The sequence below is a fragment of the Azospirillum sp. TSH58 genome, from assembly GCF_003119115.1.
Lineage (GTDB): Bacteria > Pseudomonadota > Alphaproteobacteria > Azospirillales > Azospirillaceae > Azospirillum.
Map to the genome: position 1 here is coordinate 1,440,001 of NZ_CP022364.1, position 56,511 is coordinate 1,496,511.

The window sequence follows — 56,511 nt, forward strand, 5'->3', positions numbered from 1 at the left end:
AGGGGCGGCGGCTGTCGCTCGTCAGCGCCCTGTCGGCCGGCGAGGCCGCGGCCATCCTGCGCTGCACCCCCAACGTCGCCATCATCCTGCTGGACGTGGTGATGGAGACGGACGACGCCGGCCTGCGGCTGGTCCGCACCATCCGCGAGGAGCTGAACAACCACGCCATCCGCATCATCCTGCGCACCGGCCAGCCGGGACAGGCGCCGGAGGAGGACGTGGTCCTCGCCTACGACATCAACGACTACAAGTCCAAGGCGGAGCTGACCGCGAAGAAGCTGTTCACCTCCGTCGTCGCGGCCCTGCGCGCCTACGCCGACATCGTGGCGCTGGAGACCAACCGCCGCGGGCTTCAGCAGATCATCCAGTCCACCGACCGCCTGTTCGAGCTGCGCTGCATGCAGCAATTCGCGGCCGGGGTGCTGACCCAGCTTTCCGCCTTCCTGCGGGTGAAGCCCGACGCCATCCTGTGCGCCCAGCGCGGCGCGGCCGGCCGGCCGCTCCCGGACGGCGCCTTCTATGTGCTGGCCGGGGCCGGCTGCTACGCCGAGGCGGCCGGGCAGACGGCGTCGCCGGCCGGGGTCGTGGCTCCGGGAACGGCGCTTCCGCCGGCGCTTGCCGGCCGCATCACCGACGCCTTCCGCAACCGCCGGAGCCATTACGGCACCAACGAGACGACCCTGTTCATCCGTGTGCCGGACGGGCACGAGGTGGCGGCCTGGATTCACACCGACCGTCCCCTGGACGAGGTGGACCGCGGGCTGGTCGAGGTGTTCGCCTCGAAGATCGCCATCAGCTTCGCCAACGTCAGCCTCTATGAGCGGCTGCGCGAGGCCAACGAGACGCTGGAGGCCCGCGTCGCCGAACGCACCCGCGCGCTGGAGGCGGCGAACGCCAAGCTGGAGCGGCTGGCCACCGTCGATCCGCTGACCGCCGTGTGGAACCGCCGGCATTTCCTGGACCTCGCCGCGGCGGAGCTGGGGCGGGCGCTTCGGCACGGGCGGCGGCTGAGCGTGATCCTGCTCGACCTCGACAATTTCAAGGCGGTCAACGACGGCCACGGCCACGCCGCCGGGGACGAGGCGCTGCGCACGGCGGTGGTCCGCGCCCGCGAGGCCCTGCGCACCTCCGACCAGATCGCCCGCTTCGGCGGGGAGGAGTTCGTCGCCCTGCTGCCGGAAACCGACCTTGCCGGGGCGCGCATCGTGGCCGAGCGGGTGCGGGCCGCCATCGCCGGACGCCCGGTGGTGACCGACGGCCGGGCCATCCCCATCACCGCCAGCCTGGGCGTGGCCGAATGGAATGCCGCGGAACCCTCCATCGAGCTGACCCTGCGCCGCGCCGACGCCGCGCTCTATGAGGCCAAGCTGGCCGGTCGGAACCGCGTGTGCATGGCGGACGAGCCCGGCTCGCCGGCTTGTTCCTGACCCGGCGCCGCCGTGTCCCGGCGCGGATCGTGAAACAACGAAACCGCATCCTTGCCGTTTGCGCACGGCACGAAAACAGACCGGATCCGAAAATTTCTCCGGCCTGAACAAAATTTGCAAACTTCACCCGCTCCACACTTTGGCGTTGAAGGCCCAGGGAGCGTGGATTACCGCTCATCCATTCTCGGCACCGTGAGACGACGGCGGCGGCGAACGGCCACCGGGCCGGTCCCGCTCCGGTTCCTTTCGGACTTTCACGGTTTCGGCCGTTTCAGGGTCTCAGCCATGTGGAACGATTATGGTCAGGCGCTGTTCCTGGCGCTCGCCTTGGCCGGGCTGGGCTTCGGCATCGGCAAGGCGGCGGTCCTGCTGGGCGAGCGCGCGATCGAGCGGCGGCTCGGCACGGGCAGCCTGCGCGACACCATCGCCCGCCGCGCCAAGCTGGAGGCCGGGTTCGAGGCGCGCAGGTCGCAGCGCATCGTCGAGCTGCGCAAGGCCGAAAAGGAGGTCGGCGACGCCCTGTGCCGCCGTCAGGCGCTGGAACGGCGCCTGCGCGATCTTCAGCACCGCGGCGACGACATCCTGCGGCTGGTCGGCGAGGAGGTCGCCGGCACCCCCTGCTACATCGCCCAGGTCGCGAACAAATATATCGGCAATGGCGCCAACCAGCAGACGCAGCACGCCTTCATCGACTCCGGCTGGGCGCGACCCCAGACGGTCGAGGTGTGGGCGCGCACCATGCCGGTGGCCCGCGCCGAGATCGAGCGGCGCTACCCGCCCGCCTTCGGCTATGTGGTGCTGCGGATTCAGGAGGCGCCGCGGGGCAATCCGGTCAAGGCCGGCGGGACGGGCGCAAGCCCGGGCGATACCGCGCCGACCGGCGCCATTCCCCTGGCGAAGGCGAGTTGAGGGCGCCATGGGCCATCCGTCGATGCCCTATCTCTTCTCCGCGCTGGTCGGCGTGGCGACGCTGGCGGTCTCGCTCCTGTCGGCGCGGCGGCAGCTCCGGACGGCGGAGGACCGCATCGCCAGCGCCGCGGCCCGCCGGCAGGCCCAGCTGGAGCGCCTCCGGCGCGTCGCCCGCGCCACGCTGGGCCAGGCGCGCGAGCTGCGCGCCGCGCGGCGTCGCAAGGACTCCATCGAGCTGGCCTGCGAGGAGCTGGAACAGCGGCTGACGGCGGCGGGCGCGGTGGACCGGCGCGTCTATGTCCTGGATGACCGGCGGACACCGGTGGATGCCGGATGGGTGGTGACGGTGGCCCACGCCGACTATGGGGGGCGCGTCACCGGCGGCCTGGAGAAGACGGCGCTGGATCGCTGGAAGAGGGGGCGCCGCTTCCTGGTCTGGGGACTGGACGAGGCGAAGGTTCGGGAGAAGACCAACGCCCGCTATCCGGAGCACAAGGGCTTCTCCATTCTTTCGGTGAAGCCTTACCTCGATTGAGGCCCCGGACGGATAGGCCTCCCCGTTTGGGGGAGCCCCGGTGGCGGTCATCTGCCGGACGGACGGTTGCTGTCACCTCTTTTCGCTACCATGTCCTTCACAGTTGCGTCATTCTGATCGGGTCAAGCGGAGGAGCCATGATGGATCTCGATCTGGTCGTGCTCGTTGGGGCGATGGCTGCGGCCCTCGCCGGTCTCGCTGCCGCCCGCCCGGCCATGAAGCCGGTGCGCGTGCGCAGCCGGAACCGCCGTCGGCGCTGATCGTCCGGCGCCGCGAAACGCGCGGCGCTGCGGTCAGGCGGCGGCTTTGCCCCGGAGGCGCTCCGGGGCTGCCGTCAGCGGTCCAGATCCCGGATCGCGCGGTTGAGTTCGTACTCTTTGGAAGCGACGTGCGCTTCCAGGTTCCCTACGCGCTTTTCGAAATCGCGGAAGCGTTGCGTCAAACCGGCCAGGGTGCGGTCGGGCTTGATCGACACGCCGCGCCAGAACGCCTCCTCGTCCGGGTTGCGGTAGACCGCCGGCGGCTTGACCGGCAGGACCAGCATCGCGATCACATAGGCGAGGATCACCGGCGGCATGAAGAAGAACAGGCCCAGCACCAGGGCCAGCCGCACGAGTCCGGGCTTGAACCCGAAGTAATCGGCGATCCCGGCGCACACGCCCCCCACCACGCCACGCTGCGGATCGCGGAAGAGCCGGTGCGGGTTGGGCGAGTCGTAGGGCGAAGAACGGTCCATCGTCGGGCTCCCGTCAGGTCGGAATGATCGTGGAATGCGGCGCGCTCAGAGCTTGTCGCGCCAATTGGGGGACTCCGCGTCGAGCACCCGTTCCAGCGCGTGGATGCGGCCCTCCAGGCGGTTCGAGATGTCCCACAGCTCGGCCAGAAGCTGCTCGTCCTGGGCCGACAGACCGCGCTGCCCGCGCCATTTGGTGATGTAGTGGAAGATGATCCAAAGCGGTGCCACCACGGTCATGAAGAGCACCGCGAGGACGAAGCTGAAACCGCTCATCAGGGGACGGCCTTTCTTGTTGTTTGGGGAACCCCTCCCCCGCCGGACGGCGGGAGAGGGGGCTCAACACCCACAGCCGGCGTCGCGACCGCGGTGTTGGCGCCGGTGTGGGATCAGCTTCCCCGGCGCGCAGCGACGCGGGCCTTCAGCGCGGCCAGCTCGTCCTGGACCTTCTTGTCGGCCTCCAGCTCCGCGATCTCCTCGGTCAGCGTCTTGGTGCGGCCCACGTCGAAGGCCTCCACGCGGCCCTCCAGCTCGTCGAGGTTGCGCTCCACCTGCTCGAAGCGGGAGAAGGCGTCGTTGATCCGCTCGTCATGCAGGGTGGAGCGGACGCGCACGCGGTTGACCGCCGTCTTGGTGCGGGCGACCAGCGCCTTCTCGCGGTTCTTGGCGTCGGTCAGCTTGGCCTGCAGGTGGCCGATGTCCTCGTTGGACTTGGACAGCGCCTCCTCGACCTGGGCGAGCTGGGCGGTCAGGACGTCGGCCTCCTCGGCGGCGCGCGACTTGGCCATCAGCGCCTGCTTGGCGAGGTCCTCGCGGTCGTGGGTCAGGGCGGTCTCGGCCTTGCGGTCCCAGGAGTCGCGCTCGCGGTGCAGGTCGGCGATGCGGCGCTCGATCTCCTTGCGCTCGGCGATGATCTTCACCGTGGAGGAGCGCACCTCGACCAGCGTGTCCTCCATCTCCTGGATGATCAGCCGGATCAGCTTCTCCGGGTCCTCCGCGCGGTCGAGCAGGGAGTTGAGGTTGGACTGCACGATGTCGGTCAGGCGCGAAAAGATGCTCATGGGGATGTGTCCCTCGTTTGACGCTTATGGTTGGTCGCTCAGGGTCGGGCTTGGTCTTCGTCAGCCGAGGATCGTCGCGATCAGCAGGCCGGCGGCGAAGAACGCCCAGCTTTCGGTCGGGCGGGAGGTCAGGTAGGTCCGGATGCGCGCCGCCAGCGGACGGGCCTCGCGGGTGTAGCGGCGGTGGTAGTCGCTGTAGTGGCTCATGCGGGTCTCCTTGTTTGGCCCCCGTCTTCGCAATGGCCGTGCCAAAGCCGGGAATCCCCGCGAAGCCTTGGATTTCCTGGAGCGCGCGATCGGACACCGGGGTTGGAGCGTCGCCATTTGCGCGATAGAATGACGAAATCCGCCAACTCTTCGCCATTCCGACCATGCAGCCCAATCCACCCTCCCTGCTCGGGGAGTCCCCGGCCTTCCACGCGGTCCTCGCCCACGTCTCCCGCGTGGCGCCGCTGGAGCGCCCGTTGCTGGTCATCGGGGAGCGCGGGACCGGCAAGGAGCTGATCGCCGCCCGCCTGCACTATCTGTCCCGGCGCTGGGACCGCCCCTTCGTGAAGGTGAACTGCGCCGCGCTGACCGAGAGCCTTCTCGATTCCGAACTGTTCGGGCACGAGGCCGGGGCCTTCACCGGGGCGATCCGGCGGCAGATCGGGCGGGTGGAGCAGGCCGACGGCGGCACGCTGTTCCTGGACGAGATCGCCACGGCCAGCCCCGCCGTTCAGGAAAAGCTGCTGCGCGCCGTGGAGTATGGCGAGATCGAGCGGGTCGGCGGGCGGACCCAGACCGTCGACGTGCGGGTGATCGGGGCGACCAACGCCGACCTGCCGGCGCTGGCCGAGGCCGGGCTGTTCCGCGCCGACCTGCTGGACCGGCTGGCCTTCGACGTGGTGACCCTGCCGCCGCTGCGCGTCCGGCGGGAGGACATCCCCATCCTGGCCGAGCATTTCGCGCTGGGCATGGTGCGGGAGCTGGAGCGCGCCCTGTTCCCCGGCTTCGCCCCGCGGGCTCTGGAGCAGCTCCTGGACCATGGCTGGCCGGGCAACGTGCGCGAGCTGCGCAACGCGGTGGAGCGCTCCGTCGCCGCGTCCGACCCGGAGGGGCCGGTGGAGGAGATCCTGCTCGACCCCTTCGCCTCCGCCTGGCGACCGGCCGCGCCCGCCACGCCTCCCCCTTCACCCGTTGCGGAGGAGGAAGCGCCGCCACGTCCGACCGGGGACTTCCAGGACCAGGTCCGGCGCTTCGAGTCCGGGTTGCTGGAGACGGCGCTGGAGCGCAACCGCTTCAACCAGCGCCAGACTGCCGAGGCGCTGGGGCTCGGCTACCACCAGCTTCGCGGGCTTCTGAAGAAGCACGGGCTGATCGGCAAGCCGGAATAGGGGCAGCTATTTCTTCTCCAGCAGCAGCGTGCCCTTGCTCTGAAGCCGGTCCTTCACCGTGTTGGCCAGCAGACCGAGCGCCCAGGGAAGCTGCACCTCCACGGTGACGCTGTCGTCCTGCACGTCGATGAAGCCGGTGACGGTCTGGGCCATCGCCACCACGCGGAAATCCACGCGGTCGTCGGTCCAGTGGTCGTCCATGCTGCTGGCGACCGCGGCGAGGTGGGAGCGGGCCTGCCCCACCCCCTCCGCCACGCGCCGTTTCGCCTCGTCCCGGCCCAGCTTGTGGGGAATGGAAACGGTCAGGGGCTTCGACATGAACAGGCTCTCCGCTGCGTCAACGCTTATTCAAGGAAACAACAGTCCGCGGCGGCTTTTCTTCCACCCCCGTCATCCATCTGCAACGGTGCTAAGACAAATCTTATCTCTTTCGAGGGCGCTCTTTCGTCGCAACGGGGCGGCGGCGTATAGCTTTCCATCACAGATTACATCGGGCATGGATTTCTTGGGGGCCGCGACCGCGCCGTGAGCAACGATCGACCGGGCGAACTCTTTGCGGGGCCGCGCCCCATCCAGACGCGCGGGGAGGAGCCGGCGCTGCGCCCCCGCCTGCCCAAGCGCGCGGCCAAGCCGGAGAAGCCGACCAAGCCCGAGAAACCGACCAAGCCCGAGAAACCGAAAGCCGAGAAGCCGCGCAAGCCCGCCCCGCCGCCGCGGAAGGCCGCCCCGAAAGCGGCCAGAGGCGGCGGCGGCGGGCGGCGGACGATCCTCGGCACGCTGGTCTATGCCGGGACGGTCGCCGGGGTGTGGTGCGGCATCGCGCTGGGCGCGGTGCTGGCCTGGTTCGCGCTGGACCTGCCGGACATCTCCAAGGTCGCGCAGTTCGAACGGCGCGCCTCGGTCACCGTGCTGGCGGCGGACGGGGCGGAGTTCGCGCGCTTCGGCGACCTGCACGGCACGACGCTGGGCGTGCGCGACCTGCCGCCGCATCTGATCAACGCCGTGCTGGCCATCGAGGACCGCCGCTTCTACTCGCATTTCGGCGTCGACCCCATCGGTCTGGCCCGCGCGCTCTACGTCAACTGGCGGTCGGGGCGCTCGGCGCAGGGCGGCTCCACCATCACCCAGCAGCTCGCCAAGAACCTGTTCCTGACGCCCGAGAAGTCGCTGAAGCGCAAGATCCAGGAAGCCATGCTGGCGCTGTGGCTGGAGCACCGCTTCACCAAGGACCAGATCCTCACCGCCTATCTGAACCGCGTCTATCTGGGGGCGGGCACCTTCGGCGTGGACGCGGCGGCGCGCACCTATTTCGGCAAGCCGGCGACCCAGCTCGACCTGCGGGAATCGGCGATCATCGCCGGCCTGCTGAAGGCGCCCTCGCGCTACGCCCCGTCCTCCAACCCGGACGAGGCGGCGGAGCGGTCGCGCGTCGTGATGGGCGCCATGGTGGACACCGGCTTCATCACCGCGCAGGAGCTGGAGGCGGCGCGCAACGCCCCGCCGTCTGCCAAGCGCAAGCCGGGCGGCGACGGGCGCTATTTCGCGGATTGGGTGACGGAGCTGGTCTCCGCCTTCGTCGGCTCCGGCCACGGCGACGTGGTGGTGCGCACGACGCTGGACCTCAAGCTGCAGCGCGCGGCGGAGCAGCGGCTGGAGGAGATCCTGTCCGGCCCCGGTGCCGCCGCCAACGCCCGCCAGGGCGCGCTGGTCGCCATGACCACCGACGGCGCGGTGCGCGCCCTGGTCGGCGGGCGGGACTACGACAGCAGCGAGTTCAACCGCGCCACCCAGGCGATGCGCCAGCCGGGTTCGGCCTTCAAGCCCTTCGTCTATCTGGCGGCGCTGGAGGCCGGCTGGTCGCCCGACAGCCCGGTCGAGGACGCCCCGGTCCGCATCGGCGGCTGGAGCCCCGGCAACTACGACGGCAAGTTCCGCGGCACCATCACCATGGCCAACGCGCTGGCCCATTCGTCCAACACCGCGACCGTGCGCATCATCGACCGCATCGGGGTGGAGCGGGTGCGCCGGGTGGCGGCGGGGCTGGGCATCAACTCGCCCCTGGGCAAGGACCTGTCCCTGGCGCTCGGCACCAGCGAGGTCAACCTGCTGGAGCTGACCCGCGGCTACGCCGGCATCGCCAACCGCGGCGCTCCGGTCTGGCCCTACGCCATCACCGAGATCAGGGACCGCGACGGCAACGTCCTGTACCGGCGGCAGGCCGGCGGCTCCGTTCCCGTGGTCGACCCGGCGCACGCGGTGCAGCTCACCCGCATGATGACCGGCGTCATCGAGTACGGCACCGGCAAGTCGGCCAAGCTCGACCGCCCCGCGGCGGCCAAGTCGGGTACCACCCAGGATTACCGCGACGCCTGGTTCGTCGGCTTCACCGCCGACCTCGTCGCCGGGGTGTGGCTGGGCAACGACAACAACGCCGAGATGAAGCGGGTCACCGGCGGCTCGCTGCCGGCCAAGCTGTGGCAGGGCTTCATGCTGGACGCCCACGCCGGACGCCCGCCCCGCCCCCTGCCGGGGATGGAGGGCGCCCCCGCCTATGTCGCCTCCGGCGGCATCGCCGAACCCGCCCGCGCCACCCCGGCGGCGGCCCCGGTGCGCGGGTCGTCGGGTGGTTCGTCGGGCGGTTCGTCGGGCGGCGGCGTGGCCTCCGGCATCGGCTCGCTGATCGAAAGCCTGACCGGCAAGGGCAGCGCGCCCCAGGTGCAGTACGACTACGGCAACCCTGTGCGGTGAAAAGCCCTCGCCCCCCTGGGGAGAGGGTTGGGTGAGGGGGATTTACGCCCGGCAGGGCGGAGGAAAACTATCGTTCAGCAACGCGGGTCGCCTTCGGCGCCCCCTCATCCTGACCTTCTCCCCAGGGGGGAGAAGGAAAAGAGGGTTCATCACCCCCCCAGATACCCCAGCACGCCCTTCCCCACCCGCGTCCCCATGGCGAAGCAGCCCTGGAGGAGGTAGCCGCCGGTCGGCGCCTCCCAATCCACCATCTCCCCGGCGACGAAGGTGCCCGGCAGGCGGGTCAGCATCAGAGAATTGTCCATCTCCGCCAGCCGGACGCCGCCGGCGGTGGAGATGGCGCGCTCGATCGGCCGCACGCCGGTCAACACCATCGACAGGCCCTTGATGTGGCGGGCCAGCGCCGCCGGGTCGGACAGCTCCGACGCCGGGGTGAACTCGCGCAGCAGGGCGGTGCGCGGGCCGGTCAGCGACAGCGCCTTCTTCAGGAAGGTGGACAGCGACTCCGCGCCGCGGCGGCGCAGCCGTTTGGCGATCGCCGACTCCGGCAGGTCCGGCATCAGGTCGATGGTCAGGGCGGCCCAGCCCTCGCGCTCGATGGCGTCGCGCAAGGGGGCGCTCAGCGCGTAGACGGCGCCGCCCTCGATGCCCGTCTCGGTGATGACGAACTCGCCCTTCAGCCGCCGGTCGCCGAAGGCGAGGCCGACGCTCTTGACCGGCTGGCCGGCGAAGCGCTCGCGCAGGTGATCGGACCAGGGCACCTCGAAACCCATGTTGGAGGGGCGCAGCGGCGCGATGTCCACCCCGCGCGCCGCCAGCAGGTCGGTCCAGGCGCCGTCGGAGCCGGTGCGCGGCCAGCTCGCCCCGCCCAGCGCCAGCAGGGTGGTGCGCGGGGTAACGGTGGTCTCGCTGCCGTCGCCGCGCTGGAAACGCAGCGCGCCGTCAGCATCCCAGCCGAGCCAGCGGTGGCGGGTGTGCAGGGTGACGCCCAGCCCCTCCAGCCGGCGCAGCCACGCCCGCACCAGGGTGGAGGCCTTCATCTGCACCGGGAAGACGCGCCCGCTGGAGCCGACGAAGGTCTCGATCCCCAGCCCTGCCGCCCAGTCGCGCAGATCGGCCGGGGAGAAACCGGCCAGCAGCTCGGCGAACAGCGGCGCCTGCGCGCCGTAGCGGGCGGTGAAGGCGTCCAACGCTTCGGAATGGGTCAGGTTCAGCCCGCCGCGCCCGGCCAGCAGCAGCTTGCGCGCCGGGGTGGGCATCCGTTCATAGACGGCGACCGAGCGGCCCGCGGCGGCGATGACCTCCGCCGCCATCAGCCCGGCCGGGCCGGCGCCGATGATCGCAACGTCAGGAGAGAAAACGTCAGGAGAGAAGGTGTCAGGGGCGTCGGTCATCGGGTCCCCCGAGGGGTGAGGAAGGTTTACCGGTCCCGTCCGGGCCGCCGCCGTGAAGCGGCGAGCCGGGACGGGACCGGGGCACTCAAGAAGCGGATCGGCGGCGCGGGACCGGATCAGTCCGCGTCGTCCTCCTGGGCCACCTCGTCGGCAAGGTCGTTGGCCATGTCGGCGAAATAGCCCGCGTCCACCTCCAGCCCGTTCTCCTCGCAGATCCGCATGAAGATGCGGTAGGCGTGCAGGATCGCGACGTCGAGAACGGCGAGGTCGCCCTCCTCGCTGTGCTTGTCGGTGACGCCACGCTCCTGGAGCGTGCCGACGATGTCGTGAGAGGCGGCCTGAAGCACCGCTTCCATGGCTTGTTTGTGCAGAGTCGACATCGCGGGGGTCCTCTTTCTCAAGTGGTCGTCTGCCGTCGGGCGCGGCGCGTTCAACGCCGTCCCGTGGTAGAAAACCCCTCTTAGCAGCTTCGGGTTCTCGCCGCAGCGATCATCGCGCGCCGTCCTTCGCATGGCTCTGCAGATAGGTCAGCAGCAGGCGGCCCTCCTCCTCGTCCAGCCGGGTCAGCCGCTTCATGGCGTTCATCTTGCCGATCCAGGCGTTCGCGTCGAAGTCGCCCGGCGGGTGCAGCGTGTGGCAGAGCGAGCAGTTGGCGTCATAGACCCGCGCGCCGTAATCCCACAGCGCGCCGAGCGTGGCCACATAGCCGCCGGCGCCGGTCCAGGCGGTCAGGCGGACCTCCGTCCATTCCTGTTCGGTCTCGGGATCGGTGACGCTGCGCAGCGCCGCCGCGTGCTCCACGGCCGCCGCGTTCAGCTTGACCGTGGTGATGCGCTTGCCCGGTTGGGCGTAGAGCGTCTGGGTGGAGCTGCCGCGCTGCCAGCCGGTGATCGCCACCCGCAGGGCGCCGCCCTCCGCCGCCAGGATCGTCACCGGCGTCGCCGCGGCGATCTCGCCGTCCCCGGCGGCCCCTGGGACCGGTGGCGCGGTGTGGAGGGCGAGGCTGGTCAGGGCGTAGGCGGTGTCGCCGGGCTTGAGGGCCAGCGACTTCGCCCGGTCCGACAGGCCGGCGAGAATTTGGCGATGACCGGCGGTGACGTCGGGGAAGCGGTGGGCGATGCCCTTGTGGCAGTCGATGCAGGTCTTGCCGGCTTTCTCCGCCCCTTCCATGGCGCTGGCCGCCTTCGGCGTCTGCTTGTGGAAGTCCATGGCGCCGAAGGAATGGCAGTTGCGGCATTCCTGGCTGTCGGTGGCCCGCATGCGGTCCCATTCGCGGCGCGCCAGCGTGTGGCGCTTGGCCGCGAATTTCTCCTTGCTGTCGATGGAGCCGATGAGCCAGTGGTACAGCTCGCCGGACGCCTGCACCTTGCGGATCACCTTGTGCGTCCAGTCGCGCGGGACGTGGCAGTCGGCGCAGGTCGCCCGCACGCCGGAGGCGTTTTGGTAGTGCGGCGAGGTCTTGTACTCGACGTAGACGGTGTCGCGCATCTCGTGGCAGGAGATGCAGAATTCCATGCTGTTGGTGGCCTCCATGGCGGTGTTGAAGCCGCCCCAGCCGACCACCCCCACGACGACGCCCACCAGACCGGCCAGAGCGAGCGCCCCGAAGCCGCCCGTCCGCATCCATCCCCACCGCATGGCGATACCCTGCAACCATCCTCAAAAAAGGAATGGGGCCGGGCTGCCCCAACGACGCCCGGCCCCATCCAACCCCCAACCCCGTCAGTCGAAGGGATGCGGCTTCGGCGTCTTGTCCGTGGACGGCGGCAGGATCGGCAGAGCGAAGCTCGGCTGGTCACCGGTCAGCGTCTTCAGGAAGGCAACGATCTTCGCGTTCTCGTCGGTCGAGAACTTCTTGCCCAACTGGATGCGGCCCATGACGTCCACCGCGTCGGACAGGGTCGCGGCCTCGCCGTCGTGGAAGTAGGGGTAGGTCAGCGCGACGTTGCGCAGCGTCGGAACCTTGAAGTTGAAGCGGTCGGCCTCCTCCTTGGTCACCGCGATGCGGCCCTCGGCGGGGTTGTTGGTCTTGTAGGGCTCGACCACGCCCATCTTCTGGAAGGTGTTGCCGCCGACGGCCGAGCCGTTGTGGCAGGCGGTGCAGCCCGAGTCCTTGAACAGCTCGTAGCCTTCCAGCTCGACGGTGGTCAGGGCCTTCTTGTCGCCCTTCAGCCACTGGTCGAAACGGGAGTTCGGGGTGACCAGCGTCTCCTCGAAGGCGGCGATGGCCTTGGTCACCTCCTCGATGGTGATCGTGGTCTCGCCGAAGACGTCGGCGAACTCCTTCTGGTATTCGGGGATGGAGCGCAGCACCTCGACCGCCAGGGCGTGGGTGGAGCCCATCTCGCCGGGGTTGGCGATCGGGCCGCCGGCCTGCTCCTGCAGAGTCAGCGCGCGGCCGTCCCAGAACTGCGCGACGTTCAGGCTGGAGTTCAGCACGGTCGGCGAATTGATCGGACCCTGCTGCCAGTTGTGGCCGATGGAGGTCTTCAGGTTGTCGGTGCCGCCCATGGACAGGTTGTGGCACGAGTTGCAGGAGATGAAGCCGGACTTGGACAGCCGGGGATCGAAGTAGAGCTTCTTGCCGAGTTCAACCAATCCGGGATTGGTGATCTTCGCCGGCTCGATGGGCGAAATCGGTTCGCCGGCGGCGAAAGCGGGTGCGCCGAAGGTGGCGACGGAGGCCGCCAGCATGGCCGCGAAGGACACGGCAGCACGCATGGACATCGCACTTCTCCCTTATCGAAGTTCTAATATTTTGGCTAATGCCTTGATGCAAAATGACAGTTACACGCCCCGCTCTGGTGATACCAGTGACAGGCGTGTCGCGCGGCAACGTGCCGCATGTCCGTACACGAATTGTGTCTACTCAAAACAATGATTGGCGCGGGCATGAAAAAGGGGCGGCGGAACGAACCGCCGCCCCCATCGGGACGATGCTCGGACAAAGACTTTTGGTTGCGCTTACTCCGCGGCTTGGCTGGTCATGCCGCCCTGCGCGCCCGACGGCATGCCTTTCACCACCTCGTCCGCCGTGGCGCGGTGGACCTTCACCGAGCCGGTCCACTGGCCCCAGGCCTTCGGGTCGATGGTGTCGCCATTCCTGCCCAGCGCCTTCAACCGCTTCTGGTCCTCGTCGGTCAGCACCTGCCTGGGCAGGGGGGCCAAGCCGGCGACGTCGGCGGCGGTCATGCCCAGCATGCCGGCGACCCGGCTGCCGTAGTCGTCATGGATCAGGAAGAAGTGCCAGAGCATCCGCTCCTGGACGTCGCGTTCGCACTGGCCGAGCAGGGTGCCCATGTTCAGGACCAGATCGTCGCGCTCCCAGTCCATCATTGTGCAGTAGCGGCCACGCGCGTGAGCGTAGTCGTTGCGGCGTTCGATCACGCTGCGGGTCAGACGGCCGTGGATTTCCGGCGGGTTGTTCGGCTCCTCCCGCTGGGCCTCGGTCAGGCCGTTGTGGAGGGACGGCTCGAAATTGACGTGCGGGTTCTGCCCCGGCGCCAGATCGCGCTGGTAGGACATCTGCCCGCCCGACAGGTTGGTGGCGACCGGCGCGTTCTTCGCCTGGTTGATCGGCAACTGCTGATAGTTGGCGCCGACCCGGTAGCGCTGCGTGTCGGAGTAGGAGAAGGTCCGCCCGACCAGCATCTTGTCGTCGGAGAAGTCCAGCCCGTCCACCAGCACGCCGGTGCCCATGGCGATCTGTTCGTTCTCGTTGAAGAAGTCCTCGACGTTGCGGTTCAGCGTCATCACGCCGACGTGGCGCAGCGGGAAGTCCGACTCCGGCCAGATCTTGGTGTCGTCCAGCGGGTCCCAATCCAGCTCGGGATGGTCGTGGTCCTCCATCACCTGGACGAACATGTCCCACTGCGGGTGGTCGCCGCGCTCGATGGCCTCGAAGAGGTCCTTGGAGGCGGAGCCGAGGTCCTGCCCCTGCACCTTGGCCGCTTCCTCCGCCGTCAGGGAGGCGACGCCGCAGCGCGGGTGGAAGTGGTACTTGACCAGCACCGTGTCGCCGTTGGCGTTCACCATCTTGTAGGTGTTCACGCCGAAGCCTTCCATGTGCCGGTAGTTGGCCGGAATCCCGCGCGGGCTGAACAGATGGGTCAGCATGTGCATGGATTCGGGCGTCTGGCTCATGAAGTCGAAGATGCGGTTCGGCTCCTGCCGGAAGGTCACCGGATCGGGCTTCAGCGAGTGGATGACGTCCGGGAACTTGATGGCGTCGCGGATGAAGAAGACGGGCAGATTGTTGCCGACCAGATCCCAGTTGCCGTCCTCGGTGTAGAACTTCACCGCGAAGCCGCGCGGGTCGCGCGCCACCTCCGACGAGTCGCGCCCGCCGATGACGGTGGAGAAGCGGATGGCCAACGGGGTCTTCTTGCCGGCCTGTCCGAACAGCTTGGCGCGGGTGTATTTGGAGGCCGGCTCGTCGCCGATCTTGCCGGTGGCCTCGAACTCGCCGTAGCAGACGAAGCCGCGGGCGTGGACCACGCGCTCGGGAATGCGCTCGCGGTCGAAATGGGAGATCTTCTCCAGGAACTGGTAGTTCTCCAGCGTCGCCGGGCCGCGGCTTCCCACGGTGCGCTGGGATTGGTTGTTGGTGATCGGGTGGCCCTGACGGTTGGTCAGAGTCTTCGATTGGTCAGCCATCGCATTCTCCCTGAACAGCAAGCCGTGCCGGCGCACCCCTGGGGCGTCCGGTTGGGAGGTCAACGGCCACAGTTTGGAAGCGTTCCAATCTAAAACACCGACCGGCGGCACCCTGTCCGTCAGGGAGATGGCCGAACGGAAAAGGGCGGCCCCGAGGGACCGCCCTTTCCGCAAACGTCGTGGCCGCAAACGTCGTGGATGACGTGAGCTTTTCGACGCAGGCTATTAGAAGCCCATGCCGCCCATGTCGTCCATGCCACCCGGCATGCCGGCCGGAGCAGCCTTCTTCTCCGGCTTCTCGGCGATCATCGCCTCGGTGGTGATCAGCAGGCCGGCGATCGAGGCCGCGTCCTGCAGGGCGGTGCGAACCACCTTCACCGGGTCGATGATGCCGGCGGCGACCAGATCGGTGAACTCACCCTTCTGGGCGTCGTAGCCGAAGTTGGCGTCGTTCTGGTCCAGCAGCTTGCCGACCACGATCGAACCGTCGGTGCCCGCGTTGTAGGCGATCTGACGGACCGGGGCCTGCAGGGCGCGGCGGATGATCTCGATGCCGACGCGCTGCTCGTCGTTGATCGGCTTCAGGGCGTCCAGGGCCTTGGTGGCGTACAGCAGGGCGGTACCGCCGCCGGCGACCACACCCTCTTCCACCGCGGCGCGGGTGGCGTGCATGGCGTCGTCAACGCGGTCCTTGCGCTCCTTCACCTCGACCTCGGTGGCGCCGCCGACGCGGATGACGGCAACGCCGCCGGCCAGCTTCGCCAGACGCTCCTGCAGCTTCTCGCGGTCGTAGTCCGAGGTGGTCTCCTCGATCTGCGCCTTGATCTGGCCGATGCGGGCCTGGATGTCCTCGGCCGAGCCGGCGCCGTCGACGATGGTGGTGTTCTCCTTGGAGATCACGACCTTCTTGGCGGTGCCCAGCATGTCGATGGTGACGTTCTCGAGCTTGATGCCGAGATCCTCGGAGATGACCTGGCCGCCGGTCAGGATGGCCATGTCCTCCAGCATCGCCTTGCGGCGGTCACCGAAGCCCGGGGCCTTGACGGCGGCGACCTTCAGGCCGCCACGCAGCTTGTTCACGACCAGGGTCGCCAGGGCCTCGCCCTCGACGTCCTCGGCGATGATCAGCAGCGGACGCGAGGACTGCACGACGGCCTCGAGGACCGGCAGCAGGGCCTGCAGACCCGACAGCTTCTTCTCGTGCAGCAGGATGAACGGGTTTTCGAGGTCCGCGATCATCTTGTCGGCGTTGGTGATGAAGTACGGCGACAGGTAGCCGCGGTCGAACTGCATGCCCTCGACGACGTCCAGCTCGGTCTCGAGGCTCTTGGCCTCTTCCACCGTGATGACGCCCTCGTTGCCGACCTTCTCCATGGCCTGGGCGATCATCTTGCCGATCTCGGCTTCGCCGTTGGCGGAGATGGTGCCGACCTGGGCGATCTCGTCGTTGGTCGTGACCTTCTTGGCGCGGCCGCGGATGTCGGCCACGACGGTCTCGACGGCGAGGTCGATGCCGCGCTTCAGGTCCATCGGGTTCATGCCGGCGGCCACCGACTTCACGCCCTCGCGGACGATGGCCTGGGCCAGAACGGTCGCCGTGGTGGTGCCGTCGCCGGCCAGGTCGTTCGTCTTCGACGCGACCTCACGCACCATCTGGGCGCCCATGTTCTCGAACTTGTCCGACAGCTCGATTTCCTTGGCGACCGAGACGCCGTCCTTGGTGATGCGCGGAGCGCCGAAGGACTTCTCGATCACGACGTTGCGGCCCTTCGGACCCAGCGTCACCTTCACGGCGTCGGCGAGGATGTCCACACCGCGCAGCATCTTTTCGCGCGCGGTAGCGCCGAACTTAACTTCCTTGGCAGCCATTGCTCACTACTTCCTTGAATTTCGGGGGGTTGGATCGCTCAGCGCGGGCGGAGGCTCAGGCCTCGACGACGCCCATGATGTCGGATTCCTTCATGATCAGGAAATCCTCGCCCTCGATCTTCACCTCGGTGCCCGACCACTTGCCGAACAGGATGCGGTCGCCGGCCTTCACGTCGAGCGCAACGACCTTGCCGCTCTCGTCACGGGCGCCCGGACCCACCGCGACCACCTGGCCCTCCTGGGGCTTTTCCTTCGCGGTGTCGGGAATGATGATCCCGCCCTTGGTCTTGGTGTCGGACTCCAGACGCTTGACGACGACGCGGTCGTGCAGCGGACGGAACTTCATGGGGATGCCTCCAGGATCAAGGCTTATTGATGAAAGGATTGGCGCCGGGCTCGGGGCTGTTAGCACTCTCCCCCGGCGAGTGCCAGACAGCTAATCGAGCTGGGGTTTCGATTCAAGAGGGTCGTTGCGGCAATCGGTGCGATTCCTGGCAGCAGTCACCCCGCCTTGCTGCTAATGCATTGAAAATGAACAAAGAATTTTGTTGCCTGCCGCAACCGCGAACGGCACACTTTCACAGAGGAATCACCAGGACGCAGCGGAAGGACGCCACCGGTTCCACCATCACGGAGGCAGAGCATGGCCAGTCTGGGGCTTCAGCTTCGCGATTACCGCCTGACCACGGCGGAAATTCTGTACCACATGCCGGACCACCCGCACCTGCTGCAGAGCTATCTCTGGCAGGAGCTGGACCTCGCCCCCGGCTACCCGGCGCTGCGCCGGTTCCTGGATTTCTGGCAGGCCAACCTGGACGGCAAGCTGCATTCGGTGAAGCTGGCGACCAACCGCCTGATCACGCCGGGCGAGGCCCGCGCGGTGGCCGCCGAGTTCCGCTGGACCTGACGCGCCGCACGCCCCCAATGCGGGAAAATGTGAAAAAATAAACCATTATTAAGATACTACCTCTTTCGATACCCTTTCCTCAGCACGAACCGTTCGTGCCGATGCACGTCCACGACACGCTGGGGAATGACGAACATGACGACGCCGGTTTGCGAAGAAGCGGTCAACCTCGTGAAGCATTTCGAGGGTCTTTACCTCAACGCCTATCTGTGCCCGGCGGGGGTGCCGACCATTGGCTACGGCCACACCGCCGGGGTCGAGCTGGGGCAGAGCATCACCTCCGCCCAGGCCGAGGATTTCCTGAAGTCGGACCTGACCGCCGCCGCCGCCCAGGTGGACAAGCTGGTCACCGTCCCGCTGAACCCGGACCAGCGCGGCGCGCTGGCCTCCTTCGTGTTCAACCTGGGGGCCGGCAGCCTGCAATGCTCGACCCTGCTGCGCCTGCTGAACCAGGGCGACTACGAGGGCGCCGCCGGCCAGTTCGGCCGCTGGGTCTACGCCACGGTCAACGGCGTCAAGACGCAGCTTCCGGGTCTGGTGAAGCGCCGCGCCGCCGAGGCCGACCTGTTCGAAAGCTCCACCACGCCGCTGCCCCAGGCGTCGGTCAGCACCGCCACGGGTGCGTGAACGCTCTTAATAACCCTCTCCCCTCTGGGGAGAGGGAAAGCATCTCCCCTCACCCCTTCCGCTGGCCGGTCAGCCGCAGGCCGCGGTCGATCCATTGGGCGGTCAGCTTTTCCTGGACGGCGTTCTGGCGCAGCCGCTGGTTCAGGTTGGCGAAATCCACGCGGTCCAGGCTCTGGTCCTGGTTGAAGCAGGAGAAGACCACCGTCTCCTCGCCGGTCGCCGGGTCGGTGTGCCGTTGCAGGCACTGGGCGCAGATCTCCTTCATCATGCATTGCATGGGGGAGTTGATGGAGCCGATGGCCGCGTGGCCGGGCTTCAGATACGGCTTCAGCACCCCGTGCCGGGCCGCCCCCACCGCCGCCATCATGCGGTCGGAGCCGATGGCGACGATGCGGTCCACCGTCTCCAGCGGGATGAAATCAAGCGCCATGTCCGCCGGCCCCAGATCGCCCGCCGCGTAGGCGCGCATGGCCTCCACGATGTTGCCGACGAAGCTGAGATCGCCGGGGCGCGACGGCGTGAAACCCGGCGCCTCGTCGCAGCACCAGACGACGCGGTCGGCGGCGGCCTCGATCTGTTCGGTCTTGTAACGATCCTCCATCCGCTTGTAGCCGGCGAAATAGACGACCCGGTTGCCGCGCGCCCGGCAGGCCTGCCCGATGGAGAAGAGCACGGCGTTGCCCAAGCCGCCGCCGACCAGCGCCACCGTCTCCCCCTCCGGGATTTCGGTCGGGGCGCCGGTCGGCCCCATCACCACCACCGGGTCGCCGGGCTTCAGCAGGGCGCAGAGGTCGGAGGAGCCGCCCATCTCCAGAACGATCAGGGAGAGCAGCCCGGCCGCCTTGTCCACCCAGGCGCCGGTCAGGGCCAGCCCTTCCATCGCCAGCGTGGTCCGGCCGATCCGTTGCGCCAGCGTTTCGAAATTCTGCAGCCGGTAGAACTGTCCGGGTTCGAAACGGCGCGCCGCGGCCGGGGCCTTCACCACCACCTCCACGATGGTCGGGGTCAGGCGGGTGACGCTGTAGACCAGGGGCCGCAGCTCGGCGTTCAGGCGCCGCACCAGCGCCTCCGGAGTCACGGCGGTCGGCGCCCGGCGGGCCAGCGCGCGGCTGACCACGGGATAGCCGCGCTTCGCCCCGCCCATCGCCTTCACCACATTGCCGGCGAAGGACGGGTGGAGGTCGCCGAAGAAGCTGAGGAACCGCCCGTCCGGCACCCGCGCCATCAACACATGAACCGCCCGATCATGGTTTTGGGCCGGCTTGGCTTGCCGCTCCGGGGTCACCGGCCGGCCGTCCTCGTCGATGGCGCGGAAACAGCGCCCGTCCAGCTCCACCCATTCCGGTTCCTCGCGGGCCAGGACGGTGTTGGGCTGGGTGCCGGCGGCGACGAGGATGGTGCGGGCGGGGAGCCGCGCGTCCACCGCGGCGGGCGCCACCACCCCGTCCGGCCCGATCGGGCTGATCGCGAGATGGATCGCCTGCGCCGCCCCCGTCACGTCGATCTCCACCCCGCGCGGGGCGGCGCATTCCAGGAAGCGGATGCCCTCGGCCAGCCCGTGCGCCACCTCCTCGTGGTTCAGCGTGTAGCTGGGGCTGTCGATCAGGCGGCGGCGGTAGGCGATGGTCGAGCCGCCCCAGGATTGCAGCAGCGCCGTGACGCGCGGCTCGCGCCCCTGCTCCCCCGCTTCGAGACGCTCCGCCCGGATGGCGCGGGCGTGGGCCAGGAACTCGTCGGCCAGTTCGGCCTCGTCGGGCGTCCAGCGGGCACGCACCGCCGTCTCCCCCCGGTCGGCCACCAGGACCTCGTAGCGGGACAGGAACTTCTCGACCTGGACGGGGTAGTAGGCCAGCGCCTCCGTCGCCGTGTCGATGGCGGTCAGCCCGCCGCCGATCACCACGACGGGCAGCCGGACCTGGAGATTGGCGATGCTGTCCGGCTTGGCCGCCCCGGTCAGTTGCAGCCCCATCAGGAAGTCCGAGGCCTGCCGCACCCCGCGGGCCAGACCGTTCGCCATCGGCACGACGGTCGGCTTGCCCGCCCCCATGCACAGGGCGATGTGGTCGAAGCCCAGCTCCAGCGCCCCGTCGATGGTCAGCGTGCCGCCGAAGCGCACCCCGCCGATGATCGTCATGCGCGCCCGGCGCTCCAGCAGAAGGCGGATCACCTTCAGGAAATTCTTGTTCCAGCGCACGGTGATGCCGTACTCGGCCACCCCGCCGAAGCCGGCCATGATCCGCTCGTCCAGCCGGTCGTAGAGGTCGCGCACGTCGCGGATCGGCCGGAAGGGCACCCGCGTGCCGCTGGGAAGGACGCCCGAGAGGTCGGCGGGCAGCGGCTCGATCTTCAGCCCGTCGATGCCGACCACCGTGTGGCCGTCGTTCATCAGATGGTGCGCCAGCGTGAAGCCCGCCGGCCCCAGCCCGGCCACCAACACCTTGAAGCCGCTGTCCGGCCGCATCAGCGGGCGGCGCAGGTCCAGCGGGTTCCAGCGGGTGAGCAGGCTGTAGATCTCGAAGCCCCAGGGCAGCTCCAGCACGTCCTTCAACGTGCGGGTCTCCGCCTGCGGGATGTCCACCGGCTCCTGTTTCTGATAGATGCAGGCCTTCATGCAGTCGTTGCAGATGCGGTGGCCGGTGGCCGCGCACATCGGGTTGTCGACCACCACCACGGCCAGCGCCCCGATGGGCACGCCCTCCGCCTTCAGCGCGTGCATCTCGGAGATTTTCTCGTCCAGGGGGCAGCCGGCCAGCGCCACGCCGAAGGCGCTCTTCTGGAAGTCCCCGGTCTTGCGGTCGCGCAGCCCCTTGGAGCAGCTGTCCTTGCCCTGGTTGTGGCACCAGATGCAGTAGTTGGCCTCGTCCAGCGCCCCGGCCAGATCGGTACCGGGATCGGTCAGGTGGAAGCCCTGCCGCTCGCGGCACACGCCGTCGGGCAGGCGCATCATGGTGACACCGTGCAACTCCACCGTCTCCACGGGGACGAGACGCAGCGGGTCGGTGCGGTGCGGCACCTGGAACAGCACGCCGCCGCCGTGCCGGGCGCGCCCGGCCTCGCTGAAGACCGCCCAGGCGGCGTATTGGGCGGCGCTGTCCAACTGGTCGGCGTGGGCGGCCTCGTCCTCCATCCAGGCCAGCACCTGCCGGGCGAAGGCGGCCTCGGTCAGCGGGCCGCCCAGCCAGTCCTCCAGCCGCGCGGCCAGCTCCGCCCCGTCGAGCGCGGCGACCGCCTCCGGCTTCACCGCCTTGGCGGCCCGGCGCTGAACGAACAGGCGCTTGGCGGTGTAGAGCGGCGCCAGCTCGGTGTGGCGGGCGCGCAGCTCGTCGAGGGCGGCGCGGATGCCGAACAGGTCGCCGATGAAATCCTCGGCGTGGGGGGCGAGCGCGATCAGCAGGTCGCTTTCCGCCTTGGCCTCCAGCCGGTCGGGCTGGGCGCGGGCGGAGAGCAGCCGGTTGGCGAGCGCCAGGTCCGTGTCGGACAGCCGGGCGAGGAAGGCGCGGTCGAGCCGGGCCAGCCCGTCCTGCCCGTAAAGCTCGTGGAACGACAGGCCGAAGCCGAGGGTGAGGTCCGCCATCGCCGCCCCGCATCCGAAGCCGTTGGTAAGACTGATATTTGTAACACCCGCGGCCCGAAGCCTTCACCCGAAACCGGTGTCCCTCGCCACGGGGTAACCCGTGTCCGTTTGACGCAGCCGCTGCCGCACCCCACATGAGCCGGAGGTCCCTATCCCCCCGGAACTTTTCCGCATCATCCGGAGCCGCCCGTCCGTGACCGACATCACCGCCCCCGCCCTCGCCGGGAAAGACGTCCGCGACCCCGCCTCCACCCGCCCCATCGCCTATTGGCTCCTCGTCTGCTGCGCGATGGTCTTCGCCATGGCGGTGATCGGCGCCATCACGCGCCTGACCGAATCCGGCCTGTCGATGGTCGAGTGGAAGCCGCTGATCGGCATCCTGCCGCCCTTGTCGGAGGCGGAATGGAACCGCGTCTTCGGCCTCTACCAGACCACGCCGGAGTTCCGCATCTACAACTCGGCGATGGATCTGGCGGCCTTCAAGCAGATCTTCTGGTGGGAGTGGTTCCACCGCTTCTGGGGCCAGCTGATCGGCTTCGTCTTCCTGATCCCCTTCCTGCGCTTCTGGGTCAACGGGCGCATCCCCGCCGACCTGTGGCCGAAGCTGGCCGGGCTGTTCCTGCTCGGCGGGCTCCAGGGGGTGATCGGCTGGTACATGGTCAAGAGCGGGCTGGTCGACCGCCCCGACGTCAGCCATTACCGGCTGGCGCTGCATCTCGGCACGGCGATCGTGATCTACGGGCTGCTGCTGCGCACCGCGCTGGGGATTCTCGACCCGCTGCCGCTCGCCGGCTGGGCCACCGGGTCCGGCCGGCTGCGCAAGCACGCGCGCTGGGCCCTGGGGCTGACCGGCGTCACCATCGTCTGGGGCGCCTTCGTCGCCGGGACGGACGCCGGGCTGGCCTACAACACCTTCCCGCTGATGGCCGGCCACGTCATCCCGCCGGAGGTCGCCAACCTGTCGCCCTGGTGGATCAATGTCTTCGAGAACACCGCGGCCATCCAGCTGACGCACCGGGCGCTGGCGCTGCTGACCGGGCTGGTGGTTCTGGGGCTGGCCCTGCGGGTCCGGGTCGCCCGCCTGCCGGGGCGCGCCGGGCGGGTGGCGCTGCTGACCGCGGCGATGGTGCTGGTGCAGATCGGGCTGGGCATCGCCACGCTGCTGAGCTTCGTGTGGATCCCGCTGGGCGCCGCCCATCAGGCGGGCGCGATCCTGCTGGTGTCCGGGCTGGTCTGGCTGCTGCACGAGCTGCGCCCGGTCGGCGTCCCCAAGCGCTGAACGGAAGTCCCCCGCCACGCCGCAGCGCGGCGGGCGGGGGCTGACGTCCCTCAATCGTGCTTGCGGATGAACTCCCGCACCGCCGGCATGATGCTTTCGCGCCAGCGCCGACCGTTGAAGATGCCGTAGTGGCCGACGCCCTTCTGGAAATGGCGGGCGCGCATGGCGTCGGGCAGCGAGGCGCAGAGGCGGTGCGCCGACTCGGTCTGGCCGGGGGCGGAGATGTCGTCCAGCTCGCCCTCCACCGTCATCACGGCGGTCCGGCGGATCGCCGCCGGCTCCACCTTGCGCCCGCGCGACTCCATGGTGCCGTTGGCCAGCGCGTGCTTCTGGAACACCGTCTCGATGGTCTGCAGGTAGAATTCCGCCGACAGGTCCATGACCGACAGATACTCGTCGTAGAAGCGGCGGTGCTGATCCGCGGAGTCGCCGTCGCCGCGGACGAGGTGGCGGAACAGGCCGACATGCTCCCCGATGTGGCGGTCCAGGTTCATCGACATGAAGCCGGAAAGCTGGATGAAGCCCGGATAGACCTGCCGGAAACCGCCCGGATAATAGGCCGGGACGGTGGTGATGACGTTGCGCTCGAACCAGGACAACGGGTGGGTCGCCGCCAGCTTCACCGGCACGGTCGGGTTGGCCATCGGGTCGATGGGACCGCCCATCAGCGTCATGGAGCGCGGCTGCACCGCCTCGTCTCCCGCCGCCATCAGCGACACCGCGGCCAGGACCGGAACCGCCGGCTGGCACACCGCGATGACGTGGGTCTGCGGCCCCAGGAAGCGGATCAGCTCCGTCACCGTGTCGATGTAGTCGTCGAGGTCGAACCGCCCGCGCGCCAGCGGCACCAGCCGGGCGTCGATCCAGTCGGTGACGAAGACGTCGTGGTCGGCCAGCAGCGCCGCCACCGTGCCGCGCAGCAGCGTCGCGTGGTGGCCCGACATCGGGGCGACCAGCAGGACGCGCGGCTGCGCCGGGGTGCCCTCCGGCTTGGCGAAGTGCAGCAGGTTGCAGAAGGGCTTGCGGTGGGCGATGCGCTCGGTCACCGCCACCGTCTCGCCGTTCACCACCGTGGTCTTCAGGCCGAATTCCGGCTTGGGGAAGCGGCGGGTGGTGCGCTCCAGCAGTTCCGCGCCGGCGGCCATGGCGCGGCCGACGCGGGTGTAGGAAACCGGGCTGAACGGGTTCTGGAAGGTGTGCTGGGTCGCTTCGGCCAGGAGGCGCATCGGGCGCAGGGCGGCGTGCTGCAGATCGTAGAGATGGTAGAGCAACAGGTCCTCGCTTCGGCGGTTGTTCCCACGCCCGGTCGGCTGGGTGCTGTCGGTGGTCGGGCCGTCCTTGGCCGGCCTCCATTGGTCGTATGACCAACCAACAGATTGGCCAGTCCTTATCCGAAAGGTCAATAGCCGACACCCGTTCTCGGGCAAAAAACTTACATGAGAAACAGTCAGCGAGACGAAACAGACCGCGCAACGCTGCACTGCAAAGGGGGCAAGGCAGGAGGATCAAGCCCAAAGAAAAAGGCGCGCCCGCGGAACCGCGCACGCGCCTTGCAGCGATCCGGCGCCCGGCATACCCGAGCGGGAATATCGGTTATGGCACCGCCACGGTGGCGCGCACCGGCAGATGGTCGGACGCGCGCCGCGTCAGAACCGTGCGCACCACCTCGTAGGAGGGGATGGTCAGCCCGTTGTTCACGTAGATGCGGTCGAGCCGCAGCGTGGGCATCCGCGCGTGGAAGCTGCGCGGGCTGGCCCAGTCGGGGAAGGCCTCGGCCAGCTTGCGCAGCCGGGGGGAGTTCGGCGCCCATTCGTTGAGGTCGCCCATGAACAGGGTCGGCAGGGCCGGCTGTTCCTCCAGCCGGTCGACGATGGCGCCGACCTGCCGCGCCCGCTCCCAAGGGTCGAGCCCGAGATGGGCGACGATGATGCGCACCGGGCGCCCCTCCACCTCGACGATCACGTCGATGCCGCCGCGCGGCTCCCGCCGCCCGACGCTGAGGTCGATGGGCTCGCATTTCAGGACCGGCAGCCGGGTCAGGATGGCGTTGCCGTAATGGGCGTGGGCGTTGTGCTTGGTCGGGCCGGCGTGGGCCTTCAGGCCGGTGGCCCGTTCCAGGAAGGCGAACTGGTCCAGACCGGATTCGCCGCGGTGGTGCCAGCCGACCTCCTGGAGCCCGACCAGATCGACGTCCAGCTCCTTGATGACCTCGGCGATGCGGTCCGGCGCGAAGCGCGCGTCCAGCCCGACGCAGCTGTGGATGTTCCAGGTCGCCACGCGCAGCGGCGCCATGCCCTCCGGCACCGGGCCGCTGCGGCTGTCGACGCGGCGCTTCGGGCGGCGGACGCGGGCGGCGCGCAGCGCGGAGGCGATCCGCTGCACACGCTCTCGGCTGAATCGGATCACCGCTGTTGCTCTCCCCTCGCTGTTTCTCCGGTGGTCGGCCCAGTGGCCAGCCCGGTGGCCAGCCCGGTGGCCGGCCCGGTGGTCGGCCGTCTCGCCCCCAGAGCCCGCACCAGCCGGTTGCCGGCCCAGCCGAGCCCCAGCGCCGTCACCGCCGCCAGACCCAGAAGAACCATGTCGGTGGGCGTCGGTTCCGTCAACACACGCTCAAGCTGGTGCCCGAGCAGGTTGAAGACAAGGATTCCCGGCGCCATCCCCAGGATCGTCCCGAACAGATAGTCGGTGAACCGGATGCGGGAAGCCCCGGCGACGAGGTTCACCACGGTGAAGGGGGCGACCGGCACCACCCGCAGCGCCGCCATGGCCAGCACGCCGCGCTCGCCGAGCGCGTCGCTGGCCCGCCGCACCACCGCGCCGCCGTAGCGCTCGATGGGGCGCCGGCCGGTGAGCCGCCCCACCCAGAACAGCGCCGCGGCGGAGGCGAGCACCCCGGCCAGCGCGGTCGGGAAGCCGATCCACGGCCCCAGCGCGATGGCCGTCGCCGCGATCAGCAGCAGCACCGGAAACAGCACGAAGCCCCCGGCGACATAGAGCAGGATCAGCCACAGCGGCCCGAAGGCCGATTCGCGCAGGCGCTCGAAGGCGTCCAGCACGGCGTCCAGGGTCGCCCAGTCGCGCAGCGGCGTGTGGTTCCACAAGCCCCAGACCCCGCCGACCACCGCCAGGATGATGCCCAGCGCCAGCCAGTGGTGGCGCCGCGGAATGCGCGACGGCAGGACGCGCCACACGATGTCCGCCGCGCCGACCGGGCGTTCCGGGTCGAAGAGCATGGAGTCGGCGACGGCGGCGGCCAGCAGGCCGGGGTCGGCGTCCTCCAGCGGCTCCAGCGTCCGTCCGCCGGGCCGGCGCAGCGCCTCCACCGTTCGGATGAGCGAGCCGGAGCGGCGCAGCTCCGCCGTCACGCTTTCCGGCGCCACCCCCAGATGCTCGGCGATCAGGTCGTCGCGCACCCCGGCGATGGCCTGCCGGGCCTCGCGCCCCTCCGCCTTCCCCTCCACACGCCCGTGCGGCGCCTCCAGCGCCAAGTCGCATTCGGTGTCCAGCCCCATCGACCGGTTGTTCAGGTTGGCCGAGCCGATGCGCAGAAGCCGGTCGTCCACCACCATCACCTTGGCGTGGATGGTGATGCCGACGCTGCCGGTCTTGGCGCTCTCCGTCTTGGCGATGTAGAAGCGGAAGCGCCCGTTCCGGTCGGCCTCCCGCAGCTCCTTCACCAGCCGGGCGCGGGCGCCGAGCATCACGGTGTTCTCCAGCCAGCTCGACGTGCGGGCGGAGTTGACGACCACCACCTCCGGACCGTCGGGCTCGGCCAGCCGCGCCTTCAGCGCCTCGGCCACGGCGACCGAGGCGAAATACTGGCTTTCCATGTAGATGAAGCGCTTGGCCGAGGCGATGGCGGCGGTGTAGAGCGCCTCGACCTCCCGCACCTCGTCGCGCCCGTTGTAGCCGGGTTCGGTGCGGGCGATGCCGACCGGCATGCCCTTGAGCAGCGGGGCGAGCTGTTGCGGCCAGGGGTCGGGGCTGTCCGGCCCGGCCCGGCGCGCCTTCAGCCGCAGCCGCCGGGGGCGCTTGCCGTCGGCAACGCCGCCACCGCCGCCAAGCACGTCCATGGCGGGCGGCGACAGCACGCAGCCGGTGGCGCGGCGCCAGCGCTCGCGGAACAGGTCGCCCAGCGCGCGGGCGGCGTCGCCGTCCACCGCCATCATCACGTCGTGGAAGGGCTCGTAGGGGGTGCCGTCCGGCTGGCGGCGCAGCGGATCGTCGGCGCGGTGGGCGCGGGTGTCCCAACGGTTGGCGGTGATGTCCAGCCCGCCGCAGAAGGCCAGCCGGTCGTCGATCACCAGCATCTTCTGATGGTGGCAGGCCCCGGCGGGATGGTCGCCGTCCAGCCGGTACTGGAGCCGCGGATGGCTGAGCCAGCCGCGCAGGAACAGCGGCTGCGACCAGCGGGCCAGATCGAACAGCTCCGCGAAGTCCCACTTCAGCACATGGATGGTCAGGTCCGGGCGGGTCGCGGCCAGCCAGTTCAGCAGGTTGCCCAGCTTGTCGGGGCGGCGCGGGTGGCGCATCTGCGGGGTCAGCCGGATGCGGGCGTCGAAGTCCCAGGCGGTCAGGTAGATGCTGCGCCGCGCCTGCCGCATCGCCGCCTTGGCGAGCGCGAAGTAGTCCTCGGCATCGACGATGACCCCGACCCGCTCCGCCCGCTCCACCCGCCAGCAGGTGCGGCCCGGCACCAGCAGCGGGTCCGCGGCCGCGCTTGAGAGAGTCCCGGAGAACGCCCCTGTGAGCGCCCCTGTGAGTGTCGGGTCCGGCGGCATGGGGAGGGACGGCTGGTCGGGCATGGGACGCGGCTGGACCGGGGTTCCTGCGGGGATCGGCATCGGGGTTTCACATATGGTGCGTCCGGGACGGGCTGCGACCGGCCAGGAAGGCGGATGCCCGAACAACACCGCAGCCGCCCAACCCTCCCCGCCCTCCGCCGAGAGGCGAAATTCCATTGCCCGACCGGCCGGGACCTGGGTACCGTCAGGAGGACTCCATTCGTGTCCGCCATTGTCGCATGACCCGCCTGTTGTGATCCGCTTGTCCGCCCCCCTGCCGACTCCGCCCGTCACGGCCGCCAGCACCCGGCGGGGCCGATGCTGAGCCTCGTCCTGCGCCGGGTGCTGGCCGTTGGGCCGGCCCTGCTGGGCCTCGCGCTCGCCGCCGCCGTGGTGGCCGCGTTGGCGGGACCCGGCTGGGCGGAGGCATTGGGCGCCGCGCTGGCCGCCCTGCCGGCGACGCTGGCGCTGGTCCTGCCGGCGCTGGCCTTGGGGACCGGGCTCGGCGCCCTGCTCGGCGTCATGGGCGGGACGGGCGGCGCGGCCTTGGGCGGCCTCGGACCGGCCATGCCGGGCTTTCTGCTGGCCGCGGTCGCCGCCACGCTGGCGAACGCAGCTTTCACGCTCGGCCTCGCCGCCCTCGCCCTGCCCGCCGCCGCCCAGGCCGCGACGCTCGCCGGCCGGGCGCGGGCCGGGGCGGAGGACACGGTTCTGCTGGCGGCGCGCGGGCGGGGGATGGACGGCTCGGCCCTGCTCTGGCGGCTCGCCCTGCCGCTGGGGCTGTCGGCGGCGATGGGCGGCCTGCGCAGCGCCGTGGCCGGAACGGTGATCGCGGCCGTGGCGGTGGAAAGCCTGTTCGGGACCGGCTTTTCCGGCGCCGGGCGGCTGTTCGTCGAGGCGGCGCGCGCCGGGGACGCCGGCATGGCCGTCGCCGCGCTCGCCGGGCTGTGCGGCCTCGCCATGCTGCTGAATGCCCTGGGCGGCGCGCTGCACGGCGGCATCGACCCGCGCGCCCGGATGGCCTGATGCACGGACCCGCCGGCACCGACTCCCGCACCGATCCACACTGGCGCGACGGCCCCTGGCAGAAGGCCGGGCAGCGGCTGACCGCGCACCGGCCCGCCGCGGCGGGACTGACCGTTCTGGCGGCGCTGATGCTGGCGGTCGCCGCCGGCCTCGTCGCCGGGGGCGGTCCGGTGGGGGCGGCGCTGGCCGCCGGGCACCAGAGCCTGACCTTCGCGCTGTTCGCCGGGCTGGGCGGGGCCGTCCTCGGCCTGCTCTGGGGGGCCGCCGCGGTGGCCCTGGGCGAGCGGGCGGAGCGGGCCATGATGGCGCCCGCCGCCGCGCTGACCGGCCTGCCCCTGGCGCTGGCCCTGCCGCTGGCCGGCGGGCTGCTGGGCCCGGAGCGCGGGCTGGCGCCGATGGCCGTGGTGACCGCCCTGGTCGCCGCCCCGGCGGTGGCCGTCATCGCGCGGGACGAGCTGCGCGCCCTGCTGCGGCGGGAGTTCCTGAGCGCCGCCCAGGCCGCCGGGATGTCCAACGGGCGCCGGCTGCGCCGCCACATCCTGCCCAACGCCGTCCTGCCGCTCGCCGCGGCGGCCTGGACGGCCCTTGCCCGCGCCCTGCTGACGGAAAGCCTCGCCAGCCTGCTCGGCCTCGGCCTGCCGGAGGGGGTGACCGGCTGGGGAACCGCCATCGGCGCGGCGGCGCGGGCGGGCGACGCGGCGGCGCTGGCCGGACCGGCGCTGCTGCTGGCGCTGACCCTGTGGGCGCTGCACGGGGTGGGCGACGGGATGCGGCTGGCCTTCTCCGCGACCGCGGGAGGACGGCGGTGACCGGAGCGGACGTGATCGGGCCGGACGGCGGCGCGCCGCTGCGGGTGGAGGGTCTGTCCCTCCTGACCGGCCGCGACATCCTGCTCGACCGGCTGAGCTTCGCCGTCGAGGCCGGCACGGTGCTGACCCTGTCGGGCGGCGCCGGGGCGGGCAAGACGCTGCTGCTGCGCGCGCTGGCCGGGCTGCCCCCGAAGGGCGTCACGGTGCTGGGGGACATCCGGATCCGGGGGCGGCGCCTCCTGGTCACCCAGGACGGCGCCCTGGACCCGCTTCGCACGATCGGCGCCCAGTTCGTGGAGTTGCTGGGCCGTCAGTCGGGGCTGGACGAGCGAACCGCCCTGCGCCGCGCCGCCGAGGCGCTGGAGCGCTTCCAGGTGCCCGCCGCCGCGCGCCGGCTGGCGCTCCATCCGCAAGAGCTGGGCGAGGCGATGCGCTGGCGGGCCGCGCTGGCGCTGGCCATGGCGGCGCAGCCGGCTCTGCTGCTCGCCGACGCCCCCGCCGCCGCGCTCGACCCCACCCAGCGCGTCCGCCTGCTGAGCGATCTCGCCGCCTGGACGCGCGAGGCCGGAACGGCGCTGCTGCTGACCGGGCGCCCGCAGCCCGACCCGGCGCTCACCGGTCCGGCCGACCGCCGGCTGGTCCTGGCCCAAGGTCGTCTGGAAGCGCCCGAGGAGGTCCCCGTCCCCGCCCCGCCCCCGGTCGAGCCCGCGCCCTCCGGCCCGCCCGTGCTGTCGGTGCGCGACCTGCGCGTCGCCTTCCCGCTGGGGCGGGGCTGGCGCGGCGAGGAACGCTGGCTGACCGTCGTGGACGGCCTGTCCATTGATTTGGCCGAGGGCGAGACGCTGGCCCTGCTCGGCGAGACGGGCAGCGGCAAGTCGGTGCTGGCCCGCGCCATCCTGCGGCTGGTGCCGCCGGTCGGGGGACAGGTGTCCTGGCTGGGGACCGACCTCGCCGCCGCCCCGCCGGAGGCGATGCGCCGGGCGCGGCGGGACCTGCAGATCCTCTTCCCCGATCCGCTGGCCGCCTTCGACCCGCTGATGACCATCGGCGCGCAGCTCGCCGCGACTCTGGAGTTGCTGCTTCCTCCGCGATCCGCCGGCCGATCAGCCACCGACCGCGCGGCGCGGCTGGCCGAGGCGCTGGAGGAGGTCGGTCTGCCGGCGGCGGTGCTCGACCTTTATCCCGGCGCGCTTCGTCCGGCGGAGGCGGCGCGCGCCGGGCTGGCCCGCGCCCTGCTGCCGGAGCCGCGCCTTCTGGTCTGCGACGAGCCGGCGGCGACGCTCGACGGGGCGGAGCGGGCGGACTTCCTGGCCCTGCTGCGGGCGATCCGGCGCCGCCGCCGGCTGGCCCTGCTCTACGCCACCCAGGACGCGGCGGAGGGCTTGCGGATCGGGCGGCGGGCGCTGGTGCTCCTGCTCGGCCGGATCGTCGAGTCGGCGGACAGCGCGGTTCTGGCCGCCGGGGCGCGGCACCCCTACAGCCGCGCGCTGATCGCGGCGTCCCGCCTGGCCCGCCCCGCCCTGCACGGCGATCCGCCCTCGCCCCTGCGCCCGCCGACCGGCTGCGTCCTGCGGCTGCGCTGCCCGCTCGCCCATGACGGCTGCGCCCAGGTTCCCCCGACGCTCGACCCCGTGGCGCCGGGCCACCGAGTCGCCTGCCATGTCGCCCAGGACGACGCGCAAGACGGCGCCCAGGTTGGTGGACAAGCCCCGTAACCCCCTCGCCGGAGCCCGCCGACGCCTTGGGCGTGGCCGCAATTCCGTCTCAAAAAGGTCTGAAACTGCGCGGGTTGGCAAGGAGGCGGGCACGGGATAACGTCCCCGGCCTTCACGCCCGCATTGCTGAAATCACGGAAAAGGACAGGGATGCTTCGCGCACGCACCCGGTTGACGGTCCCCTGCATGGGCGCACTCGCCGTCCTTCTGCTGCTTCTCGCCGGCCTCGCCGCGCCGTCGCTGGCCGCCGGCCCCGTTCCGGGGGCCGCCATGCCGGCCCCCGCCGCCGCGGCCCCCGCGGAACCCGCCGCCTCGCCCGATCCGACGCCCGAGCAGATGCAGGCGATGATCACGACGCTGGAGGACCCGGCGGCCCGCGCCCGGCTGGTCGAGCAGCTGAAGGCGCTGGTCGCCGCGCAGAGGGGGCTGGATCAGGCCAAGGCCGAGGAGGCCCCGGCCGCCAGCACCCTGCCCGAGACCATCGGCGCCAGCGCCCTGTCCTTCCTGGCCGAGCGCATGGACGTGCTGAGCCGCCAGCTCGTCCAGGTCGGCAACGTCTTCAAGGAGCTGCCCGGCGCCATCGAGTGGGCGAACCGGCAGATGGTCGACCCGTCTGCCCGAGACCGCTGGGTGCAGATCGCCATCCAGCTGACGATGATCCTGACCGCCGGTCTGGCGATCCAGCGCGTCGTCGGCTGGCTGCTCGCCCGCCCGCGCAACGCCCTGGCCGCCCGCCGGGGCAGCACGGTGCTGGTGCGCTTTCCGCTGCTGCTCGGCCGCGCGCTGCTGGAGCTGGCGCCCATCGCCGCCTTCATCGTCGTCGCCTACGCCATCCTGTCGGTCAGCGAGCCGGGGCCGCGCGTCCGGCTGGTCGCCCTGGCCGTCATCAACGCCACCGTCATCCTGCAGATCCTGCTGGTCGCCGCCCGCATCCTGATCTCGCCCTTCGCATCCTCCCTGCGGATGGTGCGGGTGGGCGACGCCAACGCGCTGCGCCTCTACCGCTGGGTCCGCCGGCTGGCCGCGGTCGGCGTCTACGGCTATTTCCTGGCGGAGGGCGCCTATGTGCTGGGCCTGCCGCTCGGCGCCTACGGCGCGCTGCTGAAGCTGCTGGGGCTGGCGATCGCCGGCATGCTGATCGCGCTGATCCTGCAGAACCGCCGCATCGTCGCCGACTGGATGCACGGCAACCCGCTGTCCGGCGACGGCGACCCGGCGGCCACCGCGGAACGCGAGTCGGAGGGCCAGGGCGCCGTCCTGCGCTCCGCCCGCCGCCGCTTCGCCGACGTCTGGCACGTTCTGGCGATCATCTACGTGGTGGTGACCTTCGGCGTCTGGGTGCTGAACGTCTATGGCGGGTTCGAGTATCTGGCCCGCGCCACCGGCATCACCATCCTGGTCGCGGTGATCGCCCGGCTGCTGGTCAACGGCATCAACCGCGGCCTGCGCCGCGGCCTGCGCATGGTCCCGGAAAGCCAGGGCGCCCTGCCGCCGCTGAAGGACCGCGCCTCCCTCTACCTGCCCTTCCTGCACCGGATGGTGAAGACGGTCATCTGGGTCGGTGCTGCGATGATGATCCTCTACGGCTGGGGCTTCGACACGCTGGCCTGGACCGACACGCAACTCGGCCAGCGCATCCTGCGCAGCACGATCACCATCGGCCTGCTGCTCGTCGGCTCCATCATCGCCTGGGAGGTGGTCAGCGCGATGATCGAGCGCTTCCTCGCCTCCACCGACCGCAACGGCACGCGGATCGAGCGCAGCGCGCGGGTGCGCACCCTGCTGCCGCTGCTGCGCAACGCCTTCCTGATCGTCCTGGTCACCATGGTGTCGCTGATCACCCTGTCGGAGCTGGGCGTCAACATCGCGCCGCTGCTGGCCGGTGCCGGTGTGGTCGGTCTGGCCGTCGGTTTCGGCTCGCAGACCCTGGTCAAGGACATCATCACCGGCCTGTTCATCCTGTTCGAGGACAGCATCTCCATCGGCGACGTGGTCGATGTGGGCGGCGGCCATTCCGGCGTGGTGGAGGCCATCTCCATCCGCTCCATCCGGCTGCGCGACGGATCGGGCGCCATCCACACGGTGCCCTTCAACTCGGTCAGCACCGTCAAGAACATGTCGAAGGACTTCTCCTACGCCCTGTTCGAGGTGCGGGTCGCCTACCGCGAGGACCCCGACCGCGTGATCGAACTGCTGAAGGACGTCGGCAACGGCCTGCAGGCCGACGCCCTGTTCGCGCCCGACATCATGGCGCCGCTGGAGGTGATGGGCCTGGACAAGTTCCAGCCCGACTCGACCCAGCTCATCACCGCGCGCTTCAAGACGCGCCCGACCAAGCAGTGGGGCGTGTCGCGCGAGTTCAACCGCCGCATGAAGAAGCGCTTCGACGAGCTGGGGGTGGAGGTGCCGACCGGCTCCATGCAGCTCATCGTCGGCGGGAACCACCCCGACCGCGCGCTGGCCGAGGCGCTCAGCCAGGGCTCGTGACGGCCGCGCACGACACCGGCGGTCACCCCGATGACCGCCGGTGTCAGTCGTTGCGCAGCAGCGGGGCGGAGGGCTGGCCGAGCGCCCGCCACGTCCCGAGGAAGCCGAAGGCCAGCGTGATCGCCGTGCTGAGCAGCGCCGTGGTCAGCACCGCCGACGGCAGGAAGGTCCACTCCCAGCGCATCAGGAAGGTCATCACCGCCCAGGCCGTGATGGTGCCGATGACCCCGGCGATGGCCGCGGTCAGGATGCCGAGCAGCCCGTATTCCAGCAGGAACGCCTTCAGCACGTCGGCCCGCGTGGCGCCCAGCACCTTCAGCACCACCGCGTCGTAGACCCGGCGGCGGTGCCCGGCGGCGACCGCGCCGGCCAGCACCAGCGTGCCGGCGGCCAGCGTGATCCCGGCGGTGACGCGCACCGCCGTGCCGATGTGGCCCAGCATGGTGCCCACCGTGTCCAGCGCGTCCTTCACCCGGACCAGAGTGACGTTGGGGAAGCGCTGCAAAACGGAGCGCTGCACCTCCGGCTCCGCCTGCGGCGTGCTGCGGATGGTGGCGATCCAGGTCTGCGGCGCGCGCTCCAGCGTGCCCGGCGCGAAGACCAGGGCGAAATTGATGGCCAGCGTCGAGAAGTCGGCGGCGCGCACGTTGCTCACCGTCGCCTCGATGGTGCGGCCCAGGATGTTGACTCCCATGGTCGCGCCGGGGCCGATGCCGAAGGCGCTCGCCACGTTCTGGTGGATGGAGATCAGCGGCGCCCCCTTGTGGTCCTCCGGCCACCAGGAGCCGGCGACGATCTCCGAATGCTCGGGCAGCTTGGCGGAATAGGTCACGCCACGATCGCCGGACAGCACCCAGGACTGCTCGGGGTTGACCAGCGCCTTCTCCGCCGGCTGGCCGTTCACCGTCTCGATCCGCCCGCGCAAGGACGGCACCGCCTCGAACCCGCTGGTTCCGGGCAGGGCGGTGAGAGTCTGCTTCAGCGGCTCGAACTGGTCGGGCTGGATGTCCACGAAGAAGAAGCTGGGCGCGTCCTTGGGGATCGTCTCGTTGACCCGGCGGGAGAAGTTGCCCTCGATCAGCGCGATGGCGACCAGCACCGTCAGGCCGAGGCCGAGCGACAGCACCACCGCCCCGGTCGGGTTGCCGGGCCGGTGCAGGTTGGCGAGCGCCAGACGCAGCCCCGGACGGCGCGGGCGCCCCGCCGCCGCGGCCCCGCGCACCACCAGCCAGGCGGCCAGGCGGAAGGCGATGAAGGTGGCAATGGAGCCGCCGACGAACCAGGCGGCGAACATCTTGTTGTGCGCGGTGGCGACGGCCAGCCCGGCCAGCGCCGCGACGGTCAGCGCCATCGCCGCCAGATAGACGGCGCGCGGACGGCCGCCGGCGGGGGCGACCACGTCGCGGAACTGCGCCGCCGCCGGCACCTCCCGCGCCCGGCCCAGCGGCCACAGCGAAAAGGTCAGCGCGGTCAGCAGCCCGTAGAGCGCGGCGAGCGCCAGCGCGCCCGGGTAGACGCCGATCCGGGTGGGGACCGGCAGCACCTGGTCGAGCAGCGACCCCAGCCCCAGCGGCGCCACCGCGCCGAGCAGCAGCCCGAGCAGGATGCCCAGCCCCGACAGCGCCAGGATCTGCAGCAGATAGACCTGGAAGACCAGATCGCCCGGCGCGCCCAAGCATTTCAGCGTGGCGATGGTGCGGGCGCGCGAATCGAGGTGGCTGCGCACCGCGTTGCCCACCCCCACCCCGCCGACCAGCAGGGCGGTCAGCCCGACCAGCGTCAGGAACAACGTCATGCGGTCGATGAAGCGCTCGATCTGCGGGGAGGCGTTGGTGAAGTCGCGGACCCGCCAGCCGGCGTCGGGGAAGCGCGCCGTCAGCGCCGTCTGCCACGCCGCCACGTCGGTGCCCGGCGGCAGGGCCAGCTTGGCGGTCCAGTAGACGATGCTGCCGGGCTGGAGCAGGCCGGTGCCCTCCAGCGACGGCAGGCCGATCATCACCCGCGGCCCCAGCGAGAAGGCGCCGTTGGAGGCGCGGTCCGGTTCCCGTGTCAGGACGCCGCGCACGGCGAACTCGCCCTCGCCCAGCCGCAGCGTGTCGCCGGTCTTCAGCCCCAGCCGGTCGAGCAGCCCGTCCTCGACCAGCGCGCCCCAGCGCCCGTCGCGGTTGGCCAGCGCCGTGTGCAGGTCGCCCTCCGGCGCGATGGCCACCGACCCGTAGAGCGGATAGACGTCGTCCACCGCCTTCAGCTCGACCAGCGTGGACCGCTGGTCGTCGGTGGAGCGGGCCATGGCGCGCATCTCCACCGATTGCGACAGGCGCCCGGCCTGTTCCAGCCAGGCGCGCTGCTCGTCGGTCGGCGGTGCGTAGATCTGCCGCAGCGCGACGTCGCCGCCGAGGATCGCCCGCCCGTCCGCCTGCAAACCGGCCAGCACGCCGCCGGACACCGAATTGACCGCGGCGATGGCCGCGACGCCGAGCGTCAGGCAGGCCAGGAAGATGCGGAAGCCTTTCAAGCCCCCGCGCAGCTCGCGGCGGGCCAGACGGAAGGCGAGGGCGAGGTTGGTCATGGGGCGTCCGAAAGGGGTGTGGGGTGGTGGTGGGGAATGGTCGCGTCGGGCCCCCCACCCAACCCTCCCCCGCTTTCGCAGGGGAAGGCTTTACTTTTAAAAGACGCTCAGTCCCCCGCCACGCGGACGCGCTCGGCGCGGGCGGCGAGGCCGTCGTCGACGATGCGTCCGTCGGTCAGGCGCACGGTTCGGTCGCAGCGGTCGGCCAGGGACGGGTCGTGGGTGATCAGCACCAGCGTCGTGCCGCGCCGCTCGGCGAGGTCGAACAGCAGCTCCACGATGGTGGCGCCGGTGCCGATGTCCAGATTGCCGGTCGGCTCGTCGGCCAGCAGCAGCGACGGCTCGGCGACGAAGGCGCGCGCCAGGGCGACGCGCTGCTGCTCGCCGCCGGACAGCTGGCCCGGATAATGGCTCAGCCGGTGGCCCAGCCCGACCGCCTCCAGCCCGTCGCGCGCGCGGTCGAAGGCGTCGGCGGCCCCGGCGAATTCCAGGGGGATGGCGACGTTCTCCAGCGCGGTCATCGTCGGCACGAGGTGGAAAGCCTGGAAGACGATCCCCACATGGTCGCGGCGGAAGCGCGCAAGCCCGTCCTCGTCCAGCCGGCCCAGATCCTGCCCGGCAACGCGCACGGTCCCGCCCGTGGGGCGTTCCAGCCCGGCCATGACCATCATCATGGTCGATTTGCCGGAGCCCGACGGGCCGACCACGCCGACCCGTTCACCGGGCTGGATGCGGAGATTCAAGCCTCTCAGGATGTTGACGGGTCCGGCCGCGCTGTCCAATCTCAGATGCACTTCGTCGAGATCGACGATGGCAGAAGCAACGGAATCGGGTCGGGACATTGGCATGCGTCTCTGGAACGGGCGGGGGAACGGGCGGGAAAACCTCACGCCATATGGCATGGTGCGCCGCCATTTCAACATGGCCCTCCTTCGCTCGGGGCTGGCCGCTCTCGCCCTTGTCGCAGCAATCGGCGCGGGAATCGGCATGACCGCCCCCGCGCTCGCCCAGAGCGGTACGGGGAAGGGTCCCTACACCCTGCTGGCGCTCGGCGACAGCCTGACCGCCGGCTACGGCCTTCCCGAAGCCCAGGCCTTCACCGTGCAGTTGCAGGCGGCGCTGCGGGCGAAGGGCTACGACGTGACCGTCGTCAACGCCGGCGTGTCGGGCGACACCACGGCGGGCGGGCTGTCGCGGCTCGACTGGGCGCTGGCCGACAAGCCGGACGCCGTGCTGGTGGAGCTGGGGGCGAACGACATGCTGCGCGGGCTGGATCCCGGCGCGGCGCGCACCAACCTCGACGCCATCCTGAAGCGGCTGACCGCCGAGAAGCTGCCCGTGCTGCTGGCCGGCATGTACGCGTCGCCCAGCCTGGGCCGCGCGTACGGGGAGCGCTTCAACGCCATCTATCCCGATCTGGCGAAGACGTACGACGTACAGCTCTATCCGTTCTTCCTGGACGGCGTGGCGGCCGACGCCGCGCTGAACCAGCCCGACGGCATCCATCCCAACGCGGCCGGCGTGAAGGTGATCGTGGAGCGCATCACGCCCCATGTCGCCCGCCTTCTGGACGGCATCGCCAAGAGCGGAGACTGACACCCATGGCGACCCTGGCCGGCGACACCGCCACCACCGAGACTCACTTCAAGGCCGCATCGGCCACCGGCACCGAATGGGGCGCCGTCGTCAAGTCGTGCCTGGACGAACTCGGCGCGGTGGAGGGCTGCAACCTCGGCTTCCTCTACATCACCGACGCGCTGGCCGAGCACGCCACCAGCATGGTCACGCTGCTGCGCGGCGTCACCGGCATCCGCGACTGGGTGGGCACGGTCGGCATCGGCGTCTGCGCCAACGACGAGGAGATCTTCGACAAGCCGGGCATCGCCGTGATGGTGGCCCGCCTGCCGCCGGAGGGCTTCCGCCTGTTCCCGGTGGTGTCGGGCGACATGGAGCCGCTGCGCCGCATGGCCGGCGGCTGGCTGGACAAGCACGGCGCCATGCTGGCGCTGGCCCACGCCGATCCGCGCCACCAGGATCTGGCCGGGCTGGTCGTTTCGCTGGCGGAATCAACCGGGGCCTTCCTGGTCGGCGGCCTGTCGGCCTCGCGGTCGGAGTTCCCGCAATTCACCATTCCCGGCAACACCGCCACGATGGTCGGCGGGCCGGTGGCCGACGGCGGCGTGTCGGGCGTGCTGTTCGCCCCGCAGGTGCCGGTCGCCACCGGCCTCAGCCAGGGCTGCACGCCCATCGGACCGGTGCGCACCATCACCGCGGCGGAGGACAACGTCGTCCTGGAGATCGACGGACGCCCGGCGCTGGAGGTCTTCAAGGAGGACATCGGCGAGCTGCTGGCCCGCGACCTCAAGCGGGTGTCCGGCTACATCTTCGCCGGCCTGCCCATCGCCGGGAGCGACACGGCGGACTATCTGGTCCGCGACCTGATCGCCATCGACCCGCGCGCCGGCTGGATCGCCGTCGCCCATCACGTGCAGAGCGGCCAACCCATCCTGTTCACCCGCCGCGACCAGCAGAGCGCCGAGGCCGACATGCGCCGGATGCTGGCCAACCTGAAGAAGCGCGTGAAGACCACCCCGAAGGGCGCGCTCTACGTCAGTTGCATCGCCCGCGGCCCCAGCCTGTTCGGCGAGGGCAGCCAGGAACTGGCGCTGATCCGCGAGACCTTCGGCGACATCCCGCTGGCCGGATTCTTCGCCAGCGGCGAGATCTCCAACGCCCGCCTGTACGGATACACGGGCGTGCTCACCCTGTTCCTTTAAGGACCATATCGAAATGCAATACCGTCCGCTCGGCCGCACCGGCCTGTCGGTCAGCGCCATCGGCCTGGGCACCATGACTTGGGGCCGCCAGAACAGCGAGGCCGAGGGCCACGCCCAGATGGATTACGCGCTCGGCGAGGGCGTGAATTTCTGGGACACCGCGGAGATGTACGCCATCCCCCCGACCGCCGACACGTACGGACGTACGGAGGAGGTGATCGGCACTTGGTTCAAGGCGACCGGCAAGCGCGACCAGGTGATCCTGGCGAGCAAGGTCGTCGGGGCCAGCGACGGCGGCTTCGCCTGGGTGCGCAACGGCGAGGCCAAGCTCGACCGCGCCAACATCTTCGCGGCGGTGGAGGCCAGCCTGCGCCGGCTCCAGACCGACTACATCGACCTGTACCAGCTCCACTGGCCCGACCGCTCGACCAACCGCTTCGGCGCGCGCAACTACGTCCACCGGCCGGAGAAGGACGGCACGCCCATCGAGGAAACGCTGTCGGCGCTCGACGAGCTGGTCAAGTCCGGCAAGGTCCGCCACATCGGCGTGTCGAACGAGTCGCCCTGGGGGGTGATGCAGTTCCTGAAGCTGGCGGAGGACAAGGGCCTGCCGCGCATCGCTTCGATCCAGAACGCCTACAGCCTGCTGAACCGGACCTTCGAGCAGGGGCTGGCCGAGGTGTCGCTGCGCGAGGATGTCGGGCTTCTCGCCTATTCGCCGCTGGCCGCCGGCACGCTGACCGGCAAGTATCTGGACGGCGCCGTTCCCGCCGGCACCCGACGCGCGCTGGATCACCGCAAGTCGCGCTACGCCACCGTCAACGCCGACGTGGCGACGAAGGAGTATCTGGACGTCGCCCGGCGCCACGGCCTGTCGCCGACGCAGATGGCCATCGCCTTCACCCTGCAGCAGCCCTTCGTGGCGTCCTCGCTGATCGGCGCGACGACCATGGAGGACCTCAAGTCCAACATCGCGGCGGTGGACGTCACGCTGTCGGACGAGGTGCTGAAGGACATCGAGGCGGTCAACGCCCGCTATCCCGACCCCTGCCCGTAACCGGTCCGCGAAGCCGATGATCCGTCTCTTCGTCGCCCTCGATTTTCCGGAGGATGTGCGCCGGCGTCTGGCGGGGCTGGGCGGCGGCGTGCCCGGCGCCCGCTGGACCGACGCGGACAACCTGCACCTGACGCTCCGCTTCATCGGGGAGGTGCCGGGGGATCAGGCGGCGGAGATCGACGAGTCGCTGGCGCAGATCGCGGCGCCGGCCTTCGATCTGGTTCTGGACGGCGTGGGCGTGTACGGCAGCGGCCGCAACGCCCGCGTCCTCTGGGCCGGGGTGGAACGCAGCGACGCTCTGTCGCACCTCCAGTCCAAGGTCGAGTCGACGCTGGTCCGCTGCGGCCTGCCGGCGGAGGAGCGCAAATTCTCGCCACACGTCACGCTCGCCCGGCTGAAGGACGCGCCGAAGGACCGGATCGGGCGCTTCGTCGAGGAGCGCGGGATGTTCCGCGCCGGTCCGATCCGGGTGGAGCACTTCACGCTCTACCGCAGCCACCTGGGCAAGGGGGCCGCGGTGTACGAGGCGCTGTCGGAGTACGGGTTGGCGTGAGTTTGGGATTCTTGGCGGGCAACAGGGTCTTCACGGATTGCACGGATTTTGACACGGATTACACGGATTTCTTTTGTTCGTGCTTCAGCGCGTGCCCTCTCGATCAGCGAGCACTGGGCAAGACCAAATAAAATCCGTGCAATCCGTGCTTAAATCCGAGAAATCCGTGAAGCCCCTGTTGTCCCCCGAGACTCCAGCCCCCCTTACAGCGGCACGCCCTTGATCATCCGCGGCAACTCGCCGACCACGCCCATCGCGTGCCGCATGAAGAAGCGCTTCAGCGGCGGCAGGCGGTTGACGACGGCCATGCCGACGTCGCGGGCCAGCTTGATCGGCGGGATGTTGTTCGAGAACAGGTGCACCAGACCGTCGCACACCGCGGCCAGCAGCACCGTGTCGAAGCGGCGCCAGCGCTGGAAGCGGGCCAGAACCTCCGGCGAGCCGACGTCCAGACCCAGCCGGTGGGCGTCCACGATGACCTCGGCGAGCGCCGCCACGTCGCGCAGGCCCAGGTTCAGCCCCTGCCCGGCGATGGGGTGGATGGCGTGGGCCGCCTCGCCGATCAGGGCGACGCGCTCGGCGATGAAGCGCTCGGCCAGCAGGACAGACAGCGGCCAGGCGTCGCGCCGGGTCACCAGCTCGATGTCGCCGAGATAGCCGCCCGACCGCCGGGTCAGCTCGTCGATGAACTGGTCTTCCGGCAGCTTCAGATACATGTCGACCAGCGACCGCTTCTCGCTCCACACGATGGAGGAGCGGTTCCCGGTCATCGGCAGCACGGCGAAGGGGCCGTTGGGCAGGAAATGCTCCACCGCCACGCCGTTGTGCGGCTCCGAATGGCGGATCGTGCAGATGATCGCGGTCTGGTCGTAGGCCCAGGTCCGCAGCTTGATCCCCGCGCTCTCCCGCGCCAGCGAGCGGCGCCCGTCGGCCCCGACGACCAGCCGCGCCCTGATCACCCGCCCGTCGGCCAGCTTTACGGTGGCGCCGGCGCGGGTGCGCTCGATCGACACGGCCTGGGCCGGGGCCAGATGGTGCAGGCTGGGCAGTTCCTTCGCGCGGGCGAACAGGGCGCGGCGCATGTCCTTGTTGTCGAGAATCCAGCCGAAGGGCTGGTTCTTGCCGTCCCAGGTCAGTTCCTTGTGGTCGTAATGGACGAACAGGGGCGAGAACTGGTCGGCCACCCGGATGTCGAGGATCGGGCCGGCGTCGGGCTCCATGTGCTTCCACACGCCCGCCCCCTCCAGCACCTTCATCGAGGCGTAGGCAACCGCCGTGGTGCGGATGTCGAAGTCGTCCCCCGCCTGCCGGTCCGGGCTGTCGCGGTCGATGCAGACCACCGGAACGCCCGCGGTGGCCAGAGCCGCCGCCATGCTGAGCCCGGCCAGTCCGCCGCCCAACACGACGACGTCGGTCGTGATCTCCTGCGCTGCGGTGGTGCCCGATTCGGTCATGATGGCGCTGCCCTTCGATCAGTGTAGACGGGTACGAACAATCGTTCCGCTCGGTCCGGATGTCCAGCGGCGCGGCGTCGCGGCACCCGTATTGCGTAATTATTAGGCATGACCTGCCCAATCGATCGGCGAAACAGCCAAAAACCGCTGAAAAGGGCCGATTCTGCAACCGGCACGATTTTTGAAGACATTGCTTTTTATGGTCGAGGCGAACACGCTCGAGTCACGTTCGGAAAACCCGCCGTCACGGCGGGATCGGCCGAGGGGGGACCGGGCGACCGCAAGGGCCCGCAAACACGCATACCAAGGGGAAGCCACATGAAACTGGTTATGGCCATCATCAAGCCGTTCAAGCTCGACGAAGTGCGCGAGGCGCTGACGTCGCTCGGGATTCAGGGCCTGACGGTGAGCGAGGTCAAGGGCTTCGGACGCCAGAAGGGTCAGACCGAGATCTACCGCGGCGCCGAGTATTCCGTGAGCTTCCTGCCCAAGGTGAAGGTCGAGGTCGCGGTGTCCGACGACCAGTACGAGCAGGTGGTCGAGGCGATCCAGAAGGCCGCCAACACCGGCCGCATCGGCGACGGCAAGATCTTCGTTCTGGACATCGCCCAGGCCGTGCGCATCCGCACCGGCGAGACCAACACCGAAGCGCTCTGAGGCGTCCTGGAGGAAGCGGACAGGGCGGGGCGTCATGGCCCGGCCCCTCCCGCAAGGGGGGAAGGCTTGTCCGCTTTTTCTTGCCGCGTGGCATCGATGATCTGCCCGGTGACTTGAGCCCGGGCGCGCCAGTCCTTCCACGGTGGCGCCAAGGCCGCCGGAACGGGCGGCGTATGCTTTCCCTTGACCGGGCCTCGTCCGGTTTTGTGCCCTTGTGCCGGGACTCCACCGCCGGTAGGATCGTTTCCGTTTCGTATCGGGCAGAGGCCCCCAGAGGCCCCTGACGGGCCGCGCCCCTCGGGGCCGGCCCGGCCTTTTCGGGCCGTCCTCATGGAAAGGATTCTCGGCGGCATGTCGCTCCCGGACCTCGGCACCTTCGCTCTCGTCAACGACCGGCTCGACCGGTTGTCCGACTACCCCTTCACCCGGCTGGCCACCCTGCTGTCCGGGGTGACGCCGCGCAGCAACGCCGAGCCGATCATGATGTCGGTGGGCGAGCCGCAGCACCAGCCGCCGGCCATCATCGACGAGACGCTGCGCGCCAACGCCCATCTGTGGGGCAAATACCCGCCGGTCGGCGGCACGCCGGAGTTCCGCGAGGCGGTGGGCGCCTGGCTGACCCGCCGCTACGCCCTGCCGGACGGGCTGTTCGACGCCGAGAAGTCCGTCCTGCCGGTGTCCGGCACGCGCGAGGCGCTGTTCCTGCTCGCCCTGCTGGCCGTTCCGCCGTCCAAGGCGGGCCGCCAGCCGGCGGTGCTGATGCCCAATCCCTTCTACGCGCCCTACGAGGGGGCGGCGCTGCTGGCGGGCGCCGAGCCGGTGTTCCTGCCCTCGACCCGCGAGACCGGCTTCCTCCCCGACCTCGACGCGCTGACGCCGGAGCTGCTGGAGCGCACGGCGCTGTTCTACCTCTGCACCCCGGCCAACCCGCAGGGGGCGGCGGCCGACGCCTCCTATCTGGAGCGGGCGATCGGGCTGGCGCGGCGCTACGGCTTCATCCTGGCGGTGGACGAGTGCTACGCCGAGATCTATCTGGACAAGCCGCCGGTCGGCGCGCTCCAGGTCGCGACGGGCCTCAATCACGGTGGGAAGCCCTGGGCGAACATCCTGGTCTTCCATTCCCTGTCCAAGCGGTCGAGCGCCGCCGGGCTGCGGTCGGGCTTCGTGGCCGGCGATCCGGAGCTGATGTCCCGCTTCACCCGCCTGCGCAGCTACTCCAACGCCGGGATGCCGCTGCCGGTGCTGGCGGCCAGCGCCGCCCTGTGGCGGGACGAGGCGCATGTCGAGGAGAACCGCGCGCTCTACCGCGCCAAGTTCGACGCGGCGGAGTCCGCCCTGAAGGGGCGCTACGGCTACTACCGCCCGGACGGCGGCTTCTTCCTGTGGCTGGAGGTCGGCGATGGCGAGGAGGCGACGCGCCGCCTGTGGGCGGAGGGTGGCATCCGCGTGCTGCCCGGCGCCTACCTGACCCGCAGCAACCCCGGCGAGGCCAATCCCGGCGCCCCCTTCATCCGCATCGCGCTGGTAAACGACGCCGAGACGGTCGCCCACGCCTGCGCCGCCATCGCCCGCATCCTGGGATAAGGGCCGGGGGCGAGTCCCCCGCCCATCTTCGGCCTGCCCAGTCACCCCGGTCTTTCGCCCCGAAGGACGGGTCCGGTACAGCACGTTCTTGAGGACCTTCTGCCCATGGCACGACCCGCAAGCCCCCGCAGCGGAAGCGGCAAAAGCGCCGGAGCGCGGCCCGCCGGAGCACGGCCGGAGAAGCCGCCCTTCTTCTCGCCCGCCACGCGCGCCTTCGTGGTGGCGCGGGCGCGCGAGCTGGCGGGCTTCGCGCTGGGCGTGGTCGGTCTGGTGCTGATGGTCATCCTGGGCAGCTACAACCCGGCCGACCCGTCCTGGAACGCGGTTCCGGCGGCGAACGCCCACATCCACAACCTGTTCGGCCGGTTCGGCGCCCATCTGGCCGACGTGCTGATCCAGTCGCTGGGCTGGGCGGCCTATCTGCTGGCTCTGGTCCCGATGATGTGGGGCTGGCGCCTCAGCCTGCAGAAGAGCGTCCGCCACCCGCTGTTCCGCAGCGTGCTGGCGGTGTGGGGCGTGCTCCTGGTCGCCATGTTCCTCGCCGGCATGGGCGGCGGGGGCGAGGACCCGCTGAACGGCCATCCCGGCGGCAGCATCGGCATCGTGCTCCTGGACGGGGTCAGCAAGCTGCTGTTCGGCGGCCCCGGCAACCCGGCGGTCGGCACGGTGGCCGGGGCGGCCGGCGGGCTGATCCTGTTCGTCGCCATGGGCCTGTCGATCCGCGAATGGGCGGCCAGCCTGCGCGAGACCGCCGCCGGCATCGCCCGCATCGGGCGGGGCGCGCGGGCCGGCGTGTCCTTCATGCGCGACAAGGGCGCGGAGGCCGCGCGCAGCGCCGCCCGCCAGACCGGCGGCCTGCTGCGCCGCGAGCCCAGCCTCGCCACGGCGGGCAAGAAGGCCGCCGAGCCGACGCTGGACGACGCGCCCGACGAGGAGAGCGGCGCCATCACCCTGCGCGCCGCGCCGCGCGGCCGCCTGTCCGACTCCATCAGCGTGGAGCCGCGCGTGGAGGCCAGAACCCGCGACGTTCCGGTGGTCACCCCGCCCGCCGGCGGCAAGGCGAAGGCCACCGAGCAGGGGCGTCCGTCCAAGCAGGCCGCCCTCAATCTGGAGGAGGCGGACGGCTACGAGCTGCCGCCCCTCGACCTGCTCCAGATCGTCCCGACCAGCGTGCGTGGCGAGAAGGTGGACGAGGCGGCGCTGCGCGAGAACGCGGTGAAGCTGGAGGGCGTGCTGTCCGACTTCGGCGTGCGCGGCGAGGTGCAGAAGGTCCATCCCGGCCCGGTCGTCACCCTCTACGAACTGGAGCCGGCCCCCGGCACCAAGTCGTCCCGCGTCATCGGCCTGGCCGACGACATCGCCCGCTCGATGAGCGCGGTGTCGGTCCGCGTCGCCGTGGTGCCGGGCCGCAACGTCATCGGCATCGAGCTGCCCAACGCCAAGCGCGAGACCGTGCTGCTGCGCGAGCTGCTGGCCGGCGACGTCTTCGACAAGACGGCGGGCAAGCTGCTGCTGGCGCTCGGCAAGGACATCGGCGGCCAGTCGGTGGTGGCCGACCTCGCCCGCTTCCCGCACCTGCTGGTCGCCGGCACCACGGGCTCGGGCAAGTCGGTGGCGATCAACACGATGATCCTGTCGCTGCTCTACCGCCTGCCGCCCGACCGCTGCCGCTTCATCATGATCGACCCCAAGATGCTGGAGCTGTCGGTCTATGAGGGCATTCCCCATCTGCTGACGCCGGTCGTCACCGATCCGAAGAAGGCGGTGGTCGCCCTGAAATGGACGGTGCGGGAGATGGAGGACCGCTACCGCAACATGTCCAAGCTGGGCGTGCGCAACATCGAGGGCTACAACGCCCGCCTGCGCGAGGCCCGCGCCGACGGCGAGTTGCTGACCCGCCGCGTCCAGACCGGCTTCGACCCCGACACCGGCAAGCCGATCTTCGAGGAGCAGCCGCTCGACCTGAAGGAGCTGCCCTACATCGTGGTCATCGTGGACGAGATGGCCGACCTGATGCTGGTGGCCGGCAAGGACATCGAAGCGGCGATCCAGCGTCTCGCCCAGATGGCGCGGGCCGCCGGCATCCACCTGATCATGGCGACGCAGCGCCCGTCGGTGGACGTCATCACCGGCACCATCAAGGCCAACTTCCCGACCCGCATCAGCTTCCAGGTCACCAGCAAGATCGACAGCCGCACCATCCTGGGCGAACAGGGGGCGGAGCAGCTGCTCGGCCAGGGCGACATGCTCTACATGGCCGGCGGCGGCCGCATCACCCGCGTCCACGGCCCCTTCGTCGCCGACGGCGAGGTCGAGCAGGTGGTGAAGTTCCTGAAGACGCAGGGCGAGCCGAGCTACGTCGACGCCATCACCGAGGAGGACGACGAGGACGGCGCCTCCTTCGACGACGGGTCGGGCGCCGGCGGCGGTTCGGGCGACGACCTCTACGACAAGGCGGTGGCGGTGGTCTGCCGCGAGCGCAAGGCCTCGACCAGCTTCATCCAGCGCCAGCTCCGCATCGGCTACAACTCCGCCGCCCGTCTGATCGAGCGGATGGAAAGCGAAGGCGTGGTCAGCAAGCCCAACCATGCCGGCAAGCGCGAGGTGCTGGCCCGCAACATCGAGGAGTGAGGGCGTTTGCCCCCACCCCCAACCCTCCCCCGCTCTCGCAGGAGAGGGAACTGCCGCCGCTTCGCGCTAGACTCCCTCCCCTGCGTCAGCGGGGGAGGGTTGGGGTGGGGGCATTGAGAGTTCGCTTTAATCCTTGGAACCACCGCCGCCGCGCCCCATTTCCGCCCGGAACGTCCGGTTACCTAGCAGGCATCATGAAGACCGTGTTCCGCCGCATCCTGGCCGCCGCCGCTCTCTCCGCCTCCGTCGCCATGACCGGTGCGTTCCCCGCGCCCGCCCTGGCCGCGCCACGCGCCGCCGCCCTGTCCGCCCAGGACCAGGCGCTGGTGGCCCAGGCGGAAAGCTATCTGAACGGCATCGGCACCCTGCAATCGAAGTTCGTGCAGGTCGCCCCGAACGGCCGCCAGACCACCGGCACCTTCTACCTCGCGCGTCCCGGCCGGATGCGGCTGGAGTACGACCCGCCGGTGAAGGACTTCGTCGTCGCCGACGGCGCCTTCATCTTCTATTGGGATGGGGAGATGCGGCAGCAGTCCAGCGCCCCCATCGGCAGCACGCTGGCCGACTTCATCCTGCGCAAGAACATCCGGCTGTCCGGCGACGTGACGGTGACCGGCGTCTATCAGGCGCCGGGGCTGGTGGAGATCAGCCTGACCGAGACCAAGGACCCCGGCAAGGGCACGCTGACGCTGGTCTTCGAGGACCGTCCCTTCCAGCTCCGCAAATGGCGGGTTCTGGACGCCCAGGGGCTGACGACCGAGGTGGCGCTGATGAACCCGCGCGAGGGCATGCAGTTCGAGTCGAAGCTCTTCTACTTCATCGAACCCAGCAAGGGCGACTACGGCCGCAACAACTGACCTGCCCCAACGAGTTTGCACGGAAGTCGCGCGAATCCCCGCATTTCGACAACCCGCCGCCGCAACGAAGTCCTTCTGATTCTGTTGCCGTGATGTATCGGGCGCGCTCACCCGCGTCCGGTTGCACGCGAACGGATGATGGGAGACCTGACATGGCGACGGAGGCGATGTACGAGGCCCGGCGGGTCCAGGGCATGAACGATCTGCTGGCGCGCAACTGGTGGGCGCTGGCGCTGCGCGGGGCCGCGGCGGTGATGCTCGGCCTGCTGGCCTTCCTTCTGCCGGGGGCGACGGTCGCCACTTTGACGATTCTCCTCGGGGCTTACCTGCTGATGGACGGGGTGTTCGCCATCGTCGGCGGCATCCGCGCCGCCCAGGCGCATGAGCGAAGCCTGCCCTTCATCCTGGACGGCGTGGTCAGTCTGGTCGCGGGCGCGGTGGCCCTGCTGTGGCCGGCCGCGAGCCTGTTCGCGCTGATCTTCGTGATCGCCGCCTGGTCGGTCATCACCGGCTTCGCCAAGATCATGACGGCGTGGCGCATGCACCGCAGCCACGGCAAATGGGCCTGGGGCGTGGCCGGCGCCCTGTCGGTTCTGTTCGGCATGGGCATGTGGGTCCTGCCGTCCCTGGGGCTGCTGGTCCTGGCGCTGGGCGTGGGCAGCTATCTGATCGCCTATGGCGCGCTGGCCATCATCACCGCCTTCCGCCTGCGCCGCTGCCTGCACGACCAGGGGCACCATCCCAACCACGGCAACGCCGTGGCGGCGGAATAATTAGTCACCGTCCGGGGGCGATGCGGCGGTAGCTGAGCGCCTCCGCGATGTGCGGGCGGCGCACGCCGCCCCCGCCGTCCAGGTCGGCGAGCGTGCGGGCGACGCGCATGACACGGTGATAGCCGCGGGCGGACAGCTTCAGCCGCTCCGCCGCCTCGGTCAGCAGGGCGCGGCCCGGTTGGTCGGGGGCGGCGGCCTTTTCCAGAAGCTCGCCGTCCGCCTCGGCGTTGGTGCGCACCGCCCTGCCCTCGGGAAAGGGGCCGAAACCGGCGTAACGCTCCGCCTGGACGGCGCGGGCCACCGCCACGCGGGCGGCCACGTCGGCGCTGCCCTCGGCGGGCGGCGGCAGGCTGAGGTCGGCGGGGCTAACGGCGGGCACATCGATGTGCAGGTCGATGCGGTCGAACAGCGGCCCGCTGATCTTCGACTGGTAGTCGGCCGCGCATTTCGGGGCGCGGGCGCAGGCCAGCGACGCGTCGTCGAGATGGCCGCAGCGGCAAGGGTTCATGGCGGCGATCAACTGCACCCGCGCCGGGTAGGTGACGTGGTGGTTCGCCCGGCTGACCACCGCCTTTCCGGTTTCCAAAGGCTGGCGCAGAGCCTCCAGCGTGGCGCGCGGGAATTCGGGAAGCTCGTCCAGGAAAAGTACGCCCTTGTGGGCCAAGGAAATCTCGCCGGGCTTGGCGCGCGATCCGCCGCCGACCAGGGCGGGCAGGCTAGCCGACTGGTGCGGGGAGCGATAAGGGCGCTGGCGCAGCAGCCGGCCCCCCTCCAGCAGACCGGCGACGCTGTGGATCATCGACACCTCCAGCGCCTCCGCCGGGTCGAGCGGCGGCAGCAGGCCCGGCAGCCTCGCCGCGAGCATCGACTTGCCGGAGCCGGGCGGTCCGATCATCAACAGGTTGTGCGAGCCGGCGGCGGCGACCTCCAGCGCGCGCTTGGCCGTCTCGTTGCCCTTCACGTCGCGCAGGTCGAGCGGCGCTTCTGCGCTGTCCTGGATGCGCGGACGGGGGCGGGTCAGCACCTGCTGGCCGCGGAAATGATTGATGAGGGCGAGCAGCGTGGCGGGCGCCAGCACGTCCAGCCCCTCGCCCGCCCAGGCGGCCTCGCCGCCGCAGGCTTCCGGGCAGATCAGCCCGCGGTCGTGGGCAAGCGCGTTGATCGCCGCCGGCAGCACCCCGGCCACCGAGGTCAGCGCCCCGTCCAGCGCCAGTTCGCCCAGCGCGCAGTAGCGGCTCATTTCCAGATCGGGCAGCACGCCCATGACGGTCAGCAGGGCGAGCGCGATGGGCAGGTCGAAGTGGCTGCCCTCCTTCAGCACGTCCGCCGGGGCGAGGTTGACGGTGATCCGCTTGGCGGGCAGGGCGAGGCCGAGCGCGTGCAGCGCCGCCCGCACCCGCTCCCGGCTTTCGGCCACCGCCTTGTCGGGCAGGCCGACCACGGTGAAGGCGACGATGCCGCCGGACATCTGAACCTGAACGTCGATGTCCAGAACCTCGATGCCCTGGAACGCCACCGTGTTGATCCGCGCAACCATACCAGACGCCATGCTTTGGGAAATGCACGCGATTGTATGGGCGGGCGAGGAGAATTGCCAGCCTGCCGGGCGGCGCAGGGCCGTTCTGCGGCCAAGCGGCCTTGGGTGGCGGGCGGTGCTGCCCTACACTTCTTCCCAGAGCAAAACACAAACCAAGGGTCAGAGACCGTGCAGCTTCTTCTCAGCACCTGGGCCGAGGCCGAGGCTTACCTGAAGACCTCCAAGGGCATCATCCTGCCCATCGGCTCCACCGAGCAGCATGGGCCGAACGGCCTGATCGGCACCGACGCCATTTGCGCCGAGGTCGTGGCCCGCGGCGTCGGCGACGCCACCGGGGCCATGGTCGGGCCGACCATCCCCGTGGGCATGGCCGTGCACCACATGGACTTCGCCGGCTCCATGACGCTGAAGCCCTCCACCCTGATCGCCCTGCTGCGCGACTATGTGATGTCGCTGGCCGAGCATGGGTTCGAGCGCTTCTTCTTCGTCAACGGCCATGGCGGCAACGTCGCGTCGGTCCGCGCCGCCTTCTACGAGATCTACGCGGAGAACCGCGCCCTGCGCGGCCGGCAGGCGCCGGAACTGCGCTGCACCCTGGTCAACTGGTGGGAGAACCAGGAGATCGGCCGCCTGTCGCGGGAGCTGTTCGGCGGCAAGGAAGGCTCCCACGCCACGCCCAGCGAGGTGTCGCTGACCCAGTACGCCTATCCCGAGTCGATCAAGACGGCGGCGATGGACCCGGAAACCGCCTCGCCCGGCGGCTTCTACGACGCCCGCGACTTCCGGCGCCGCCACCCGGACGGGCGCATCGGCTCCGCCCCCGGCCTCGCCTCGCCGGAGCATGGCAAGCGCCTGTTCGAGACGGCGGTCGAGGCGATTTCCCGCCAGTACGGCGCCTTCATGGCGGAAGCCTGAGCGGAAAAGCCTGCCTGCGGCCTTGAACTCGGGCGGGGCTTCACCGCATCATCCCGCGCCGAGACAACGATTGGGGGAAACAGCCGTCATGCCGAACCGCCAGAGGCGCGCCGCGCTCGCCATCACCATGGGAGCGGTCCTCGGGCTGGCCGGCGCGCTGGCCGCCGGTCCGGTCCTCGCGCAGACGGCCACCCGCGCCGATCTGGCCCGTACTGACTTGGTGGTCGGGATGCGGCTGGAGCCGCCGCACCTCGACCCCACGGCGGGGGCGGCCGCGGCCATCGACGAGGTGACCTACGCCAACCTGTTCGAGCCGCTGACCCGCATCGGCGCCGAAGGCAAGGTGGTGCCGGGCCTCGCCGAGAAGTGGGAGGTGTCGGCGGACGGGCTGACCTACACCTTCCACCTGCGCAAGGGCGCCAAGTTCCACGACGGCACCGCCGCCGATTCGGCGGACGTGAAGTTCTCGCTGGACCGCGCGCGCGGCGCCGAGTCGGTCAACGCGCAGAAGGGCTACTTCGCCGCCATCGCCGGGGTGGAGGCGCCCGACGCGCGGACCGTGGTGGTCACCCTGTCGCGGCCGGACGGGCTGTTCCTCTTCCACATGGCGTCGGGCGACGCCGCCATCGTCGCCCCGGAATCGGCGGGCGCCAACAAGCAGACCCCGGTCGGCACCGGCCCCTTCAAGTTCGAGCGCTGGGTGGCCGGCGACCGGGTGGTGCTGGTGCGCAACCCCGACTATGACGGGCCGAAGCCGGCGCTGGAGCGCGTCACCTTCCGCTTCATCAGCGACCCGGCGGCCCAGGTCGCCGCGCTGAAGGCCGGCGACATCGACAGCTTCCCGCAGTTCGACACCTACGAGGCGCTGCCCCAGTTCCGCGACGACGGGGCCTTCACCGTCATGGTCGGCACGACGGAGGGGGAGACGATCCTCGGCACCAACAACGCCCGCAAGCCCTTCGACGACGTCCGGGTGCGCCGGGCCATGGCCCACGCCATCGACCGCAAGACGCTGATCGACGGGGTGCTGTTCGGCAACGGGGCGGCCATCGGCAGCCACTTCCCGCCGCACCGCGCCGGCTATGTCGACCTGACCGGCCTCTACCCCTACGACCCGGACAAGGCCAAGGCGCTGCTCGCCGAGGCCGGCCTTCCCGACGGGTTCGAGACGACGCTGCGCCTGCCGCCGCCGATCTACGCCCGCCGCTCCGGCGAGTTGATCGCCGCCATGCTGGCCGAGGTCGGCATCCGCGTGAAGGTCGAGCCGATGGAATGGGCGCCGTGGCTGGAGAAGGTGTTCAAGGGCAAGGATTACGACCTGACCCTGATCGCTCACACGGAGCCGCTCGACATCGACATCTACGGGCGCCCCGACTACTACTTCAACTACCAGAGCGAGCGCTTCAACGCCGTGGGGGCGGAGCTGGACCGCACGCAGGACAATGCCAAGCGCAACGCCCTTTACGGCGAGCAGCAGCGCATCCTGGCCGAGGACGCGGTGAACGGCTTCCTCTTCATGCTGCCCTCGGCCACCGTGCAGAAGTCGGCGGTGCAGGGCATGTGGGTCAACCGCCCGATCCAGGCCAACGACGTGACGGGCGTCCGGTGGAAGTGATCCGGCGCGGCCGGACCGGACCCCGCGGGGGCTGACCCGCGTGCTCGCCTTCCTGGTGCGCCGTCTGCTCACCCTGGCGCTGACGGCATGGCTGGCCACGCTGGTGGTCTTCGCCGTGCTGGAGGCGATCCCGGGCGACCCCGCCCTGGTGATGCTGGGCACCAGCGCCCAGCCGGAGGCGGTGGCCGCCTTGCGCGCCCAGATGGGGCTCGACCGGCCCTGGCCCGTCCGCTACGCCGGCTGGGTGGGCGGGATGCTGGGCGGGGATTTCGGGACCAGCCTGACCTACGCGCGTCCGGTCGCCGGGCTGGTCGCCGACCGGCTGGCCATCACCCTGCCGCTGGCCGGGCTGGCGCTGCTGCTGTCGGCGGGCATCGCCATCCCGCTGGGCCTGTTCGCCGCCGGGCGGCAGGGGCGGGCCGGGGACTGGGCGGTCATGGCCTTCGGGCAGATGGGCATCGCGGTGCCCGGATTCTGGTTCGCCATCCTGTTGATCCTGCTGTTCTCCGTGCGGCTGGGCTGGTTCTCCGCCGGCGGCTTTCCGGGGTGGGAGGCCGGGGCGGGGCCGGCCTTGAAGGCGCTGCTGCTGCCCGCCGTGGCTCTGGCCCTGCCGGAGGCGGCGATCCTGGCGCGCATCACCCGCACCGCGGCGCTCGACACGCTGCGCGAGGAGTATGTGCGCACGGCGGTCGCCAAGGGCCTGCCGCGCCGGGTGGTGCTGCGGCGCCATGTGCTGCCCAACGCGCTGATCCCCGTCGCCACCATCCTGGGCCTGCAATTCTCCTTCCTTGTCGCCGGGGCCGTGGTGGTCGAGAACGTCTTCACCCTGCCGGGGCTGGGCCGCCTGCTCTATCAGGCCATCGGCCAGCACGACCTGATCGTGGTGCAGAGCGTCGTCGTGCTGCTGGCGGTCACGGTGGTGGCGGTCAACGCGCTGGTCGACATCGCCTGCGCCGCCATCGACCCGCGCCCGCGGGTGACGGCATGACGGGGCCCATGAAAATCGGGGGGATGAGACGGCTGAAGCGCCTGCCGGTCAGCCTGCTGCTGGGCGGGCTGCTCACCGCGCTGGTCGTGGGGGCGGCGCTGCTGTCGCTGGTCTGGACGCCCTTCCCGGCGGAGCAGGTGCGGGTGGTCGCCCGGCTGCGCCCGCCGGGGCCGGTCCATTGGCTGGGCACCGACCATTTCGGGCGGGACGTGCTGTCGATGATCCTGGTCGGCGCCCGCAACTCGCTGGCCGTCGGGGCGGCGGCGGTGGCGCTGGGCGCCCTGCTGGGCGTGCCGCTGGGGCTGGCCGCCTCCGCCTGGGGGCGCTGGGGGGACGAGGCGGTGGCCCGGCTGGGCGACCTGCTGTTCGCCTTTCCCGCGGTGCTGACGGCGATCCTGCTGACGGCGGCGCTGGGAGCGGGGGCGGTGAACGTCGTGCTGGCGCTGGGCCTGTTCAACGCCGCGGTCTTCGCGCGGGTGGCCCGCGGGGCGGCGCTGGCCGTTTGGCGGCGGGACTTCGTGCGGGCGGCGCTGGCGCTGGGGCGCGGGCCGCTGTCGGTGACGCTGGTGCATGTGCTGCCCAACATCGCCGGGGTGGTGATCGTCCAGGGGACGGTGCTGTTCGCCGTGGCGGTGCTGAACGAGGCGGCGCTGAGCTATCTCGGTCTGGGCATCCAGCCGCCCTCGCCCTCCTGGGGCAAGATGCTGGGCGACGCGCAGACCTTCCTGTTCACCTCCCCCCTCCAGGCGATCTTTCCCGGGGCGGCCATCGCGGTGACGGTGCTGGGGCTGAACCTGCTGGGCGACGGTCTGCGCGACGCGCTGGACCCGCGCCACCGCTCGGCGGGGCTGCTGTAGAGTTGACACAAGATGGTTAGGCTTGTGTCAAGTGTCATGGTCCCCTCTCCCCTCTGGGGAAGAGGGTTAGGGTGAGGGGGATGCGCGTGACGGCACGTTCGGCACAAGAGCACCCCCCTCACCCGGCCCTTCGGGCCACCCTCTCCCCAGAGGGGAGAGTGCAAACTTCAGGCGCCGCGGTGCAGCTTGGCGATCGGCTGCGAGAATTGCAGCTCGATGTCCCAGGGGAAGTGGATCCAGGTGTCCTGGCTCACCTCGGTGATGAAGGTGTCGACCAGCGGGCGGCCCAGCGGCTTGGCGTAGACGGTGGCGAAATGCGCCTTGGGCAGCATCTTGCGCACGATCACCGCGGTTTTGCCGGTGTCGACCAGATCGTCGATGATCAGCCAGCCTTCACCGTCCCCGGCGTTGGCGCCCTCCACGCCCTTCAGCACCATCGCCTCGCGCTGGTTCTGGTGGTCGTAGCTGGAGACGCAGACAGTGTCGATCATGCGCAGCTCCAGCTCGCGCGCGATGATGGCCGCCGGGACGAGACCACCGCGGGTGATGGCGATGATGCCCTTCCAGGGGCCCTTGTCGATCAGGCGCCAGGCCAACGCCTTGGCGTTGCGGTGAAGCTCCTCCCACGACACCGGGAAGTGCTTGTTGAACGGAACGGCTTCTGGCACGGCTATGGACTCCGAAAGAAACGTGCGCCGCTTATACCGCAAGCCCCATCGCCGGGCAATCGACCGCGTGAAAAGGCGAAAAAAGGTCTTGCAGCCCGGAATCCTTTTGAGTAAGTTGCGCGCCTCGACGACGGACGGTCACCGCCGACGCCGGGAAGACAAACAGGAATGCGCCCGTAGCTCAGCTGGATAGAGCACCAGACTACGAATCTGGGGGTCAGGAGTTCGAATCTCTTCGGGCGCGCCATTCCTTCAAGTCTGCACAAGAAAGCCGCCCTTGGGCGGCTTTTCTGCTTTCTGGTGTTTGCCGCACAGGCGTTCGCCTCAGCGGCTTTTCTTCTTCTGCGCCGGGCGCTTCGCCTTGGGCGGCTTGGTCATGGCGTTGAACAGGGCGGTCTGGTTGCGCCGGGCGGCGGCGTTGAACAGGCCGCTCCAGAAGCCGATCGCCTGGCTGGCCGACCGGTTGGCCATGGACAGCCAGAGGCTGTGCGGTGTCCCCTTCATGCTTTCCCCCTTTTGGAAGCCCTGCCGATGAAACTCGGTCAGGGGTCAACAGCGCGGCGCGGTCAAACTCCCGCGACGATCGCGCGGCGATGGCGAACCCGCGTCCAGGACATGGTCAGGCCGACCCGCTCGGCGCAGCCATAGTGCCAGGGGCGGTTCTCGCTATCGCCGGCCCAATGCGGTTCCCCGGCCCGCAAGGGTTTCCCGCAATGGCAACAGGTGGGTGGTGCGGGAAGACGTGCGGCGTCCCGTTTCGTCAGCTGGGTCATAGGGCATCTCATCCAGAGCGTCTTATTCCAGGAGGCGTCTCAGGCACGGCGTTTCGGGAAGGCACGGCGTCGAGAGGCGTGTGTTTTTGTCGGCGTGTCATCTTGCGGTGCGAAGAATGACGACCCGGCCGTTCCAGGGAAACGTCGCAAAGGTGAAATGCCCATGGGGTGCCCCCGACCAGGGGGGTATGCCCATGGTCAGGTCACAGGTCGCGAGATCGTTGGCATTAAACGCTTTTTGCCCTTATCGCGGACCGGCGCGGCGGGACGGCGCGCCCACTCTTGATCACACCCCGATTCACAGCCGGTTAACCATCCGCGCCTAGCGTC

At 70.3% G+C, this 56,511-nt stretch carries 48 protein-coding genes and 1 tRNA gene (1 of these 49 only partly in view); 27 read left to right on the forward strand and 22 right to left on the reverse strand.

Going from position 1 to position 56,511, the window contains the following annotated elements; translation table 11 throughout:
• From TSH58p_RS10355 to TSH58p_RS34425, 4 genes are all read left to right on the forward strand, one after another.
• On the forward strand, positions 1-1,427 hold the 3' portion of the coding sequence (locus TSH58p_RS10355; protein ID WP_109067673.1) for a diguanylate cyclase. 142 nt of this gene lie to the left of the window's left edge; the window shows 1,427 of its 1,569 coding nt (coding positions 143-1,569); its start codon lies off the left edge, out of view; its stop codon occupies positions 1,425-1,427.
• Between the two features lie 285 nt (positions 1,428-1,712).
• Positions 1,713-2,336 carry a hypothetical protein gene (locus TSH58p_RS10360; protein WP_199229996.1) on the forward strand — a complete coding sequence of 208 codons (624 nt, stop codon included), beginning with the start codon at positions 1,713-1,715 and terminating at the stop codon, positions 2,334-2,336.
• A gap of 7 nt (positions 2,337-2,343) precedes the next feature.
• The gene (locus tag TSH58p_RS10365; protein WP_109067672.1) at positions 2,344-2,871 is read left to right on the forward strand and encodes a hypothetical protein; all 528 of its coding nucleotides are present in this window, start codon (positions 2,344-2,346) and stop codon (positions 2,869-2,871) included.
• 137 nt (positions 2,872-3,008) lie between these two features.
• A complete protein-coding gene (locus tag TSH58p_RS34425) occupies positions 3,009-3,131 on the forward strand; it encodes a hypothetical protein (RefSeq protein ID WP_014239103.1) in 123 nt (40 codons plus the stop codon).
• Between the two features lie 74 nt (positions 3,132-3,205).
• Here the strand turns inward: TSH58p_RS34425 and pspC are convergent, their stop codons facing one another.
• The 4 genes from pspC to TSH58p_RS33615 all read right to left on the reverse strand — a co-directional run bounded on the left by pspC (position 3,206) and on the right by TSH58p_RS33615 (position 4,872).
• Positions 3,206-3,607: an envelope stress response membrane protein PspC gene (pspC, locus tag TSH58p_RS10370; RefSeq protein ID WP_109067671.1), complete on the reverse strand. Its 402-nt coding sequence runs from the start codon at positions 3,605-3,607 to the stop codon at positions 3,206-3,208.
• Positions 3,608-3,652: 45 nt separating this feature from the next.
• Positions 3,653-3,880 carry an envelope stress response membrane protein PspB gene (pspB, locus tag TSH58p_RS10375; protein WP_109067670.1) on the reverse strand — a complete coding sequence of 76 codons (228 nt, stop codon included), beginning with the start codon at positions 3,878-3,880 and terminating at the stop codon, positions 3,653-3,655.
• Between the two features lie 113 nt (positions 3,881-3,993).
• Positions 3,994-4,665, reverse strand: coding sequence for a phage shock protein PspA (gene pspA, locus TSH58p_RS10380; RefSeq protein ID WP_109067669.1), 672 nt, complete (start codon positions 4,663-4,665; stop codon positions 3,994-3,996).
• 60 nt (positions 4,666-4,725) lie between these two features.
• Positions 4,726-4,872, reverse strand: coding sequence for a hypothetical protein (locus tag TSH58p_RS33615; protein WP_014239099.1), 147 nt, complete (start codon positions 4,870-4,872; stop codon positions 4,726-4,728).
• 164 nt (positions 4,873-5,036) lie between these two features.
• Here TSH58p_RS33615 and pspF point away from each other — a divergent pair, with 164 nt between their 5' ends.
• Positions 5,037-6,041 (forward strand): phage shock protein operon transcriptional activator, encoded by a 1,005-nt coding sequence (gene pspF / locus TSH58p_RS10385; RefSeq protein ID WP_109067668.1) that lies wholly within the window; start codon positions 5,037-5,039, stop codon positions 6,039-6,041.
• Between the two features lie 6 nt (positions 6,042-6,047).
• Here the strand turns inward: pspF and TSH58p_RS10390 are convergent, their stop codons facing one another.
• Complete coding sequence (locus tag TSH58p_RS10390) at positions 6,048-6,359, reverse strand: polyhydroxyalkanoic acid system family protein (protein ID WP_109067667.1); 312 nt, start codon at positions 6,357-6,359, stop codon at positions 6,048-6,050.
• A gap of 207 nt (positions 6,360-6,566) precedes the next feature.
• On the opposite strand from TSH58p_RS10390, the gene TSH58p_RS10395 reads away from it, so the two are divergent.
• Positions 6,567-8,789: a transglycosylase domain-containing protein gene (locus TSH58p_RS10395; protein WP_109067666.1), complete on the forward strand. Its 2,223-nt coding sequence runs from the start codon at positions 6,567-6,569 to the stop codon at positions 8,787-8,789.
• A 149-nt stretch (positions 8,790-8,938) separates the two neighbouring features.
• On the opposite strand, the gene TSH58p_RS10400 is transcribed toward TSH58p_RS10395, so the two are convergent.
• The 7 genes from TSH58p_RS10400 to groES all read right to left on the reverse strand — a co-directional run bounded on the left by TSH58p_RS10400 (position 8,939) and on the right by groES (position 17,054).
• Complete coding sequence (locus tag TSH58p_RS10400; RefSeq protein WP_109067665.1) at positions 8,939-10,183, reverse strand: TIGR03862 family flavoprotein; 1,245 nt, start codon at positions 10,181-10,183, stop codon at positions 8,939-8,941.
• A 116-nt stretch (positions 10,184-10,299) separates the two neighbouring features.
• Positions 10,300-10,563 carry a hypothetical protein gene (locus tag TSH58p_RS10405; protein WP_035670820.1) on the reverse strand — a complete coding sequence of 88 codons (264 nt, stop codon included), beginning with the start codon at positions 10,561-10,563 and terminating at the stop codon, positions 10,300-10,302.
• A 109-nt stretch (positions 10,564-10,672) separates the two neighbouring features.
• A complete protein-coding gene (locus tag TSH58p_RS10410) occupies positions 10,673-11,821 on the reverse strand; it encodes a NapC/NirT family cytochrome c (RefSeq protein ID WP_109067664.1) in 1,149 nt (382 codons plus the stop codon).
• An 84-nt stretch (positions 11,822-11,905) separates the two neighbouring features.
• Positions 11,906-12,910 carry a cytochrome-c peroxidase gene (locus TSH58p_RS10415; RefSeq protein ID WP_282183604.1) on the reverse strand — a complete coding sequence of 335 codons (1,005 nt, stop codon included), beginning with the start codon at positions 12,908-12,910 and terminating at the stop codon, positions 11,906-11,908.
• Positions 12,911-13,147: 237 nt separating this feature from the next.
• On the reverse strand, positions 13,148-14,839 hold the full coding sequence (locus TSH58p_RS10420; RefSeq protein WP_109067663.1) for a catalase: 1,692 nt from the start codon (positions 14,837-14,839) through the stop codon (positions 13,148-13,150).
• A gap of 225 nt (positions 14,840-15,064) precedes the next feature.
• On the reverse strand, positions 15,065-16,708 hold the full coding sequence (groL, locus tag TSH58p_RS10425) for a chaperonin GroEL (protein WP_109067662.1): 1,644 nt from the start codon (positions 16,706-16,708) through the stop codon (positions 15,065-15,067).
• 55 nt (positions 16,709-16,763) lie between these two features.
• Positions 16,764-17,054, reverse strand: a complete 291-nt coding sequence (gene groES, locus TSH58p_RS10430; RefSeq protein ID WP_014239088.1) for a co-chaperone GroES — start codon at positions 17,052-17,054, stop codon at positions 16,764-16,766.
• A 297-nt stretch (positions 17,055-17,351) separates the two neighbouring features.
• Here groES and TSH58p_RS10435 point away from each other — a divergent pair, with 297 nt between their 5' ends.
• Both TSH58p_RS10435 and TSH58p_RS10440 read left to right on the forward strand, forming a co-directional pair.
• A complete protein-coding gene (locus tag TSH58p_RS10435; RefSeq protein ID WP_109067661.1) occupies positions 17,352-17,615 on the forward strand; it encodes an usg protein in 264 nt (87 codons plus the stop codon).
• 135 nt (positions 17,616-17,750) lie between these two features.
• On the forward strand, positions 17,751-18,242 hold the full coding sequence (locus tag TSH58p_RS10440; RefSeq protein ID WP_109067678.1) for a lysozyme: 492 nt from the start codon (positions 17,751-17,753) through the stop codon (positions 18,240-18,242).
• Positions 18,243-18,291: 49 nt separating this feature from the next.
• Here TSH58p_RS10440 and TSH58p_RS10445 read toward each other — a convergent pair whose 3' ends face one another.
• Positions 18,292-21,816: a pyridine nucleotide-disulfide oxidoreductase gene (locus TSH58p_RS10445; protein ID WP_109067660.1), complete on the reverse strand. Its 3,525-nt coding sequence runs from the start codon at positions 21,814-21,816 to the stop codon at positions 18,292-18,294.
• A 193-nt stretch (positions 21,817-22,009) separates the two neighbouring features.
• Between TSH58p_RS10445 and TSH58p_RS10450 the strand changes: the two genes are divergently transcribed.
• Complete coding sequence (locus tag TSH58p_RS10450; RefSeq protein WP_109067659.1) at positions 22,010-23,095, forward strand: COX15/CtaA family protein; 1,086 nt, start codon at positions 22,010-22,012, stop codon at positions 23,093-23,095.
• Between the two features lie 50 nt (positions 23,096-23,145).
• Here the strand turns inward: TSH58p_RS10450 and TSH58p_RS10455 are convergent, their stop codons facing one another.
• The 3 genes from TSH58p_RS10455 to TSH58p_RS10465 all read right to left on the reverse strand — a co-directional run bounded on the left by TSH58p_RS10455 (position 23,146) and on the right by TSH58p_RS10465 (position 27,792).
• Complete coding sequence (locus tag TSH58p_RS10455; protein ID WP_109067658.1) at positions 23,146-24,366, reverse strand: polyhydroxyalkanoate depolymerase; 1,221 nt, start codon at positions 24,364-24,366, stop codon at positions 23,146-23,148.
• Between the two features lie 322 nt (positions 24,367-24,688).
• Entirely contained in the window at positions 24,689-25,501 is an 813-nt protein-coding gene (locus TSH58p_RS10460; RefSeq protein WP_051658011.1) for an endonuclease/exonuclease/phosphatase family protein, read from the reverse strand.
• On the reverse strand, positions 25,498-27,792 hold the full coding sequence (locus TSH58p_RS10465) for a VTT domain-containing protein (protein WP_247873793.1): 2,295 nt from the start codon (positions 27,790-27,792) through the stop codon (positions 25,498-25,500). Before TSH58p_RS10465 ends, TSH58p_RS10460 begins: the two co-directional genes overlap by 4 nt.
• 405 nt (positions 27,793-28,197) lie before the next feature.
• Between TSH58p_RS10465 and TSH58p_RS10470 the strand changes: the two genes are divergently transcribed.
• The 4 genes from TSH58p_RS10470 (at position 28,198) to TSH58p_RS10485 (ending at position 33,916) form a co-directional block, all read left to right on the forward strand.
• Positions 28,198-28,905 (forward strand): ABC transporter permease subunit, encoded by a 708-nt coding sequence (locus TSH58p_RS10470; protein WP_109067657.1) that lies wholly within the window; start codon positions 28,198-28,200, stop codon positions 28,903-28,905.
• Positions 28,905-29,714, forward strand: a complete 810-nt coding sequence (locus tag TSH58p_RS10475) for an ABC transporter permease subunit (RefSeq protein WP_109067656.1) — start codon at positions 28,905-28,907, stop codon at positions 29,712-29,714. The genes TSH58p_RS10470 and TSH58p_RS10475 overlap by 1 nt, the downstream gene beginning before the upstream one ends.
• Positions 29,711-31,429 carry an oligopeptide/dipeptide ABC transporter ATP-binding protein gene (locus tag TSH58p_RS10480; RefSeq protein ID WP_247873792.1) on the forward strand — a complete coding sequence of 573 codons (1,719 nt, stop codon included), beginning with the start codon at positions 29,711-29,713 and terminating at the stop codon, positions 31,427-31,429. Before TSH58p_RS10475 ends, TSH58p_RS10480 begins: the two co-directional genes overlap by 4 nt.
• Positions 31,430-31,579: 150 nt before the next feature.
• Positions 31,580-33,916, forward strand: a complete 2,337-nt coding sequence (locus tag TSH58p_RS10485) for a mechanosensitive ion channel domain-containing protein (RefSeq protein ID WP_109067655.1) — start codon at positions 31,580-31,582, stop codon at positions 33,914-33,916.
• Positions 33,917-33,959: 43 nt separating this feature from the next.
• On the opposite strand, the gene TSH58p_RS10490 is transcribed toward TSH58p_RS10485, so the two are convergent.
• Positions 33,960-36,485 (reverse strand): ABC transporter permease, encoded by a 2,526-nt coding sequence (locus TSH58p_RS10490; RefSeq protein ID WP_109067654.1) that lies wholly within the window; start codon positions 36,483-36,485, stop codon positions 33,960-33,962.
• 107 nt (positions 36,486-36,592) lie between these two features.
• Entirely contained in the window at positions 36,593-37,327 is a 735-nt protein-coding gene (locus tag TSH58p_RS10495) for an ABC transporter ATP-binding protein (RefSeq protein ID WP_109067653.1), read from the reverse strand.
• Positions 37,328-37,472: 145 nt separating this feature from the next.
• On the opposite strand from TSH58p_RS10495, the gene TSH58p_RS10500 reads away from it, so the two are divergent.
• From TSH58p_RS10500 to thpR, 4 genes are read left to right on the forward strand one after another with little or no spacing between them, the layout of a single operon-like run.
• Positions 37,473-38,081 (forward strand): arylesterase, encoded by a 609-nt coding sequence (locus TSH58p_RS10500; RefSeq protein WP_247873790.1) that lies wholly within the window; start codon positions 37,473-37,475, stop codon positions 38,079-38,081.
• Positions 38,082-38,086: 5 nt separating this feature from the next.
• On the forward strand, positions 38,087-39,262 hold the full coding sequence (locus tag TSH58p_RS10505; RefSeq protein ID WP_109067651.1) for an FIST N-terminal domain-containing protein: 1,176 nt from the start codon (positions 38,087-38,089) through the stop codon (positions 39,260-39,262).
• 13 nt (positions 39,263-39,275) lie between these two features.
• Positions 39,276-40,319, forward strand: a complete 1,044-nt coding sequence (locus TSH58p_RS10510) for an NADP(H)-dependent aldo-keto reductase (RefSeq protein ID WP_109067650.1) — start codon at positions 39,276-39,278, stop codon at positions 40,317-40,319.
• Positions 40,320-40,335: 16 nt separating this feature from the next.
• Entirely contained in the window at positions 40,336-40,872 is a 537-nt protein-coding gene (gene thpR / locus TSH58p_RS10515; RefSeq protein ID WP_109067649.1) for an RNA 2',3'-cyclic phosphodiesterase, read from the forward strand.
• A gap of 203 nt (positions 40,873-41,075) precedes the next feature.
• Here the strand turns inward: thpR and TSH58p_RS10520 are convergent, their stop codons facing one another.
• Entirely contained in the window at positions 41,076-42,326 is a 1,251-nt protein-coding gene (locus TSH58p_RS10520; RefSeq protein WP_109067648.1) for a UbiH/UbiF/VisC/COQ6 family ubiquinone biosynthesis hydroxylase, read from the reverse strand.
• 318 nt (positions 42,327-42,644) lie between these two features.
• On the opposite strand from TSH58p_RS10520, the gene glnK reads away from it, so the two are divergent.
• The 5 genes from glnK to TSH58p_RS10545 all read left to right on the forward strand — a co-directional run bounded on the left by glnK (position 42,645) and on the right by TSH58p_RS10545 (position 48,828).
• On the forward strand, positions 42,645-42,983 hold the full coding sequence (glnK, locus tag TSH58p_RS10525; RefSeq protein ID WP_035670687.1) for a P-II family nitrogen regulator: 339 nt from the start codon (positions 42,645-42,647) through the stop codon (positions 42,981-42,983).
• Between the two features lie 351 nt (positions 42,984-43,334).
• A complete protein-coding gene (locus tag TSH58p_RS10530) occupies positions 43,335-44,567 on the forward strand; it encodes an aminotransferase class I/II-fold pyridoxal phosphate-dependent enzyme (RefSeq protein ID WP_247873789.1) in 1,233 nt (410 codons plus the stop codon).
• Positions 44,568-44,672: 105 nt separating this feature from the next.
• Complete coding sequence (locus TSH58p_RS10535; protein WP_109469219.1) at positions 44,673-47,198, forward strand: DNA translocase FtsK; 2,526 nt, start codon at positions 44,673-44,675, stop codon at positions 47,196-47,198.
• A gap of 194 nt (positions 47,199-47,392) precedes the next feature.
• Positions 47,393-48,055: an outer membrane lipoprotein carrier protein LolA gene (locus tag TSH58p_RS10540; RefSeq protein ID WP_109069847.1), complete on the forward strand. Its 663-nt coding sequence runs from the start codon at positions 47,393-47,395 to the stop codon at positions 48,053-48,055.
• Positions 48,056-48,207: 152 nt separating this feature from the next.
• The gene (locus TSH58p_RS10545) at positions 48,208-48,828 is read left to right on the forward strand and encodes an HdeD family acid-resistance protein (protein WP_109069848.1); all 621 of its coding nucleotides are present in this window, start codon (positions 48,208-48,210) and stop codon (positions 48,826-48,828) included.
• Positions 48,829-48,832: 4 nt separating this feature from the next.
• On the opposite strand, the gene TSH58p_RS10550 is transcribed toward TSH58p_RS10545, so the two are convergent.
• Positions 48,833-50,365, reverse strand: coding sequence for a YifB family Mg chelatase-like AAA ATPase (locus TSH58p_RS10550; RefSeq protein ID WP_109069849.1), 1,533 nt, complete (start codon positions 50,363-50,365; stop codon positions 48,833-48,835).
• A gap of 168 nt (positions 50,366-50,533) precedes the next feature.
• On the opposite strand from TSH58p_RS10550, the gene TSH58p_RS10555 reads away from it, so the two are divergent.
• From TSH58p_RS10555 to TSH58p_RS10570, 4 genes are all read left to right on the forward strand, one after another.
• On the forward strand, positions 50,534-51,280 hold the full coding sequence (locus TSH58p_RS10555) for a creatininase family protein (RefSeq protein ID WP_109069850.1): 747 nt from the start codon (positions 50,534-50,536) through the stop codon (positions 51,278-51,280).
• An 88-nt stretch (positions 51,281-51,368) separates the two neighbouring features.
• Entirely contained in the window at positions 51,369-52,895 is a 1,527-nt protein-coding gene (locus TSH58p_RS10560) for an ABC transporter substrate-binding protein (protein ID WP_109069851.1), read from the forward strand.
• 40 nt (positions 52,896-52,935) lie between these two features.
• Positions 52,936-53,883, forward strand: coding sequence for an ABC transporter permease (locus TSH58p_RS10565; protein WP_109069852.1), 948 nt, complete (start codon positions 52,936-52,938; stop codon positions 53,881-53,883).
• 23 nt (positions 53,884-53,906) lie between these two features.
• Positions 53,907-54,740, forward strand: coding sequence for an ABC transporter permease (locus TSH58p_RS10570; protein WP_247874021.1), 834 nt, complete (start codon positions 53,907-53,909; stop codon positions 54,738-54,740).
• 167 nt (positions 54,741-54,907) lie between these two features.
• Here TSH58p_RS10570 and gpt read toward each other — a convergent pair whose 3' ends face one another.
• Positions 54,908-55,408, reverse strand: coding sequence for a xanthine phosphoribosyltransferase (gene gpt / locus TSH58p_RS10575; RefSeq protein ID WP_109069854.1), 501 nt, complete (start codon positions 55,406-55,408; stop codon positions 54,908-54,910).
• Between the two features lie 170 nt (positions 55,409-55,578).
• Here gpt and TSH58p_RS10580 point away from each other — a divergent pair.
• Positions 55,579-55,655 (forward strand) — tRNA-Arg (locus tag TSH58p_RS10580).
• A gap of 77 nt (positions 55,656-55,732) precedes the next feature.
• Here the strand turns inward: TSH58p_RS10580 and TSH58p_RS10585 are convergent.
• Positions 55,733-55,912, reverse strand: coding sequence for a hypothetical protein (locus TSH58p_RS10585; RefSeq protein ID WP_109069855.1), 180 nt, complete (start codon positions 55,910-55,912; stop codon positions 55,733-55,735).
• Positions 55,913-56,511: the final 599 nt, after the last annotated feature.

Bases quoted from the DNA above. Each gene is read 5' to 3' on its own strand.
- TSH58p_RS10360 (WP_199229996.1), top strand. From the start codon at position 1,713: ATGTGGAACGATTATGGTCAGGCGCTGTTCCTGGCGCTCGCCTTGGCC.
- TSH58p_RS10365 (WP_109067672.1), top strand. From the start codon at position 2,344: ATGGGCCATCCGTCGATGCCCTATCTCTTCTCCGCGCTGGTCGGCGTG.
- TSH58p_RS34425 (WP_014239103.1), top strand. From the start codon at position 3,009: ATGATGGATCTCGATCTGGTCGTGCTCGTTGGGGCGATGGCTGCGGCC.
- pspC (WP_109067671.1), bottom strand. From the start codon at position 3,607: ATGGACCGTTCTTCGCCCTACGACTCGCCCAACCCGCACCGGCTCTTC.
- pspB (WP_109067670.1), bottom strand. From the start codon at position 3,880: ATGAGCGGTTTCAGCTTCGTCCTCGCGGTGCTCTTCATGACCGTGGTG.
- pspA (WP_109067669.1), bottom strand. From the start codon at position 4,665: ATGAGCATCTTTTCGCGCCTGACCGACATCGTGCAGTCCAACCTCAAC.
- TSH58p_RS33615 (WP_014239099.1), bottom strand. From the start codon at position 4,872: ATGAGCCACTACAGCGACTACCACCGCCGCTACACCCGCGAGGCCCGT.
- pspF (WP_109067668.1), top strand. From the start codon at position 5,037: ATGCAGCCCAATCCACCCTCCCTGCTCGGGGAGTCCCCGGCCTTCCAC.
- TSH58p_RS10390 (WP_109067667.1), bottom strand. From the start codon at position 6,359: ATGTCGAAGCCCCTGACCGTTTCCATTCCCCACAAGCTGGGCCGGGAC.
- TSH58p_RS10400 (WP_109067665.1), bottom strand. From the start codon at position 10,183: ATGACCGACGCCCCTGACACCTTCTCTCCTGACGTTTTCTCTCCTGAC.
- TSH58p_RS10405 (WP_035670820.1), bottom strand. From the start codon at position 10,563: ATGTCGACTCTGCACAAACAAGCCATGGAAGCGGTGCTTCAGGCCGCC.
- TSH58p_RS10410 (WP_109067664.1), bottom strand. From the start codon at position 11,821: ATGCGGTGGGGATGGATGCGGACGGGCGGCTTCGGGGCGCTCGCTCTG.
- TSH58p_RS10415 (WP_282183604.1), bottom strand. From the start codon at position 12,910: ATGTCCATGCGTGCTGCCGTGTCCTTCGCGGCCATGCTGGCGGCCTCC.
- TSH58p_RS10420 (WP_109067663.1), bottom strand. From the start codon at position 14,839: ATGGCTGACCAATCGAAGACTCTGACCAACCGTCAGGGCCACCCGATC.
- groL (WP_109067662.1), bottom strand. From the start codon at position 16,708: ATGGCTGCCAAGGAAGTTAAGTTCGGCGCTACCGCGCGCGAAAAGATG.
- groES (WP_014239088.1), bottom strand. From the start codon at position 17,054: ATGAAGTTCCGTCCGCTGCACGACCGCGTCGTCGTCAAGCGTCTGGAG.
- TSH58p_RS10435 (WP_109067661.1), top strand. From the start codon at position 17,352: ATGGCCAGTCTGGGGCTTCAGCTTCGCGATTACCGCCTGACCACGGCG.
- TSH58p_RS10440 (WP_109067678.1), top strand. From the start codon at position 17,751: ATGACGACGCCGGTTTGCGAAGAAGCGGTCAACCTCGTGAAGCATTTC.
- TSH58p_RS10445 (WP_109067660.1), bottom strand. From the start codon at position 21,816: ATGGCGGACCTCACCCTCGGCTTCGGCCTGTCGTTCCACGAGCTTTAC.
- TSH58p_RS10470 (WP_109067657.1), top strand. From the start codon at position 28,198: ATGCTGAGCCTCGTCCTGCGCCGGGTGCTGGCCGTTGGGCCGGCCCTG.
- TSH58p_RS10475 (WP_109067656.1), top strand. From the start codon at position 28,905: ATGCACGGACCCGCCGGCACCGACTCCCGCACCGATCCACACTGGCGC.
- TSH58p_RS10485 (WP_109067655.1), top strand. From the start codon at position 31,580: ATGCTTCGCGCACGCACCCGGTTGACGGTCCCCTGCATGGGCGCACTC.
- TSH58p_RS10490 (WP_109067654.1), bottom strand. From the start codon at position 36,485: ATGACCAACCTCGCCCTCGCCTTCCGTCTGGCCCGCCGCGAGCTGCGC.
- TSH58p_RS10495 (WP_109067653.1), bottom strand. From the start codon at position 37,327: ATGTCCCGACCCGATTCCGTTGCTTCTGCCATCGTCGATCTCGACGAA.
- TSH58p_RS10500 (WP_247873790.1), top strand. From the start codon at position 37,473: ATGACCGCCCCCGCGCTCGCCCAGAGCGGTACGGGGAAGGGTCCCTAC.
- TSH58p_RS10505 (WP_109067651.1), top strand. From the start codon at position 38,087: ATGGCGACCCTGGCCGGCGACACCGCCACCACCGAGACTCACTTCAAG.
- TSH58p_RS10510 (WP_109067650.1), top strand. From the start codon at position 39,276: ATGCAATACCGTCCGCTCGGCCGCACCGGCCTGTCGGTCAGCGCCATC.
- thpR (WP_109067649.1), top strand. From the start codon at position 40,336: ATGATCCGTCTCTTCGTCGCCCTCGATTTTCCGGAGGATGTGCGCCGG.
- TSH58p_RS10520 (WP_109067648.1), bottom strand. From the start codon at position 42,326: ATGACCGAATCGGGCACCACCGCAGCGCAGGAGATCACGACCGACGTC.
- glnK (WP_035670687.1), top strand. From the start codon at position 42,645: ATGAAACTGGTTATGGCCATCATCAAGCCGTTCAAGCTCGACGAAGTG.
- TSH58p_RS10530 (WP_247873789.1), top strand. From the start codon at position 43,335: ATGTCGCTCCCGGACCTCGGCACCTTCGCTCTCGTCAACGACCGGCTC.
- TSH58p_RS10535 (WP_109469219.1), top strand. From the start codon at position 44,673: ATGGCACGACCCGCAAGCCCCCGCAGCGGAAGCGGCAAAAGCGCCGGA.
- TSH58p_RS10540 (WP_109069847.1), top strand. From the start codon at position 47,393: ATGAAGACCGTGTTCCGCCGCATCCTGGCCGCCGCCGCTCTCTCCGCC.
- TSH58p_RS10545 (WP_109069848.1), top strand. From the start codon at position 48,208: ATGGCGACGGAGGCGATGTACGAGGCCCGGCGGGTCCAGGGCATGAAC.
- TSH58p_RS10550 (WP_109069849.1), bottom strand. From the start codon at position 50,365: ATGGTTGCGCGGATCAACACGGTGGCGTTCCAGGGCATCGAGGTTCTG.
- TSH58p_RS10560 (WP_109069851.1), top strand. From the start codon at position 51,369: ATGCCGAACCGCCAGAGGCGCGCCGCGCTCGCCATCACCATGGGAGCG.
- TSH58p_RS10570 (WP_247874021.1), top strand. From the start codon at position 53,907: ATGAGACGGCTGAAGCGCCTGCCGGTCAGCCTGCTGCTGGGCGGGCTG.
- TSH58p_RS10585 (WP_109069855.1), bottom strand. From the start codon at position 55,912: ATGAAGGGGACACCGCACAGCCTCTGGCTGTCCATGGCCAACCGGTCG.